This is a genomic window from Janibacter anophelis NBRC 107843 (assembly GCF_001570945.1).
GTDB lineage: Bacteria > Actinomycetota > Actinomycetes > Actinomycetales > Dermatophilaceae > Janibacter > Janibacter anophelis.
Window position 1 is genome coordinate 1 of sequence record NZ_BCSQ01000022.1, and the last position, 51,203, is coordinate 51,203.

Annotated in this window: 45 protein-coding genes; 18 read left to right on the top strand and 27 right to left on the bottom strand. The window is 67.0% G+C overall.

Going from position 1 to position 51,203, the window contains the following annotated elements; translation table 11 throughout:
• Together JAN01S_RS07610 and JAN01S_RS07615 are read left to right on the top strand one after the other, a co-directional pair.
• Positions 1 to 496: SOS response-associated peptidase (locus JAN01S_RS07610; protein ID WP_169797183.1), on the top strand; the 496-nt coding region annotated here is incomplete at its 5' end.
• Positions 489 to 1,196, top strand: coding sequence for an alpha/beta hydrolase family protein (locus tag JAN01S_RS07615; protein ID WP_218000013.1), 708 nt, complete (start codon positions 489 to 491; stop codon positions 1,194 to 1,196). The genes JAN01S_RS07610 and JAN01S_RS07615, both read left to right, overlap by 8 nt.
• A gap of 90 nt (positions 1,197 to 1,286) precedes the next feature.
• Here the strand turns inward: JAN01S_RS07615 and JAN01S_RS07620 are convergent, their stop codons facing one another.
• Positions 1,287 to 2,480, bottom strand: a complete 1,194-nt coding sequence (locus tag JAN01S_RS07620; RefSeq protein WP_068316095.1) for a PucR family transcriptional regulator — start codon at positions 2,478 to 2,480, stop codon at positions 1,287 to 1,289.
• 155 nt (positions 2,481 to 2,635) lie between these two features.
• On the opposite strand from JAN01S_RS07620, the gene JAN01S_RS07625 reads away from it, so the two are divergent.
• Together JAN01S_RS07625 and JAN01S_RS07630 are read left to right on the top strand one after the other, a co-directional pair.
• Positions 2,636 to 3,784, top strand: coding sequence for a ferredoxin reductase (locus JAN01S_RS07625; RefSeq protein ID WP_068316098.1), 1,149 nt, complete (start codon positions 2,636 to 2,638; stop codon positions 3,782 to 3,784).
• A 2-nt stretch (positions 3,785 to 3,786) separates the two neighbouring features.
• Positions 3,787 to 5,034 carry a fatty acid desaturase family protein gene (locus tag JAN01S_RS07630; protein ID WP_068316101.1) on the top strand — a complete coding sequence of 416 codons (1,248 nt, stop codon included), beginning with the start codon at positions 3,787 to 3,789 and terminating at the stop codon, positions 5,032 to 5,034.
• Positions 5,035 to 5,237: 203 nt separating this feature from the next.
• Here JAN01S_RS07630 and galE read toward each other — a convergent pair whose 3' ends face one another.
• From galE to JAN01S_RS17765, 4 genes are all read right to left on the bottom strand, one after another.
• On the bottom strand, positions 5,238 to 6,254 hold the full coding sequence (galE, locus tag JAN01S_RS07635; RefSeq protein ID WP_068316104.1) for a UDP-glucose 4-epimerase GalE: 1,017 nt from the start codon (positions 6,252 to 6,254) through the stop codon (positions 5,238 to 5,240).
• A 206-nt stretch (positions 6,255 to 6,460) separates the two neighbouring features.
• Positions 6,461 to 6,763 carry a mycothiol system anti-sigma-R factor gene (gene rsrA, locus JAN01S_RS07640; RefSeq protein WP_068316107.1) on the bottom strand — a complete coding sequence of 101 codons (303 nt, stop codon included), beginning with the start codon at positions 6,761 to 6,763 and terminating at the stop codon, positions 6,461 to 6,463.
• The gene (locus tag JAN01S_RS07645; protein WP_068316111.1) at positions 6,760 to 7,410 is read right to left on the bottom strand and encodes a sigma-70 family RNA polymerase sigma factor; all 651 of its coding nucleotides are present in this window, start codon (positions 7,408 to 7,410) and stop codon (positions 6,760 to 6,762) included. Before JAN01S_RS07645 ends, rsrA begins: the two co-directional genes overlap by 4 nt.
• A 196-nt stretch (positions 7,411 to 7,606) precedes the next feature.
• A complete protein-coding gene (locus JAN01S_RS17765) occupies positions 7,607 to 7,681 on the bottom strand; it encodes a 50S ribosomal protein bL37 (RefSeq protein ID WP_370670776.1) in 75 nt (24 codons plus the stop codon).
• Between the two features lie 132 nt (positions 7,682 to 7,813).
• On the opposite strand from JAN01S_RS17765, the gene JAN01S_RS07650 reads away from it, so the two are divergent.
• From JAN01S_RS07650 to JAN01S_RS07660, 3 genes are all read left to right on the top strand, one after another.
• On the top strand, positions 7,814 to 8,032 hold the full coding sequence (locus JAN01S_RS07650) for a hypothetical protein (protein WP_068316114.1): 219 nt from the start codon (positions 7,814 to 7,816) through the stop codon (positions 8,030 to 8,032).
• A 140-nt stretch (positions 8,033 to 8,172) separates the two neighbouring features.
• Positions 8,173 to 9,276 carry an HD-GYP domain-containing protein gene (locus tag JAN01S_RS07655; RefSeq protein ID WP_068316117.1) on the top strand — a complete coding sequence of 368 codons (1,104 nt, stop codon included), beginning with the start codon at positions 8,173 to 8,175 and terminating at the stop codon, positions 9,274 to 9,276.
• Positions 9,273 to 10,535: an HD-GYP domain-containing protein gene (locus tag JAN01S_RS07660; RefSeq protein ID WP_068316120.1), complete on the top strand. Its 1,263-nt coding sequence runs from the start codon at positions 9,273 to 9,275 to the stop codon at positions 10,533 to 10,535. The genes JAN01S_RS07655 and JAN01S_RS07660 overlap by 4 nt, the downstream gene beginning before the upstream one ends.
• A gap of 46 nt (positions 10,536 to 10,581) precedes the next feature.
• On the opposite strand, the gene JAN01S_RS07665 is transcribed toward JAN01S_RS07660, so the two are convergent.
• A complete protein-coding gene (locus JAN01S_RS07665; protein WP_157075650.1) occupies positions 10,582 to 12,477 on the bottom strand; it encodes a hypothetical protein in 1,896 nt (631 codons plus the stop codon).
• Between the two features lie 222 nt (positions 12,478 to 12,699).
• Between JAN01S_RS07665 and JAN01S_RS07670 the strand changes: the two genes are divergently transcribed.
• The 3 genes from JAN01S_RS07670 (at position 12,700) to JAN01S_RS07680 (ending at position 15,083) form a co-directional block, all read left to right on the top strand.
• A complete protein-coding gene (locus JAN01S_RS07670; protein ID WP_068316126.1) occupies positions 12,700 to 13,860 on the top strand; it encodes an NAD(P)-dependent malic enzyme in 1,161 nt (386 codons plus the stop codon).
• Between the two features lie 114 nt (positions 13,861 to 13,974).
• Positions 13,975 to 14,244, top strand: a complete 270-nt coding sequence (locus tag JAN01S_RS07675; protein WP_068316129.1) for a hypothetical protein — start codon at positions 13,975 to 13,977, stop codon at positions 14,242 to 14,244.
• Positions 14,241 to 15,083, top strand: coding sequence for a nucleotidyltransferase family protein (locus JAN01S_RS07680; protein WP_068316133.1), 843 nt, complete (start codon positions 14,241 to 14,243; stop codon positions 15,081 to 15,083). The genes JAN01S_RS07675 and JAN01S_RS07680 overlap by 4 nt, the downstream gene beginning before the upstream one ends.
• Before the next feature lie 13 nt (positions 15,084 to 15,096).
• On the opposite strand, the gene JAN01S_RS07685 is transcribed toward JAN01S_RS07680, so the two are convergent.
• The 13 genes from JAN01S_RS07685 to JAN01S_RS07725 all read right to left on the bottom strand — a co-directional run bounded on the left by JAN01S_RS07685 (position 15,097) and on the right by JAN01S_RS07725 (position 34,660).
• Positions 15,097 to 16,488: a sulfate adenylyltransferase subunit 1 gene (locus tag JAN01S_RS07685; RefSeq protein WP_084360095.1), complete on the bottom strand. Its 1,392-nt coding sequence runs from the start codon at positions 16,486 to 16,488 to the stop codon at positions 15,097 to 15,099.
• Positions 16,488 to 17,402 carry a sulfate adenylyltransferase subunit CysD gene (gene cysD, locus JAN01S_RS07690; protein WP_068316136.1) on the bottom strand — a complete coding sequence of 305 codons (915 nt, stop codon included), beginning with the start codon at positions 17,400 to 17,402 and terminating at the stop codon, positions 16,488 to 16,490. Before cysD ends, JAN01S_RS07685 begins: the two co-directional genes overlap by 1 nt.
• 236 nt (positions 17,403 to 17,638) lie before the next feature.
• Positions 17,639 to 20,140: an SGNH hydrolase domain-containing protein gene (locus tag JAN01S_RS17770; protein ID WP_370670777.1), complete on the bottom strand. Its 2,502-nt coding sequence runs from the start codon at positions 20,138 to 20,140 to the stop codon at positions 17,639 to 17,641.
• Positions 20,141 to 20,163: 23 nt separating this feature from the next.
• Positions 20,164 to 21,510: a lipopolysaccharide biosynthesis protein gene (locus JAN01S_RS16880; RefSeq protein WP_157075651.1), complete on the bottom strand. Its 1,347-nt coding sequence runs from the start codon at positions 21,508 to 21,510 to the stop codon at positions 20,164 to 20,166.
• Entirely contained in the window at positions 21,507 to 22,457 is a 951-nt protein-coding gene (locus tag JAN01S_RS16885; RefSeq protein ID WP_157075652.1) for a polysaccharide pyruvyl transferase family protein, read from the bottom strand. The genes JAN01S_RS16880 and JAN01S_RS16885 overlap by 4 nt, the downstream gene beginning before the upstream one ends.
• A 59-nt stretch (positions 22,458 to 22,516) precedes the next feature.
• Entirely contained in the window at positions 22,517 to 24,748 is a 2,232-nt protein-coding gene (locus tag JAN01S_RS16890; protein ID WP_157075653.1) for a glycosyltransferase family 4 protein, read from the bottom strand.
• A 478-nt stretch (positions 24,749 to 25,226) separates the two neighbouring features.
• Positions 25,227 to 26,432: a glycosyltransferase family 4 protein gene (locus tag JAN01S_RS07695; protein WP_218000014.1), complete on the bottom strand. Its 1,206-nt coding sequence runs from the start codon at positions 26,430 to 26,432 to the stop codon at positions 25,227 to 25,229.
• Complete coding sequence (locus tag JAN01S_RS07700) at positions 26,395 to 28,290, bottom strand: heparinase II/III domain-containing protein (protein WP_068316140.1); 1,896 nt, start codon at positions 28,288 to 28,290, stop codon at positions 26,395 to 26,397. Before JAN01S_RS07700 ends, JAN01S_RS07695 begins: the two co-directional genes overlap by 38 nt.
• An 8-nt stretch (positions 28,291 to 28,298) precedes the next feature.
• Positions 28,299 to 30,434, bottom strand: a complete 2,136-nt coding sequence (locus JAN01S_RS07705) for a bi-domain-containing oxidoreductase (protein WP_068316143.1) — start codon at positions 30,432 to 30,434, stop codon at positions 28,299 to 28,301.
• Entirely contained in the window at positions 30,431 to 31,078 is a 648-nt protein-coding gene (locus JAN01S_RS07710) for a PglD-related sugar-binding protein (protein WP_068316146.1), read from the bottom strand. The genes JAN01S_RS07705 and JAN01S_RS07710 overlap by 4 nt, the downstream gene beginning before the upstream one ends.
• Entirely contained in the window at positions 31,078 to 31,683 is a 606-nt protein-coding gene (locus tag JAN01S_RS07715) for a sugar transferase (protein WP_068316149.1), read from the bottom strand. Before JAN01S_RS07715 ends, JAN01S_RS07710 begins: the two co-directional genes overlap by 1 nt.
• Positions 31,680 to 32,888: a DegT/DnrJ/EryC1/StrS family aminotransferase gene (locus JAN01S_RS07720; RefSeq protein ID WP_068316204.1), complete on the bottom strand. Its 1,209-nt coding sequence runs from the start codon at positions 32,886 to 32,888 to the stop codon at positions 31,680 to 31,682. Before JAN01S_RS07720 ends, JAN01S_RS07715 begins: the two co-directional genes overlap by 4 nt.
• A gap of 14 nt (positions 32,889 to 32,902) precedes the next feature.
• Positions 32,903 to 34,660, bottom strand: a complete 1,758-nt coding sequence (locus JAN01S_RS07725) for a polysaccharide biosynthesis protein (protein WP_441663894.1) — start codon at positions 34,658 to 34,660, stop codon at positions 32,903 to 32,905.
• A 285-nt stretch (positions 34,661 to 34,945) separates the two neighbouring features.
• Here JAN01S_RS07725 and JAN01S_RS07730 point away from each other — a divergent pair, with 285 nt between their 5' ends.
• Positions 34,946 to 36,424, top strand: coding sequence for a tyrosine-protein kinase domain-containing protein (locus JAN01S_RS07730; RefSeq protein ID WP_169797185.1), 1,479 nt, complete (start codon positions 34,946 to 34,948; stop codon positions 36,422 to 36,424).
• A 20-nt stretch (positions 36,425 to 36,444) separates the two neighbouring features.
• Here the strand turns inward: JAN01S_RS07730 and JAN01S_RS07735 are convergent, their stop codons facing one another.
• Positions 36,445 to 37,863: a tyrosine-protein kinase domain-containing protein gene (locus JAN01S_RS07735; protein ID WP_068316158.1), complete on the bottom strand. Its 1,419-nt coding sequence runs from the start codon at positions 37,861 to 37,863 to the stop codon at positions 36,445 to 36,447.
• Positions 37,864 to 37,964: 101 nt separating this feature from the next.
• Between JAN01S_RS07735 and JAN01S_RS07740 the strand changes: the two genes are divergently transcribed.
• Positions 37,965 to 38,552, top strand: coding sequence for an arsenate reductase/protein-tyrosine-phosphatase family protein (locus tag JAN01S_RS07740; protein ID WP_068316161.1), 588 nt, complete (start codon positions 37,965 to 37,967; stop codon positions 38,550 to 38,552).
• Between the two features lie 237 nt (positions 38,553 to 38,789).
• Positions 38,790 to 39,599: a hypothetical protein gene (locus JAN01S_RS07745; protein ID WP_157075657.1), complete on the top strand. Its 810-nt coding sequence runs from the start codon at positions 38,790 to 38,792 to the stop codon at positions 39,597 to 39,599.
• Between the two features lie 156 nt (positions 39,600 to 39,755).
• On the opposite strand, the gene JAN01S_RS16900 is transcribed toward JAN01S_RS07745, so the two are convergent.
• Both JAN01S_RS16900 and rfbA read right to left on the bottom strand, forming a co-directional pair.
• Positions 39,756 to 40,199, bottom strand: a complete 444-nt coding sequence (locus tag JAN01S_RS16900; protein ID WP_157075658.1) for a hypothetical protein — start codon at positions 40,197 to 40,199, stop codon at positions 39,756 to 39,758.
• An 83-nt stretch (positions 40,200 to 40,282) separates the two neighbouring features.
• Positions 40,283 to 41,146: a glucose-1-phosphate thymidylyltransferase RfbA gene (rfbA, locus tag JAN01S_RS07755; RefSeq protein WP_068316171.1), complete on the bottom strand. Its 864-nt coding sequence runs from the start codon at positions 41,144 to 41,146 to the stop codon at positions 40,283 to 40,285.
• Positions 41,147 to 41,181: 35 nt separating this feature from the next.
• Here rfbA and JAN01S_RS07760 point away from each other — a divergent pair, with 35 nt between their 5' ends.
• Positions 41,182 to 42,627: a sugar nucleotide-binding protein gene (locus JAN01S_RS07760; protein WP_084360098.1), complete on the top strand. Its 1,446-nt coding sequence runs from the start codon at positions 41,182 to 41,184 to the stop codon at positions 42,625 to 42,627.
• Position 42,628: 1 nt separating this feature from the next.
• Complete coding sequence (gene rfbB, locus JAN01S_RS07765) at positions 42,629 to 43,624, top strand: dTDP-glucose 4,6-dehydratase (RefSeq protein ID WP_068316174.1); 996 nt, start codon at positions 42,629 to 42,631, stop codon at positions 43,622 to 43,624.
• A gap of 71 nt (positions 43,625 to 43,695) precedes the next feature.
• Here the strand turns inward: rfbB and JAN01S_RS07770 are convergent, their stop codons facing one another.
• Together JAN01S_RS07770 and JAN01S_RS07775 are read right to left on the bottom strand one after the other, a co-directional pair.
• Positions 43,696 to 43,938 (bottom strand): hypothetical protein, encoded by a 243-nt coding sequence (locus JAN01S_RS07770; protein WP_068316177.1) that lies wholly within the window; start codon positions 43,936 to 43,938, stop codon positions 43,696 to 43,698.
• Between the two features lie 23 nt (positions 43,939 to 43,961).
• Positions 43,962 to 44,249 carry a MerR family transcriptional regulator gene (locus tag JAN01S_RS07775; RefSeq protein WP_068316180.1) on the bottom strand — a complete coding sequence of 96 codons (288 nt, stop codon included), beginning with the start codon at positions 44,247 to 44,249 and terminating at the stop codon, positions 43,962 to 43,964.
• A gap of 115 nt (positions 44,250 to 44,364) precedes the next feature.
• Here JAN01S_RS07775 and JAN01S_RS07780 point away from each other — a divergent pair, with 115 nt between their 5' ends.
• The 3 genes from JAN01S_RS07780 to JAN01S_RS07790 all read left to right on the top strand — a co-directional run bounded on the left by JAN01S_RS07780 (position 44,365) and on the right by JAN01S_RS07790 (position 46,177).
• Positions 44,365 to 44,796 (top strand): Hsp20/alpha crystallin family protein, encoded by a 432-nt coding sequence (locus tag JAN01S_RS07780; RefSeq protein WP_068316183.1) that lies wholly within the window; start codon positions 44,365 to 44,367, stop codon positions 44,794 to 44,796.
• Positions 44,797 to 44,808: 12 nt separating this feature from the next.
• Positions 44,809 to 45,159, top strand: coding sequence for a hypothetical protein (locus tag JAN01S_RS07785; protein ID WP_068316186.1), 351 nt, complete (start codon positions 44,809 to 44,811; stop codon positions 45,157 to 45,159).
• A gap of 247 nt (positions 45,160 to 45,406) precedes the next feature.
• Entirely contained in the window at positions 45,407 to 46,177 is a 771-nt protein-coding gene (locus JAN01S_RS07790) for an SGNH/GDSL hydrolase family protein (protein WP_084360099.1), read from the top strand.
• 32 nt (positions 46,178 to 46,209) lie between these two features.
• On the opposite strand, the gene JAN01S_RS07795 is transcribed toward JAN01S_RS07790, so the two are convergent.
• Genes JAN01S_RS07795 through JAN01S_RS07805 form a run of 3 tightly spaced genes read right to left on the bottom strand, consistent with a single transcriptional unit; the run spans position 46,210 to position 50,885 of the window.
• A complete protein-coding gene (locus JAN01S_RS07795; protein ID WP_244884784.1) occupies positions 46,210 to 46,869 on the bottom strand; it encodes a GDSL-type esterase/lipase family protein in 660 nt (219 codons plus the stop codon).
• A gap of 48 nt (positions 46,870 to 46,917) precedes the next feature.
• Entirely contained in the window at positions 46,918 to 47,103 is a 186-nt protein-coding gene (locus JAN01S_RS07800) for a DUF6104 family protein (protein ID WP_068316192.1), read from the bottom strand.
• Entirely contained in the window at positions 47,103 to 50,885 is a 3,783-nt protein-coding gene (locus JAN01S_RS07805; RefSeq protein WP_068316195.1) for a multifunctional oxoglutarate decarboxylase/oxoglutarate dehydrogenase thiamine pyrophosphate-binding subunit/dihydrolipoyllysine-residue succinyltransferase subunit, read from the bottom strand. The genes JAN01S_RS07800 and JAN01S_RS07805 overlap by 1 nt, the downstream gene beginning before the upstream one ends.
• Positions 50,886 to 51,203 lie beyond the last annotated feature (318 nt).

The following is a 51,203-nucleotide window of genomic DNA, read 5'->3' on the forward strand; positions in this document are numbered from 1 at the left end:
GAGCCGGCGCTGCCTCGTCCCGGCCGCGGGCTGGTACGAGTGGCAGGTCTCGCCGGTGGCCAAGGACGCGAAGGGCAAGCCGCGCAAGCAGCCCTTCTTCATCCACCGCGAGGACGGGGCGCCGATCGCCTTCGCCGGGTTGTACGAGTTCTGGCGGGACAAGGCGATCGCCGACAACGACGACCCGGACGCGTGGCTGACGACCTTCACGATCATCACGACCGAGGCCGACCCGGGCATGGACCGCATCCACGACCGGCAGCCGCTCGTGCTCGAGCGCGAGGACTGGGCGCGCTGGCTCGACCCCGACCTCACCGACCTCGCGGAGGTGGGCGAGCTGCTCGCCTTCGCCCAGCCGGGGCGCTTCGCCGCGTACCCGATCTCGACCGCGGTCAACGCGACCCGCAACAACGGCCCGCACCTGCTCGACCCGCTGCCCGCGGAGGAGCTGGTCGGTGTGGTCGACCCGGAGACGGGGGAGGTGCACGGTGGTTGAGGAAGATCGGACGCTGGACGAAGAAGATCAGACGCTGGTTGAGGAGCGAGGCCGTCCACGGCCGAGCCTCGAAACCAGCGTCGAGACCGCGCAAGGTCCCGCCCGCCTCCACCTGACGGAGCCGAAGGGGGAGACCCACGGCACCCTGCTGCTCACCCACGGCGCCGGCGGTGGCGTCGGCGCGGTCGACCTGGCCGCCATCGCGAAGCGCCTCCCGGAGGCCGGCTGGCAGGTCGCGCTCGTCGAGATGCCGTGGCGGGTCGCGGGGAAGAAGGTGGCGCCCATGCCGCCGAAGCTCGACGCGGCCTGGCGCGAGATCGTCGCGGCCGTGCGGGACCAGCTGGCTGAGCGGGTGGTCTTCGGCGGGCGCAGCGCGGGGGCGCGGGTGGCCTGCCGGCTCGCCGCGGAGCTGGGCGCCGACGGCGTGCTCGCGCTGAGCTTCCCCCTCGTGCCGCCGGGCAAGGGCCCGGACAAGTCCCGCATCGGTGAGCTCGTCCTGCCGGTCGAGGCGGGACTGCCGGTGCACGTCGTCCAGGGCGCGCGGGACCCCTTCGGCACGCCGGACGACGTGCGTGAGGCGCTGCGAGCGGCGTTGGGGGACAAGGCCGCCGACGTGCGCGTCGACGAGGCCAAGGGCACGCACTCCTTCACCGGCGGCGGTGCCGTCGCCGACCTCGTCACGGACTTCTGGGCCCCCTGACCTGCATTTCCCCGGGCAAGTGCGCGTTCTCGACGTCAAGAGTTTGCATTTCCCCGGGCAAATGCGCGTTTTGGCGATGAGGGGGGAGGGTCAGCGGCCGAGGGCGAGCAGGATCGCGAGGACTTCGTCGGGGTCGTTGAGGCGGTCGCCGAAGAGGTCGCGCACCTGGTTCATCCGGTACCGCACGGTCTGCGGGTGGACGTGGAGCGATTCGGCGACGAGCTCCCTTCGTCCCTGCAGCAGGAGCCAGGCCCGCAGGGTCTCGGCGAGGCGCTCGGCGGCACCCTCACCCACCTCGGCGAAGGGGGCGAGAGCCGCGTCCCGCAGATCGGCCAGTGCCGCGGGGTCGCCGTGCAGGACGAGCTCGGGCAGCGCGGCGTCGGTGTCGACGAAGCCGGCCCGCAACGCCCGCCCGCGAACCGTCCGCGCGTAGGACTCGTGCGCGAGCAGCCACGGCCGCGCGGGCCCGAGGACGGCTTCGCGCTCGCCGAGCAGCTCGACGAGGCGCCGGCGTGACCGGCCGCCCGAGTCGGGGACGAGCAGGACGGCGTCGTCGGTGGGGCCGGGCTCGACGTCGGGTCCCGGGAGGTCCTCGGCGAGGGTGAGGGTGCGCGGGTCGAGCAGGCCGACGGTGCTGACGACGCGCTCGCGCGGCACGAGGACCGCGGTGAGCGAGCGCGGGGGAGTCCAGCCGGCGGCCGCCGCGGCGGCCTCGAGCTCGCTCGCGCCCTGCCCGGTGAGCAGGCCGCGGGTCAGCCGGTCGAGGTTGACGATCCGCTCGCGCTCGGCGCTGCTCGTCTGCTGGTTGTGGCCGGCGACGGAGGCCGCGGACAGCTCGTCGATGTAGGTGAAGACCAGCTCGGCGAAGCGCCCGAGCGTCGGTGCGTCGACGCCCGCGTGGATGGCTTCGACGGACAGCTCGCGCCACGCGGCTCCCGCCCCGACGCGGTAGGCGGACAGCAGTGCCTCGACCGGGCGGCCGTTGCGCGCCTCGGCCTGCCCGAGCTCGCTCGCCGCGGTGACGCCGACGCCGACGGGCGCCCCCTGCGGCGCAGAGCTGGAGGCCAGCGACACGAAGCTCTCGAGCGAGACCTGCACGGCCTTTTCGATGATCCGGCCCATCCGCCCCTGGAAGGGCACGTCGTACGCGGGGACCTGCTCCATGACCTCGGCGACGACGATCCGGGCGACCCGCGGCAGGTGGACGCGAAGGGCGTCGACCGTCGCCTCGTCGAGGGCGAGGTCGACCGCCCGCTCCGCGGTGCGGCCCGTGGGCTCGGTCATGACGGCTCCTAGTGCTCGGGTGGCTTCGAGGCTGACGCTGGCTGAGGTGCGACGGAGGAGCCTCGAAGCCATTGTCTCCAGCGAACAAAAACCTGAACCCAAGCCTACTCGCCATGGACAGCGGGGCGCATTGGTTGAGGCGGGAGGATGGAGTCATGACGACGACCGCATCACGCTTCGAGGCTCGCCCGCAGAGCGGACTCACACCTCAGCGAGCGGGGGGCAGCCCGTTCATCAAGGCCCGCGACGCAGCCGCCCGCATCGCCCGCGGCCTGGCCACGCCCGTCATCCCGGACGACTACCTGGACCTCTTCGCCCCCCTTCGCTCCGGCGCCGACCTGCGGGGCCGGATCGTCGCGATCACCCCCGAGACCCGCGATGCCGCGACGATCACCATCCGTCCCGGCCGCGACTGGCAGGGCCACGCGCCGGGACAGTACATCCGCGTCGGCGTCGACGTCGACGGCGTGCGCCACTGGCGCGCCTACTCCCTGACCTCCGACACCAGCGCCCGCGACGGCCTGATCTCGATCACCGTCAAGGCGATGCCCGACGGGCTCGTCTCGCGCTACCTCGTCCACGACGCCCGCCCGGGTGTCGTCATCCAGATCGACCAGGCGAGCGGTGACTTCGTGCTGCCGCAGTCGGTCCCGGCCAAGGTCCTCTTCCTCACCGGTGGCTCCGGCATCACGCCCGTCATGGGCATGCTGCGCAACCACGACTTCGACGGGCTCGACGTCGTCCACGCGCACTCCGCGCCGACGGCCGACGACGTGATCTTCGCCCGGGAGCTGGCGGACGCCCCGACCGGCGTGCGCGCGATCGTGCGGCACACCGACGACGAGGGCATGCTCACCCCCGAGCAGCTCGACGAGGTCGTGCCGGACTGGCGCGAGCGTGAGACCTGGATCTGCGGCCCCACCCCGATGCTCGACGCCTTCGAGGCGCACTACGCGGCCGCGGGCCGCACCGAGCTGCTCCACGTCGAGCGTTTCCGCCCGACGATCGTCGAGGCGGGCGAAGGGGGGACCGCCTCCCTTCGCGTCGGCGACGAGGAGAAGCACCTCGAGATCGACGGCGCCACAACGATCCTCGACGCCGCCGAGGACGCCGGCGTCCTCATGCCGAGCGGGTGCCGGATGGGCATCTGCTTCGGCTGCGTCCTGCCCATGACCGACGGTGCCGTGCGCGACCTGCGCACCGGCGACCTGACCACGACCACCCCCGACGACCCGCCGGTGAAGGTGCAGACCTGCATCTCGGCCGTCGCCGGCACGTGCACCATCGACACCCAGGAGAAGTGACCATGACCGCCACTCTCGAGCGCACCACGCCCCGCACGACCGACGCCCGCATCACGGGCGGGCGGTCCGAGACGATCCACACGGTCGTCAACATGCACGACTCGCCGATCTCCCACCTCAGCCCGGAGCAGATCGAGGAGCTCGGCCGCGAGCTCGACGAGATCCGCGCGTCCGTCATGGACGACCTCGGCGAGACCGACGCCCGCTACATCCGCCGGATGATCGCCACCCAGCGCTACCTCGAGATGGGCTCGCGCGCGGTGCTGCTCTTCAGCGGCAACCCGATCGCGTGGGTCGCGGGCACCGCCGGCCTGAGCGTCGCCAAGATCCTCGACAACATGGAGATCGGGCACAACATCATCCACGGCCAGTGGGACTGGATGCGTGACCCCAAGATCCACTCCTCGACGTGGGAGTGGGACAACGTCACCCCGGCGGACCACTGGAAGAACAGCCACAACAAGGTGCACCACACCTACACCAACGTCGTCGGCCACGACAACGACCTGGGCTACGGGATCATGCGGGTCGACGACGCGCAGAAGTGGTACCCCGGCTACCTCATCCAGCCGTTCACGCAGTTCCTCAACGCGACCTTCTTCGAGTACGGCATCGCCGCGTACGACCTGGAGCTCGGCAAGAACTGGCCGACCCGCCACGACAACCCGCAGTGGCGCGCCGAGGCCGGCAAGGTCGTCAACAAGATCAAGAAGCAGGCCGCGAAGGACTACCTGCTCTTCCCGCTGCTCTCGGGCCCGAACTTCGCCTCGACCCTGGCGGCGAACTTCGTCTCGAACATCGCGCGCAACTACTGGACGCACTCGGTCATCATGTGCGGGCACTTCCCGGCCGGGGTCAAGACCTTCACCAAGACCTCGATCGACGGGGAGACCCGCGGCGAGTGGTACCTGCGCCAGATGCTCGGCTCCGCCAACATCTCCGGGTCGAAGGCCATGCACATCATGACCGGCAACCTCAGCTACCAGATCGAGCACCACCTCTTCCCGGACATGCCGAGCCGCCGCTACCAGCAGATCGCCCCGCAGATCCGCGCGCTCTTCGACAAGTACGAGCTCGACTACGTGACGGGCCCGCTGCCCAAGCAGGTCGCCTCCGCGTGGAGCGAGATCATCCGCCTCTCCCTGCCCAACGACACCTCGCTGCTGCAGACGATCAACATCCTGCGGACGAAGGGGATGAAGGGCCTGAAGGCGCGCGCTCGCGCCACCCGCTTCCGCCTGGAGTCCTGACCGCAACGTTGGTCGAGGTGTGAGTTCGCGCAGCGAGCGAGCCTCGAGACCCGGTGACCCAGCGTTGGTCGAGGTGTGAGTTCGCGCAGCGAGCGAGCCTCGAGACCCGGCGGCCGAGGGCTTCGAGCCTCGGGCGCGGACGCCCTCGCACCTCAGCCAGCGTGTGTGGGGCAGGGACGCCCTCACGCCTCAGTCAGCGCGCGTCACGCCGGGTACCCCTGCGGGTTGGCGGACTGCCAGCGCCACGTGTCGGCGCACATCTGCTCGATCGTGCGCGTCGCGCGCCAGCCGAGTTCGGCCTCGGCGCGTGACGGGTCGGCGTAGACGGCGGCGAGGTCGCCGGCGCGGCGGCCCACGATGTCGTAGGGGACCGCTCGTCCGCTCCCGGCCTCGAAGGCGGCGACCATCTCGAGGACGGACGTGCCGTGGCCGGTCCCGAGGTTCCATTCCCGCACCGGGACGTCCGGGTGGTCCTGGAGGTACTGGAGGGCTGCCACATGGCCCGCTGCGAGGTCCTCGACGTGGATGTAGTCGCGCAGGGCCGTACCGTCGGGGGTCGGGTAGTCATCACCGAAGACCTGCAACCGCTCGCGCCGACCGACGGCAACCTGGGAGATGAACGGCATGAGGTTGTTGGGGACGCCCTGGGGGTCCTCGCCGATCCGCCCGGACGGATGGGCCCCGACGGGATTGAAGTACCTGAGCAGTGCCACCTGAGCCGCCCCCGTCGCGGCCACATCACGCAGGATCTGCTCCTGCATCACCTTGGTCCAGCCATAGGGGTTGGTCGAGCGGGTCTCGAGCTCTTCCGGCATGGGGACGGTGTCCGTCTCGCCGTAGACGGTGGCCGAGGAGGAGAACACGAGCCTGCACACCCCGTGCCGATCCATCGCTCGGAGCAGCGCGAAGGTCGTGCCCAAGTTGTTGTCGTAGTACTCCAACGGGATCTGGCTCGACTCGCCCACCGCCTTGAGGCCGGCGAAGTGGATGACGGCGTCGAAGCCCCCTTCGCCCAACAGCGCGGACGTCTTGTCGGCATCCCGCAGGTCGAAACTGTGGCTCTCGATGCGTGTGCCGGTCAACTCCTCCAGCCGCGGCAGGACCGATGCGCGGGAGTTGACGTGGCTGTCGGCGACGACCGGCTCATGACCCGCGGCCGCGAGCTGGACGACGGTGTGGGAGCCGATGTACCCGGCTCCGCCGGTGACGAGGACACGCATGGGATCAGCGTAGTCAGACGGAGTTCCGGCAGGTTTCCGGCCTGTCGAAGGGGGCTCCTCGCCTTCAATGCAGAGCCGTTCCTCAGGAGACGGAGCCCGGTGACGAAATCAAATGCTTGATTTCGCCGAGGTTGGTCGAGGTGTGAGTTCGCGCAGCGAGCGAACCTCGAGACCTGGCGTTCACCCCGCGAAGGGAGCGCGCCTCGTCAGCCCTCGGTCGAGATCTGCCGGACCTGGGTGACCTCGCTCCACGACCCGTCCTCGCAGATCGTGGTGATGCGCTCCATGATCGTCGCGCGCAGGCGCGGGGGAGCGGGCTCACAGGCGCAGGAACGCTGGACGAGATCCCGCAGGACCCGGTCGAGGTCGTGCTCGGCGAGGCAGGGTGCGCAGTTGGCCAAGTGTGCGGCCAGAGCCTTGGTGTCGTCGAAGGTCATCTCGCCGTCGACGTACTCCATCATCCGGTAGAGCGCCTGGGAGCAGTCCATGTGCGCGTCGTCGTGGCTCATGACCCGCTCCCCTTCGCAGCGGCGACGCCCCGGTCGGCGGCGTAGTCGGTGAGCATCTCGCGCAGCTGGCGCCGACCGCGGTGCAGCCGCGACATGACGGTGCCGATGGGCGTGCCCATGATCTCGGCGATCTCCTTGTAGGCGAAGCCCTCGACGTCGGCGAGGTAGACCGCCATCCGGAAGTCCTCCGGCAGCTCCTGCAGGGCCCGCTTGACCTGCGTGTCGGGCATGCGGTCCAACGCCTCGACCTCGGCCGAGCGCAGGCCCTTGGAGGTGTGCTGCTCCGCCTTGTGCAGTTGGTAGTCCTCGACCTCGGGGGAGTCGGACTGCTTCGGCTCGCGCTGCTTCTTGCGGTAGCTGTTGATGTAGGTGTTGGTGAGGATGCGGTACATCCACGCCTTGAGGTTGGTGCCCGGCTTGTACTGGTGGAACGCCGCGAACGCCTTGGCGAAGGTCTCCTGGACCAGGTCCTCGGCGTCGGTCGGGTTGCGCGTGGTGCGCAGCGCGGCGGAGTACAGCTGGTCGAGCAGCGGCATCGCCTCGCGCTCGAACCGTGCGCGTCGCTCCTCGGTGGTCTCCTGGGCGACGTCGACGGCAGCGTCGGCCGCAGCCTGCGCGGCACTCTCGTCGGTCGTGGGATCAGTCATCGCACTCCACCCTAGCGGGGTGGCCGTGCGCTCTCCGGCGTGCAGTACGAGCACGTGGACTCCTGTCCGTCGCAGTGGTTCTCCCGGAGTCCAACAGCCACCCCCGCCCCGCCATTCCCGGCGGGCCCGACGTCGGGACATGCGAAGGGGGCCGCGCCCGTCACGGGTGCGGCCCCCTCGTCATGGTGCTGGGTGCTCAGGCGTTGGGCTTCTTGCCGTGGTTCGCGGCCTTGCCCTTGCGCGAGCGACGCTTGCGGGCGCGCTTGCTCATGGTGACTCCTTGGGTACGTCGCCCCGCCGGGTGGCGGCGGGGAGGTGAACAACGAGGCATTCTGTCACGAACGAGCAGATTGCCTTGCCTCGGGACTTACCTCCCCTTGTGATTGGTGGCATCATAGGACCCGTGAAGAAGATCATCGCGATGCTCGCAGCCTCTGCCGCAGCCCTGTCGCTCTCCGGCCTCCTCGGCCTGCAGACCGTCGCAAGTTGGGACTGGGCCGGGACCACAGCGGACAGCTGGGACTGGGCCAACCTGACAGCCGACAGCTGGGACTGGGCCGGATCGTCCGACGACAGCTGGGACTGGGCGGCACCTGAAGCGTCCACGACACTCGCCGGCTGACGACCACCAAGAGGACGACACCCTCGGGAGCGACCGAACGACGGTCGACCCGGGGTTATGTCTTTGCCGTCGGCGCCCTGGCGCTCCTGTCGCTCCTGGCCGCACTCCTCTGGTCAGGGCCGCCCCAACGCTGGGGTTGGGTGGCCGCGCTGCTCGCGGTGGCCCTGATCGCTGCCCTCGGCCGACCCCAGGCCATCGGGCCTCTCCAGGTGTCGACATCTGGCATCGTGCAGATCGCGTCCATACCGCTGCTCGGGCCCGTGGGGGCCGCTCTCGTCGGGGCCCTGCCGGTGGTCGTCGATCGCAACGAGCCGCTCAAACGTCTGTACAACGCCAGCCAGCGCGTGATCTTCCTCCTCGCGGGCGCGACGGTCTACGTGGCCGTCGGGGGACGCACGCTCACTGCGGGGGCCGATGACATCGGCCCCCTGACGCTCGCCGTGGCCATGGGGTGCGCATCCATGTCCGTGGCCCTGGTCAATGTCGTCCTGCTCTCAGGGGTGCTGCAGCGCAGCAACGCCGGCTCGCTGCGGGCTATCGGCACCGATCTGTTGCGCCAGATCGTCCCGTCGTACGTGAGCTACGCCGTCGCCGCCTATCTCCTGGTCATCCTCTGGGCCCCGGGTGGCCTCGATTGGGCTTCGATCCTCTTCTTCCTCCCGTCGATCCTGTCGATCCAGTGGGGCCTGCACCAGCACGCGGACCTGTGGGCCACCCGCCACGAGCTGCTCACCCCCTTCGTCCGCGCGCTCGACCTGCGCCACCCGGGCGCCGCCGACGAAGCCCGCCTCGCAGCCGGTGCCGCCACCTCCGTGGCGACCGGCATCGGCCTCTCGCCGGACGAGATCGACCGGGTGACGACCGCCGCCCGCCTGCGCGACGTCGGCATGCTCGCCCTCGACGGGGCGCCCGCCGCGATCGTGCGCCGCGACCACTCGACGGCGGCGCGCGAGGTCATCGGGGCGGTGACCTTCCTCGAGTCGACCCTGGCCGTCATCGACGGTCACCACGAGCGGATCGACGGCGGCGGGCAGCCCGCCGGCCTGAGCGGGCCCCACATCCCGGTCGGGGCCAAGGTCGTGGCCGTCGCCGACACCTGGGCCCACCTCGTGGCCGAAGGGTGGTCCGCACCCGACGCGGTCGACCACTGCGAGTCGGTGGCCGGCCGGATGCTGGACGGCGAGTGCGTCGCCGCGCTGCGGCGCGCGCTGGAGCGCGAACAACTGCCCGGGGGAGCGTCATGATCGCCGGGCTGCGCGCCCGCCCGGGCCTCGTCCTCTTCGGCATCGCCGTGATCGTCGGCTCGATCGCCGCGGTCCAGGCCGAGGTGACGGGGGAGATGGTCACCCCCTTCGCCGTCGTGGCACTCGTCGCGATCGTCCTCGGCGAACAGGTGCCGCTGCGCATCTCCCGACGCAACATCGCGCCCCTCACCACGGCCCCCGCGCTCGGCATGATCCTCTCGCCGCTCGGCGACAGCAGTGGTCAGGTGCCGTCCGCGTGGACGGTGCTCGCCGTCGTCTGGCTGAGCATCCTCGTCGGCGGGCTGCTCGCCCGGCTGCGCGGCATCTCGGTCGTCGAGGGTTCGCTCGGCTCACGGTTCATCGCGATGGCAGTGACCACGTACTTCGCCCGGGGCATCGTCGTCGAGGGGCAGACCCTCGTGGACTGGGCCTTCGCCGCCGACGTCCACCCGGGCATCGGCGCGACGGGCCTCTTCATCGCGGCCCTCGGCGGTGGCCTCGTGGAGCGCGTCGTCGACAACCTCGTCCAGCTCGTCGGCGAGGGACGCCCCCTCGCCCACATCGTCGCGGCCGAAGCCGGCCCGATCGCCGGCATCTCTGCCGCGACCGTGGCCTCCGGGCCGCTCATCGCGCTCGCCAAACCGGTGCTCGAGTGGGCGGCGATCCCGCTGCTGCTCGTGCCGGTGCTCGTCGCCTACTTTTCCGTCCGGCGGCTCGTCACCATCCGCCAGGCGCTCGACGAGTCGCTGCTCGCGCTCTCGCGCCTGCCCGAGGTCGTCGGGCTCACACGCACCGGCCACGTGCGCCGGGTCACCGCCCTCGCCTGCGAGATCGGGCAGGAGATGGGCCTCGACGCCCATGGTCTGCACGACGTCGAGCGCACCGCGCTGCTCCACGACCTCGGCCAGCTCGCCCTCGACGAGCCCCTGCGCGGCGGCGCGACGATCCACTCCAGCGGCCACGAGGACGCGCAGATGGCCAGAGCCGCGCACCTGCTGCTCGACGACACCCCGCAGCTGGCGGACCTCGCGCCGCTCGTCGCGCACGTGGGCACACCCTTCCGCCGCAGCCGGGAGTTCGGCGAGCACATCCCGCTCGCCTCACGCATCGTGCGCGTGGCCAACGCGTGGGACGACATCACCGAAGGTGCCCGCTCGCCCCGCGCCCGCACCATCGCCCTCGAGCGGCTGCACCTCGGGCTCGGATACGACTACGACCCGGAGGTCGTCTCCGCGCTCGAGCGGGCGCTGGAGTTGTAGGTCGCGTCCCTTCGAGACGCTTGCTGCGCAAGCTCCTCAGGGAGCGCTATCGCCAGATCGTCGTCATCGCCGTGGTCCGCGACCCCGTCGTGTAGCCGGTGCGGCGGGCGGTGACCTTGGCGTGGATCTTGTTGCCCCTGTCGCTGCTCGTCAGCCGGTAGGTCTTGGCCGTGCGGCCGGAGAGGGCGACGCCGTTGCGGTACCACTGGTACGAGTAGCGCTCGGGCTTCGGCGTCCACGCGCCGACCATGACGGTGAGCGTGTGGCCGGTGGTGGCGGTGCCGTGCAGGTAGGGCCGCTTCGTCGCGTAGATCGGGATGCCGACGCTCGCGCTCGTGCGCGAGCGGGTCGTGTATCCGGTGCGGGTGACCTCGACCCGCACCGAGATCTGCCGGCCGGCGTCGGCGGTCGTCGGGGTGTAGGTGCGGCTCGTGGCGCCGGGGATGTTCACGCCGTTGCGCTTCCACCGGTACGTGTAGCGCGACGGCGTCGGCGACCACGTGCCGGTGGAGGCGGTGAGGCGCTGGCCGACCCCCTTCGTCCCCGTGATCCGCGGAGCCTGCGTGAGGGTGAAGCTGCCCAGCCGCGACGTGTTGTCGATCCGCACGACCGCCTGGCCGCTGCTCGTGGACTCGGTCGTGAACTTCACCCGGCCGTCGTAGCTGGTGAGGGTGGCGCCGGGCGCCAGCGCCACCCGTCGGTCGAGGGTGCCGGTGGGGGTGGGGTCGAGCACGACGGACCCGGACCACGAGCTCGTGCGCAGCACCCGCACCCCGGTGTCCTGGCCGGCCGGGTTGGAGGCGTCGCGCCCGGTGGGGGTGCGGTACTCGACCCAGTAGCGCGCGTTGGTGTTGACGTTGGTCACGACCGCGGCCCGGGTGCCCTCGCCACCGGAGAGCGGGCTGAGCGTCACCCGCGTCGTGCCGTGGCCCACCTGCACCGCGGACGAAGGGGGCAGCAGCCCGTGCCGCAGCGCCTGCGGGGTCGAGAGCATGGGCAGGTCGTCCTCGGAGGAGGGGCCCATGATGTCGAGCGAGTCGCCGTACTCGGCCTCGTCGCACGAGGTCCACCAGTCGGCGGAGGTGTCGTACGCCGAGTCGGAGCGGCCCGAGCAGACGAGCGCGCTGGCGTGCTCGAGCGACATGTTGTGGCCGAGCTCGTGGGCGAGCACGGGGGCGGCGATGTCGGCGACGTGCAGGACGCCGGCGGAGTTGGGGTTCTCACCGATGAGGCCGAGCCCGTAGCCGCACTCGGGGCCGGAGTCGAAGGGCAGCTTGAGCACGAGCGAGGCGTTGTCCCGCCACTCCCAGCCGGTGCGCAGGAGCGCTTCGTTCCACAGGTCGAAGGGGTCGTCCGAGCACCAGTACGCCGACGTGTAGCGCGGGGCGAACGTCGGCGCCCCGATGCGCAGCTCGCCGCGGGACTGGTCGCGCCAGTAGGAGTCGGTCGCCGCGACCTGCGCGGTCGCCTGGGCCGTCGAGACCGCCTCACGGGGGTAGCCCTGCGGCGTGACCTCGACATAGGTGATCCGCCGGGTCGCGGGCACGTAGGTGGCGCTGCTCGCCTGCTGCGCCTCGACGACGCGGGTCACCTGCAGCGGCGCGGTGCCGGGAGCGACGGCGTGGGCCGTGGTCGCCGCGGCGAGGTCGGTGCCCGGCCGCGCCTTCGCGACGACGGCGCTCGGGGCGCGCACGTCGAGCTCGACGGTGGAGCCCGCCGGGGTGTCCGCCAGACCGGCGCCGGTCACGGGGACGAAGCGGTCGCCGGTGACCACGGCGAAACGCGGGGTGTCCCCCCTTCGCTCGACGGAGGTGCGCACGAGCTCACCGGTGAGGCGGACGCTGGCGTCCGTGGCGGTCGGCTCGTCGGCTGTCGCGACGGCGGTGGAGCCGACGACGAGGCCGGCGGCGAGCAGGGTGGGGAGGAGGCGACGAGCGCGCATCACGGGGTCTCCGGGGGAGGCGAGGCGGCGGCACCGGCCGCAGTGACCGTCGTGACGAAGGGAGGTGGGCCAGTGCCCGAGATGCGGCGTAGGTGCATGGTGTCACCTCGGCGGGCGTGTGGGAAGATGCGTACCGGCTCACCAGCCGCCCGTCGTGACCACACCCGGTCTCCATAGGGCTGCCCGCTCCTGATCCACGATTCTTCCCGAGGTCTGACTGCCGTGTCCGCGTCCGAGCCCACCACCACCTACGACCTGACTGCCCCGCAGTTCGTCGCCCACGAGGGCGGCAAGGTCGAGGTACGGGCCACGAAGCCGCTGCGGGACCAGGACGACCTGTCCCTGCTCTACACCCCGGGCGTCGCCGACGTCTGCCTGGCGATCGAGCAGGACCCGTCGCTCTCCCGCAGCTACACCGCCCGCAACAACACCGTCGCCGTCGTCACCGACGGCACCGCCGTGCTCGGCCTCGGCGACATCGGCCCGCTCGCCGCGATGCCGGTCATGGAGGGCAAGGCGGTGCTCTTCAAGCACTTCGCTGGGGTCGACGCGATCCCCGTGTGCCTCGAGTCGGGGTCGGTCGACGAGCTCGTCGACGCGATCGCGCGGATGGCGCCGAGCTTCGGCGGGATCAACCTCGAGGACATCTCGGCGCCGCGCTGCTTCGACCTCGAGCGCAAGCTGCGCGAGCGGCTCGACATCCCCGTCTTCCACGACGACCAGCACGGCACCGCGATCGTCGTGCTCGCCGGCCTGATCAACGCCTGCCGCGTCGTCGACCGGCAGATCGGGTCGCTGAGCGTCGTCGTCGGCGGTGCCGGCGCGGCCGGTGTCGCCGTGACCCAGCTGCTGCAGCTGGCCGGTGTCACCGACGTCGTCGTCTGCGACTCGCGCGGCATCATCGGCAAGCACCGCCACGACCTCGTGGCGCACAAGGAGATGCTCGCCGCGACGACCAACGTCCAGGGCAGGACCGGCTCGCTCGGTGACGCGCTCAAGGGCGCCGACGTCTACATCGGCGTCTCGGGCGGCACGGTGCCCGAGGAGCAGGTCGCGGCCATGGCCGAGGGGCCGATGATCTTCGCCCTGGCCAACCCCACACCCGAGGTCCACCCCGACGTCGCGCACAAGTACGCGTCGATCGTCGCCACGGGCCGCAGCGACTTCCCCAACCAGATCAACAACGTGCTCGCCTTCCCCGGCATCTTCCGCGGGGCGCTCGACGCCGGGGGAGTGCAGATCAGCGAGGAGATGAAGCTCGCCGCCGCCCGCGCCATCGCCGACCTCGTCGAGGAGCCCACGGCCGACCGGATCGTGCCGCCCGTCTTCCAGGAGGGTGTCGCCGAGGCGGTGGCCGCTGCGGTGGCTGCGCACGCCGGCTGACCCACGCTGGTCGAGGTGCGAGACGGCTACGTTGGTCGAGGTGCGAGGCCGCCCGCGGCCGAGCCTCGAGACCTGTCGAGACCTCGAGACCCCGAGCCCAACGAAGGGAGCAGGATGACCCGCTGGCGCATCGCCGACGGCATCGCGTGGGTCGCGGCCGAGCCGCGTCGGGTCGCCCTCATCGACACGCGTGACCCGCTCGCTCAGCCGATGCTCGTGCCGTCACCCTTCGCCGAGCTGTGGGAGGCCCTCGCCGACGGGCCGCGCTCGGAGAGTGACCTGCTCGAGGTCGCGACCGGCCTCGTGCAGGACGAAGGGGAGGCCCTGCGTGACGAGTTCATCCGCAGCATCGGCGGGGTCGGGTTGATCGAGCGCGCCGCATGAGTGAGCCCCTGACCCTCGCCGAGGCCGTCCCGCTGGGGACGGCGCACCTGCAGCGGCTCCTCGCTGACGCCGGTGTCCGGTCGTTGGTCATCAAGGGGCCGGCCTTCGTCGAGCTGGGGGTGCGACAGCCGAAGCAGAGCAATGACATCGACCTGCTCGTGGCACGGCATGATCAGGAGGCCGCGGTCGATGCTCTGGCGTCTGGCGGGTGGACGAGCCAGTCCTCTTGGTACCCGCGAGCGCTGGACGACGTCACGTTCTCACGGACCTTCAGTCACACCCATTTCCCTGTGACGGTTGACCTGCATCATCACTTCTCTGGCCTGCTGGAGGCGGGTGCGTTCGAGGTGCTGTGGAAGGGGCAGACGACAGTTCAATTGGCGAACTGCCCTGTGGTGGCTCCCGCTCGGGTTGATGCACTCCTCATCGAAGCCCTCAACGCACTCAAGTCCCATCAGCCCGCCATGTGGAGGCACACGGCCGAGCGCGTGGTCAGCAATGCTGCGCCGGTGGAGCTCGATGCCGTCGTTCGTGCCGCGATCGACCTGGGGGCGCGAGAGACCGCGGCGCCGTTGATCGAGGCCATGGGCGGTGCAGCTCCAGACGGGCCGAGTTCGCGCCAGTACGCCCGCTGGGTGCGGGAGTCCGGCCGAGAACGTCCCCGCCTTCTCGTGAGGCACTTGATCCTCCGCGCGCCGTGGGCGCTGCCTCGCGTCGTCTGGGATCGATTGACCCCCAAGGGAGTCCGAGCGGCCAGTGGCATACGGTCGAACGCTGGAGGCGTGTCGACCTACGTACGGTTGTTGGTCCGGCGTATCTGGAGAGTGCTCGCGCGCTGAGCCGTCACCTTGGTCAGATGGAGTACTCGACTCCGTGCGTCCCAGATATCAGCCCGGCACCCACCGTGGCGCCGGAGGCCGGGTCGATGAGGATGAAGGACCCGGTCGTGCGGTGGTCGGTGTAGGCGTCGACGACGAGCGGCTGCGCGAGACGGAGCGAGACGGTGCCCACCTCGTTGAGCGAGAGCTCGCTGGCCTCACCATCGCGCTCCAGGGTGTTGACGTCGAGCTTCGCGCCGATGGCGTCCACGATGACCTTGGTGGTGCGAGTCGTGTGCTTGAGCAGCAGCTTTTGCCGACCATGCAGCGTGCCGGTGGTCATCCAGCAGACGGTCGCGGTGACCTCCTTGGTCACCGTGGGGGAGTGCTCGACGTCCGCGATCACGTCACCGCGGGAGACGTCGATGTCGTCGGTGAGCCGCACGACCACGGACTGGCCGCTCACGGCGTGCTTGTGGGTCGTCTCCAGGGTGTCGATGCCGGCCACGGTGCTGCGCACACCGCTGGGGAGGACGACGACCTCCTGACCGACGGTGAGGGAGCCGGACTCGACGCGGCCGGCGTAGCCGCGGTAGTCGCGGTGCTCGCCCTGCTGCGGCCGGATGACGTACTGGACGGGGAAGCGGTCACCCTTGGTCTCGAAGAGGTCGGCGTTCTGCGCGGACTCGAGGTGGTCCAGCAGGCTCCCGCCGTCGTACCACGGCATCGCGTCGCTGGTCTCGACGACGTTGTCACCGACGAGCGCGCTGATGGGGAAGGCGCTGATCTCGGGGACGTCGAGGCGCTCGGTGAAGGCGACAAACTCGTCCCGGATCGCGGTGAAGACGGTCTCGTCGTAGTCGACGAGGTCCATCTTGTTCACGACGAGGGTGATGTGTGGGACGCGCAGGAGTGAGAGCAGCACGGTGTGACGGCGCGACTGCTCGGTGATGCCGTGGCGGGCGTCGACGAGCACCAGACCCAGGTCGGCGGTCGAGGCGCCGGTGACCATGTTGCGCGTGTACTGCGCGTGGCCGGGGGTGTCGGCGAGGATGAACTTGCGCCGCGGGGTGGCGAAGTAGCGGTAGGCCACGTCGATGGTGATGCCCTGCTCGCGCTCGCTGCGCAGTCCATCGGTCAGCAACGCCAAGTCGGTGTGGTCGTGCCCCTTGGCCTTGCTCGTGGCCTCCACAGCCTCGAGCTGGTCCTCGAAGATCGCCTTGCTGTCGAGGAGCAGTCGGCCGATGAGAGTCGACTTCCCGTCGTCGACCGACCCCGCGGTCGCGACCCGCAGCAGTCCGAGGTCCAGGTCAGTCCCAGCGGTCGCTTGCTCGTGCTCGACAACACGTTCCCTGAGGTGCGAGGAGCTCTGCGACGAGCCTCGAAGGGACTGGTCGGACTCGGTGATCTCAACGTCGGTGCTCATCAGAAGTAGCCCTCCTTCTTGCGGTCCTCCATGGCAGCCTCGCTGAAGCGGTCATCGCCTCGGGTCGCGCCGCGCTCGGTGAGGCGGGCAATGGAGATTTCGTCGATGATCTCCTCGACGGTCCGGGCAGCCGACTCGACGCATCCGGTGAGCGTCAGGTCACCGACGGTCCGGAACCGGACGGTGCGCTCCTCGGCGTGCTCACCAGGACGGAGTGGGTTGTGCTCGCTCTCGGTCAGGAGCATGCCGTCGCGCTCGAAGACCCGGCGTTGGTGGGAGTAGTAGATCTCGGGGATGTCGAGCTGCTCGCGGCCGATGTACTGCCAGATGTCGAGCTCGGTCCAGTTGGAGAGGGGGAAGACCCGCATGTGCTCGCCCTCGTGGATGCGCCCGTTGTACAACGACCACAGCTCCGGGCGCTGGTTCTTGGGGTCCCACTGGCCGAAGTCGTCACGGTGCGAGTAGATGCGCTCCTTGGCACGCGCCTTCTCCTCGTCGCGTCGTCCGCCGCCGAAGGCAGCGGTGTAGCCGCGCTCCTCGATCGCGTGGAGCAGGGTGCCGATCTGCAACCGGTTGCGGGAGGTCTTGCCGTCGTCGATGACGATGCCGTCGGCGATGGCTTGCTCAACCGATGCCACGTGCAGCTCGATGCCGAGCCGGTCGACCCAACGGTCCCGGGTCGCAAGCACCTCGGGGAAGTCGAAGCCGGTGTCGACCTGTAGCAGGCCGAAGGGGATCTTGGCGGGGGCGAAGGCGCGCTCGGCCAGGCGGAGCATGACGATCGAGTCCTTGCCACCGGAGAACATCAGGACAGGCCGCTCGAACTCCGCGGCGACCTCACGGATGATGTGGATCGACTCGGACTCGAGGACGTCGAGGTGCGTCAGGGCAGCCGTTGGGGCAGCAGTGGGCACGAGGGAACCTCTCTTCGGACGGGACCCTCGGAGCATAACTGTCTGTTATGGATGTCCAAAGTGGTGTTCAGGTGTTGGATGGAACCTGGATCCATCACGGCTTCTAGAGTCATCCTGACGGCCCCAAGGCCATCGCTCTTGGCGGCACTGCCGCGAGCCTCTCCGCCTCCGAAACTGGCCGGCGAGGCGCAACCTGAGCATCTACACGAATCGCAACGCCTGTACGCGGACGTGCCTCACTCCTGATCCCACAGCACTTCTGCCGTCTCTGGTCTAAGCGCCTTCCGGAGCGGAGAAGTCAAGGTGCGTGAATACTCCGCCGTAATGTGATTTGAGTCACGAAAGGTGACCACACCATTCACGATTGCCGGGCATGTGCCCTCTTGGCAGATATAGCTTGTGAAGTCAAGTGCTGGAATTGATGGCAACTCTTCGAGAGCGCGCCTCTGAACGTCATTTCGTCTCAGAGAGGCCTTCTCTTGGCTAACAGAACACTCGCTCGCCGGACTCTTGCTCAGGCACGCTGTTTGGTCCCCCGAAACCGGTAGATCCAATATCTCCACAACAGGAGCCACTTCAGCCAAACGAGATCGAGCCTCCCGGTGACCCCGAACCGAGGCTTGGAAACCCTCAGCACCAGTCAACTTTCGGCCATTCTCTGAAAACGACGTGAAATATGTGGAGTTAGAAGTTAGAACTAGGTCGATACCGGCCGACTCGACAACGTCCGGTAGTTGCTGATTCCATTCAGAGCACGAGGTATAGGGCCCCTCTTGCCCGGGCTGCGGAACGGCAGACATCGACACCGCACACGCTGACTTTGTGAAGGACACCGCGTTCCAGCCTTGGTCCATGGCCAAAAGCCGGAGCGCGTCGCTCCATTGTGCTGCGTGCGAGTCGCCGATCAAAGCGACAGTTGGCGCGTCCTCATCGGAAACAAATACCTTACAAGACACGGGTGTGCTCGACTGTTGATCCAAGTGGCACCCGTCGTCATATGTGAAGGGAATATCGTTAGAGATCTCTTCCAGAGGGGGTCGGAATGAGGTGGACTTACCAGGGAAGACGCCTTGGTCGACTTGGGCAGCTCCGTCCCTTGGAATCCTTTTGGGCAGAACTTCCGTTGTGGCCGATGACGTAGACGAACGAGAATTCGGAGTCGATGGAGCCGCCGCGGACGGGTTGTAAGGAGGCGCGGAGGTGAAAACCTGATACGTCCAAAGGAGTGAGAGAGAAACGAAAATGGTGGCACCAGACAGTCCAATGACCCCAGAGCGCTGCGGACGTCCAGCGGAACCGCGGACTTCTCGAGACTTTCGTCGCACACGACGGCTTTTGATGCTGGGACCCGTCTTGACGTGGCTTGGCCGAACTGCCGCAGCAAGATGTCCTTGAGTCGCCAGAGCAGGAACAGCGGGAACTTCGAAAGACCGAGCAGCAGCGTCCCGCCGCGGCTCAATTGGCTGGTCGACCCTCCCGTCAGCGCCTGCGCGTGAGGCCAGCGACAGGAGGGTTATGATCACGAAACCCGTGGTCGTAAACCTGAGATCACGCAGATCTAGAATGAAAAAGTTTCCTAGCCCTCCGGCTACGATCAGTGCAATTGTAAAGAGGCCTGGCACGGAGCTAAAATCATTGCGGGCGCCACCGATACCAAATCGGATCAGCGTGAGCAGCAGTATCAGGACGATAGCGAAATAGGGGATCCCACCGACAATCAGGGGATCCAACAGAAGGTGGTGCGCGTGCAAGGCTGGGAACCCAATCTCCCGTCCACTGTCCGCAAACCACCCGCGCCCCGCACCGAACGGTAGAAAATCTGAAACGTGAGTTCTTGCGTGTAGCCAAATTGCGCCACGTCCCGTCAGCGCATCCCGATTTGAAACAATTAGGGGCAACAGACTCATTGCGACGAGCCCTATGGCGCTCGCAAATCCGAGTAGAGTCCCCTTAGAAGTAGGGGAAGGCACACACATGAGGATAAGGCCCACAGTGATGAGCACGCCAAGAGTTGCGATGCTGGTCTGCGACCCACCGAGGACAATAGGAAGAACTGTAAGAGTCGCACAGACGAGACGAAGAAGCTTGTTCCGTATTAGTGGAACGAACGGTAGTGCTAGAATAAGAACAGTGCCCAAATAGTTGCTGTTGTTGAACGGCCCAGCGAGCGCCTGACCCCCCTCCTCGATCGTGTAAGCGCTACTAGGTCGGTAAAGGGCCATCCCAAGACTAACGGCCCCTGTGGCTGCGCCAAGCGCTGCAATGATGCTGAGTTGGCGGATCCTCAGGCGATACGAGAATAGTGCCAAGGCCAACAGAAATGACACTGTTGCAGTAAAGAATTCATCGAGAGACCCGTCCCCGTTCAAGAGTCCGACGGTTGCGGGAAAGAAGATTGCGAAACCGAGAAGGATGAGCACCCCCAAGGGGCGCGAGGAAATGTCTGACGCTCTCTTCACAAGTATCAACAGAGACCATGCGAGGACGGACGCGATTAGGCCGTATCGAAGAACTTGCGTGCCGGGGGTGTAAGGCGTCACCTCCCCAAACACTCGCCCAGACTGCAGCATAAGAATGGTGCTGGGCAATGTGCACGCAGCCCAAAGCAAGACCGCCAAAATCCAAAAGGATCGTTCGTCCTCAACAAATCCGTCTCTCGAAGATGAAAACGACGAGGAACCGTTGTCGACAGGTTTGGCCTTAGAGTGTGGAGACCGAATGCCAGAGGAGGCGGCCATCGACGACTTCTGCACGGCGGTTGTCACTTCGCGAACCTTCTTAAGCCGAGAAGTAGGACGATCCCTACTCCAAACGTTCCGATGACCGACGCGCCAACAAGATCACCTTGGGGAAAAAGCATAGTTGCGGTGCAATGTATGACCAAACTGGCGACGCCAGGTAGCGCCACCAGCGGTGCATTTCGTCCGAAGACGGCGAAACAACGAATGGCGGCAATTACTACCTTCCAGCTCGAGACAGCCAACGATACCAAGACTATATCACCGCCTAGTATGAGGCAGGCAGCTAGTGACGTTCCCACGATATCGCCACCATTGATCCAGAAACTATCAGAGACTCGCCCGGACGCTAAGAGTTGTGCCTCCAATATTGGAGTTAAGAGGCGCCCTGTGAGCGATCCCAGCAAAATAACTAATGGAGCCCCAGCTTGATCCCATGCCCCTGGAAAGTGTGGAGATGCGGCTAAGACCATGGCCCCACCCAGTGAACTGAGGAGTGCGACGTACAACGTTGTGTGCGTCGCCAAGACTTTTGCTGTGTGAAGGTCTGCTCCCTTGGAGTGCCCAAGTTCCACCAACCCGGACTTCAGTAAGGGCCCCGAAATGAGCGCACTAACCCCGACGGTGGCCTGATAAGCCAAAAAGTAAATACCTACCACGTGAGGCGTTGCGAGCAATGATAGAACCAAGTAGTCACACTGCGCACCAAAAAATTGGACTAGCGATTGCGCAGCCCAACGGATTCGATCGAAACGATCACGAACTGCGACAACTGCATTATGGGAATACTCTTGATAGTCATCGCGCAACATCCATGCGGTAGCAGCAACATTTGCCGCGGCTCCTAGGCCGAGTGCCGTTGGCAATGCAATAGCAGATTCGGTAGTAGCGGCTACAGAAATGCCAACCACTAGCTTCGTGCCGGCACCAATGAACTGTCCAAGGACAGCGGCCCTAAGCTTCTGCGCTCGGATAGCGACGGCGTTCCAAGCCAGGGATAGTCCTGTGAGCGGGATCGTTGCAGCAACCGAAATCACCATGACCCCCAATTGCGGGCCATTGAGTCCGAAGATTGCAACACCAACCAAGGCACCAAGAAGGCCCAAGCAGCAGTTGACTCGCAGGCTGGTTTTAAGAAGATCGCTGGTTCGAGCCAATTTACCCGTCAAGTAGGCATTGATTTCCCCAAGGTTGGTGAGTGCGACGAAAACTATCAAAGTCGCACTCGCCGATGCGAAAAGGCCAAAATCGCCAGGAGACAGCCAAGCTACCAGCAAGAACTGGCTGATTGCGCTCGTGCCTTGCGCACCAACCGAGCCCAGCGTAAGAATTCTGGTGTTGCGACCGATGGTCGCGACTGAAGACTTCAAGAGCGTGCGATGAACCGAACGTTGTCAAGATCGCTAAGAGAATGTTCGAAAATTCCCTTCAATTTATGGTATCCCGAGTCCACTAGCACGGTCTCCTTCCCGAGTAGAGCAGAGGGAATGGCGACGTGGAGACGATTTGTAAGCACTAGATTGGCATCTCCGATCCTTCTGCAGAACTGTTCGAAGTTGACGAGGGATGTATCTGAAAGGTCCGTGCCCCAGATTCGGTCCAGGTGGGTGAACTTACTTCGAATGTCGCTCGGTGCTGCATCCAGGAGTTCTCGATTGGCGCGGTTGACACGCTGAAAGGTTGAGATTCGTCGGAGTGGCCTCAGTGCTCTAGGAGGTAGCGACCTAGCGCCCGTGACGATCATCCGCTTAAAATTGGAGCCAGCCCGATTCTCGTACGAATCGACGGTTGTCATCTCATTCCTAATATCGCGCGCCTCGACGCCTAACCGGCCTACCAAGAGTGACCTACCCCTGATGCCACCTGCTTGAGCGTTAGGGATATACCGCGGTACATGTTCTGCGCCAGAGATGACGACGTCGTGATCGAGAGCTAGTGTGACGCCTACATCACGTAAAGCATTACCCCAGTCGCGCTCCAAGTGTTCCATTGAATAGGGCTCACGCAGGATCCACAACGTCGGAGCTTGCCGGTTGTCAAACATTCTCGCCGGGTTCTGCTTGAGGAACTGGGCCGAAGAAGGGAATATCAGGAGTGGCTTGCGTGTGTAGCGCTTAAGCTCCTTTGTGATCAGATCGGGAGCTTTGAACCGGTCCAGAAGGGCGCCATTTGGAGGGATGGCAACAAAGTCGAAGTCATGTTCCGGATTTCCAGTCAGCTGAACATTCTGCTGCCTGCAAATGTCGTGTAGGACGCTGCGCATGAGAATGTCGCCATTATTCGCCATCGGCCGGCCGCGCTCGTCGGATAGCGGCATCAGCCAACCAGATTTGTTTACGTACGGCTCGAGATAATGTGCGAGGTTGGTTTGCACCATCAGCGTCTCCAATTAGTGGCGAAAGTGACCGAATCTAGATAGTCGAGTTGTACGGCGGGTAAGGAGTAGTTTTCCAGTGCATGGTTCCGCGCATTCACGGACAGCCGTCGCCAAGTCGTCGTTCTGGACGTCTCCAGAATTGCACTTGCGATCAAGTGAGGGTCGCGGGGGGTCACGCGCCCAGCGTCTGCCTCTCGGATGACGTCGCCCATTGCTCCCACGTCTGTAACGATCGCGGGAAGTCCGGTGGCGAGTGCCTCAACCAGCGATCCCGGCAGGCCCTCTTGCCTTGACGGAAGAACAAAGATTGTCATTCTATGCATCTGCTCTAGTACAGATTGTGTGAATCCTACTACTTCGATTTGATTCTCTAGGCCAAGTTGAACTGCCGACTCATAAAACTCGCGTTCATAGTGCCGGTCGTAGAAGGGCCCAACGAAGAGGCCGCGAACATTCTCCCACCCAGGAGTCGCTTTCAGTATGGCTAGCGCTTTCAGCACAACGTCGGGCCCTTTGTTGTTGCTTAGTGCTCCGACAAACCCGATGGTTCGAAGCTCTACTCTTGAGTCGTTGGGCGGCGGGCAGTAGTAACTTGTGTCCACAGGGTTTCCGACAGTCCTTACCCGTCTGTTGTCCAGCCCGGCAGCAATCAGTTCGCGCTCGGTCAACTTTGAAAGTGCCAATCCAATAGTGGCGCGTGCAATAATAGCCTTTCGGATGCGGACCAAGCGTTGACGACGGTTGGGATCGTTCGTGAAGCCGAGTTCCGCGTTGGACCCTAGGGGGACAAGTATTGTTGGAACTCTGCGTGCTTGGGCCGCGACAAGTGGGAGCAGATTAAATAGGTAGATCCCGTGAGCGTGGATGACATCGAAATTGGCGGAGTTCCGCCATAGCCATCGAGTGAGAGCGATCGTCCATTTGAGTTGCGCCACTCTTCCGGACCGATCGTATGTCGTCGGCGTTATCACCTTTGCCCAAGGGAATTCGGTTCGTGCCCCCACGTGTCCCGTTACGATGGAAACATCGAAGCTCTCATTGTTGGAGAACAGGCGTTCCATGAAGGTATTGGGTCCGCTGTACAACTGACCGGTCGCATTAGGATTCAATACGGCGAGGCGTAATTTTGAGGGAGCGCTTGACAGAATTGCTCTCTCGATGAGATTGGCCTGTTGATCGGCTACCCAGTGTTTTCCAAGGCTTTCCGCGCAGTGTCTGGTCACGGTGTCGGAATCATCTTTCATTCGATTACCCCACTCGTAGACGGCTTGCGCGAATGCCTGCAAGTCATCCTCGGGGACCAGCGATCCATTATATGCGGGGATTATGGCTTCAGTCTCTGGGCCTTGTTTCGACATCGTATTGTTGGTCACCACTGGTCGCCCGTGGGATAGGGCTTGCAGGATGCTGAGTCCCGCGGCCCCAGGGATCACGCAAACGTCGATTTCCGAATAGAAGCGGGCCAATTCGTGGGGCTTGTGAATCTCGCCGTACATCCGTAAAGGCACCTTTACGGCCTCACTGGCTTCAAGTAGGTGGGGGACCTCAGATCCATCGCCTGCGAGGTGCACTTCGGTGGTGATGCCCCGCTTGTTTAGGAGCTGAGCGATCTCAATGAGTTGCCCAGCCTTCTTGCTCGGAGTAAGGCGCATGACGGCGCCAAGTCGTAGGGTTGGTGAGGGGATCTTGTCCACTCTCAACAAGCCCAAGTTTGCTGCGGCAACGTTACTGTTGCCGATGGCTGTGATGAAGTCAGGTGGAAAGCCTGCAGCGATGCCGTGATTGCGAGCATGGTTGCCATACACGAATAGATGGTCAGCTAGTCTGTAAAAGGTTCGTCGAAAGCCCGCGCGCAAACCTGCTTCTTGATGTCTCCATCCTTGGGTCCAGAAGAATATGCGGGTTCCTCGTCTGCGCTCGGTGTACGCGGAGTACCAAGTGGTCAAGTAGCGGTAGTCGCCAAGAAAGATGATGACATCAGGTCGAATTTCTCGGATTTTGGATTGCAGCCCACGCTGAATTAGGAAGGGGCCAACCCATATGTTCCTTAGTGCATGGGTGTTTCTTAAGTTGCCAAAGGAAATTGTTCTAATTCCGTTCTCGCCGACAGGTGAAGCCAAGAAGTGGTAGTTGATTCTTGTAGAATCGGCCATTAGCTGGAATACCGCATCCCGGTAGTGAGGTAGGTGCTGGTAAACAACGAGCACGGTAGGGCGGGCCGTGGGGTTCATTTGGCGTATCTGCTTCGGAGTGGTCGGGCTGGGCGCCCAGCGTAAACGGTATCAGCCTCTAAGTCGCCCGTGACGAGCGAGCCGGCGGCAACGATCGCACCGCGACCTATGTTGCTGGAGCCAATAACTATTGTTCCATAGCCAATCAGAGTGTCACCTTCAATGTGAACATACCCAGGTGGATTGGGGGGGATTTCCATCAAGGTCCTGGTGGGGTCGTCGAAAGGGTGGTCGTCACCGATGAATGCCACTTGGGTTGAGATCATTACATCTGGTCCAATATGCGCATTGCTCATACAGTGAAAATTGCTCCCGATGAAGGTTCGTTCGGCCACCCTCAGTGTTCGTCCTCGTCCCACGCGTATATGGGTGCCGAAAACGACGTTAGATTGGGCTGTTATTCTCCCGGGTGATGTCATGAGTGCGGCGAAGCGTCGACTGTGACGACTCGCCTGTCGGAATAGGTTCGTGGGGTGGGTCATAGCGAAATCGCATCCTCGAGCGCATGGTTTAGCAGGTTGGCCATTGCGCTTCTCGATTGGTTTCTGGAGATCCATGCTCGGCCGTTTATGCCCATCGCGATCAGGTCTTCGTTTGTCTGTGAACCTAGTTTGTCGAGGCCATGGCCGATCTCATTGGGTGAAACTGCAAGGCCTGCGTGCGAATCCATGACCAGGTCTGAGACGATACCGGGGCAGTTCGTTAGGGTCGCTCGGCCGGCAGCCATGTAGTCGAACACCTTATTTGGGCTTACCGCGCTGCGGAAGAGCTCGACATCTGCGAGCACGTGCACCCCTATGTCGGCGGCCGCCAACAGGTCAGGAATTTCGGACTTCGGTACGGGGTCCATGAACCGGACGTTCGTTAGTCCTCGCGCTTGCGCACTTTCCTGGAGGCCGTGTTTCAGCACGCCTCCACCGACTAGAACTACATCCACGTTGGGGGCCTGCTCAGCACCGTCCAGGAGCAGGTCAAGGCCGTTCGCCGGGCCGTGGGCCCCCGCATAGACGGCGGTCACCCGGTCGAACCCGTAGCGCAGTCGCAGGTCCTCGCGAGGTGCGCTGGCGACAAAGTCCTCCGGGTCAGCGCCATTGGGGATGTACACGATTTTGTGCGGTGCCACCCCGCGTGCCACAAGTTCTGTGCGGGACCCCTCGGCCATGATCACGATGGTTCGAGCCCGTGCGTACAGGAACTCTTCGAGCGCGGTCAGAACCCTGTAGATCGGTGAATTCGTGCTGAGGTGGTTCATGTCGACGAGTACCTTGGGCCAGAGGTCACGGACCTCGAGGACGAATGGAACCCTCTTGATGATCGACAGCAACCACGCGGCCAATGCAGCTAGCAGGTGGGGTGACGACCCGTAGACCACGTCGACGCGGCCAACGCGCATTCCTCGGAGCATGGCGGCTGCGGCGTAACTGATCCAGTTCAGGATCCGCGAGATGCCGTTGCTCGAATACCCCATGACCGGCACGGTGACGAATCCCTCGGAGTCGCCGACCCGTCGACCGGTCTGCGGATTGAGATTGCTCGCGATGATGAGGTGCTCCCAGCCGTCGAGCCGTGAGAAGAGCTCGACGTGCCGTGTGCCACCGGCTTCACCGCGTGGAGCGGCGAAGTGGTTGAGGACGAGAACCCTGCGCCTACGCACGGGCCACCTCCACGGTGTGGAGAGTGCCATCAATCTCAAGGTCGATGGTCACAAGGTCGTCGTCCTCGCGGACCGTCAGGTGCTCGTCGTTGATGGTTCTCGTGTCGCCTGCGCCCCAGACAAACCACCCGGCGTCGGCGCGAGACTGTCGCCACGGTGATGGGGCCCATCGGCCGTAAGTCTCACTTATCCACCCGGCGAAGGGGGCCTCTTCAGCGATTGTCGATGTGCTCCCTTCGAGCACCAGGCGCTCACCGGCGTCGCCCTCAGGGGCCGTCATGACCCATCCGCGAGCGCCCTCTGGGAGCCGATCGATGACGGTGACGCCCGAGTCCTCAACGAGGACGAGGCGCAGACACCGGCCTTCGTCGAAGCCGTCATGCCAGACGGCCAGGATCGTCCCCAACGGCAGCTCTACCGCCGCACTGCCGGCCGGGACCGTCGAGCGCTGCCAGCGGAAGGCCCTGTGGGGTCCGAGCAGGTCGCCGCCGTCGGGTCGCCACACGGGGTGTGCGGCACTGGTGCGGAAACCATCGCGCACGTGGAGGGGGCCGTTGTACGTGCCCGTCCCCGGGTCGCGGGTGACCCAACTGCCATCGTGCTGGATCCAGACCGAGGTCAGGTCCGCGTGCTGGTGTGAGGGTGTGAGGGACCGCTTGAGCCAGACGGCCCAGAGGCCGCGTCGGACACCGCTGAAGTGGCCACTGGTCCAAGGTCCTTCGGGACGAGGGGGAGCAGGCTCCGCGGTGCCGGAGGCGGCTGCGTACCAAGCGAGTTCGTCGTAGATGTCCCAAGCGGATGCTGGCGTCGAGCCACCAACCAGGTGTCGAGCCAGCAGGGCCGCACCAGCGACGTCGCCCGCAGGAGCTGAGTCGGCGAGGACCCTCCCTTCGTCCCAGTCGCCGTACTGCGGGACATCGCCGTCGAGGACACCCAAGGTGATGAGGTGCTCCGCCGCGGTCGACATCGCCCGTGCGACAGCATCGGGGGCGTCGCCGATGAGCACCCGGACGATGAACATCTCGAGGACGAACCGGTGGTAGGACAACGAGTCCTCGATCATCGAGCCGTCGGGCAGCATGTGCCGGCCCAGCTGCTTGAGCATCAGGCGGTCACCCATCGACCGCCATCGCCCTGCTGCGGGATGGTCGGGGAACATCTTGCCGAGCACCATGAGCCCGAGGCCGTCGCCGAGGAGGTGGTTGTTCTTCATGCTGGTCATCGTGTAGGGCAGCTCGACCATGATGTGCCGCGCACTGGCGACGAGCTGGTCGTCGAGCTCGGCCCGCAGGCCGCCGTGCAGACGGTCGCCCACGAGGCGTAGCACCTGGCTCCACGCGATGGCCCGCAGGGCCAGCTCGAGGCTGGAGTACCAGTTGACCCCTTCCTCGGGGCGGCACTCGCGGCACCATCTCACGAGCATGGACTCAAGGTGGGGGAACCACGGACCGTCGGGCTCCAGCACGCTTGCCCGGGCCAGGACCACGAGGTCACGGTGCCGTGCCGACTCCCAGGTGAATTTCACATCCGAGAGCCGCTGGTCGGTCCGGATGTCGATCTGCCACCACGGGGTGTCCTCCGGCCAGCACCGCCCGGTGAGCGGGTCCATGGCCCAGCTGGCGGAACTGCCAGTTGGCACCCGCTCCCCGAAGACCCGTGTGCCCTCCTCGACGATGAGCCGGGCGTCCTCGAGGCAGCGTCCACGTGCTCGCTCAGAGCTCGGGACGTGATGCCCGATGTCCAGCGGGGTGGAGGTGTACCCGCCGGGCACGGGGCGGAAGAGTCGGGCGTGGCCGTTGGTGCGTTTCGACGCCTCGTAGACCGCGCGAAGCGGTGCCGAGGCGCCGAGCGCCCGCACGTCCTTGACGACGCTGGAGATCGAGGGCATTGGGGTCCTCAGTTGTTGAAGGGCTGGCTGCCGACGCGGGGGTCGACGGGGATCACGGTGCGCTGCTCGAGGGACTGGACCGCGGCGAGCGCCGCGGCGGTGCTGGCGATCGTGGCCCGGGTGTCGGCGTCGCCGGCCTTGCCGGCGATCGCGTCGGCGAAGAGGCGCAGGTTCTCCACGTGGCCCTTGCCTGGGGCCGAGAGCTTGACCTCCTTGCCGTCGATCGTCAGCTTGTGGAAGTCGTCGATCGTCACGGTGTGACCACGTCCGAGGATGTCGAGGTACTCCTTGGACGAGCTCGCGTGACCGTGCTCGGCATAGGTGATGGTGGCGATCGATCCGTCGGCGAACTTGGCGCTGATGACAAGGTCCTCCTGGAGGACGAGCTCGGCGCCGCCGGAGCCAAAGGCGACGATCTCGGCCACCGGCATGCCGACCACCCAAGAGGCGAGGTCGATGAAGTGGCACACCTCGCCGAGGAGCCGACCGCCCTGACGGCGGTCCTTGTACCAGTGCGTCTCGGGCAGACGGCCGGCGCTCACGCGGTAGGTGATGACCAGCGGCTCCCCGGTCCCGCCGAGCGTCTTCCGTGCCTGCTGGATCGCCTCGGAGTGGCGACGGTTGAACCCTCCCCACAGGACACGCTCGGAGGCCTGCACGGCCTCGAGCACGGACTCCAGCTCGTCTTCGCTGAGCGCGAGGGGCTTTTCCACGAAGACGTGCTTGTCCGCGGCGAGTGCGTCGCGGGTGATCTGCGCGTGCGAGTCGTGGCGGCTGAGGACGAAGACAGTGTCGACGCTGTCCATGGCCAGCAGGGAGGGGACGTCCGCGACCACCTGCGCGACATCGTGCCTCTCAGCGAGATGACGCGCCGTCAGCCCGCTGTTGGACGTGACCGCCACCGCCGACGCCAGGCCGGCCTTCTTCATCGCCGGCAGGAAGGTCATCTTGGCGTAGTTGCCCGCCCCGACGATGCCGGAGCCGCGGTGACCGGCCTTGATCGGGCGAAGGGAGATGGGATCCCGACCGACACCTTGACGGCTGTAGGAGAACTGCACGGCGAGGGCCTTGGGGTCCTGCCCGATCGTCTCGTACGCCCGCTCGGACTCGTCGATGTCGAAGACGTGGGTGACCAGGTCGTCGACCTGGAGGCGACCGCCGGCAACCATGTCGAGGTAGGCCTCGATGTTTCGTCCCTCGGTCCACCGGACGTGGCCGATGGGGTAGTCGATGCCGTACTCCTCGTACGTGCGGTCGTACCGTCCCGGGCCGTAGCTGCGGGCGAAGCGGACATCCACCTCCTTCATGTAGAAGGGGGTCCGGGCCAGCTCGACGCCCACATCACCCACGACGACGACGGCGCCACGGTCACGTACCCGCTCGACGGCGGCCATGACCGGGTCGGAGGACTTGGTGGACGCGGTGACGAGGACGGCGTCCACGCCGCGGCCACGGGTGTGGGCCAAGATCGCATCGGTCGTGCCCTGGCCCTCCTCGATCAGGCCGATGGCACCGGCCTCGGCCGCGAGGTCGACAGTCCAGTCGCGGAGGTCGACGCCGATGACCCTCAACCCGGAGGCGAGGGCCAGGCGGGCCGTGAGCTGCCCCACGAGCCCCAGTCCCACGACGGCGACGGTGCCTCCGAACTGCACATCTGCCTGGCGCAGGCCCTGCATGGCGATGGCAGCGACCGCTCCGAAGGCCGCGGCCTCGTCCGTGACCCCGTCAGGGATCGGTACGGCGAGCAGGGAGGGGACGACCTGTGCCTCGGCGTGCCCCGCCGAGGCTGTGGCCACCCGGGTGCCGGGAGTCAGGTCGTGAACCGAGGACCCCACCTCGAGGACGATGCCAGCGGCGCTGTACCCCAGAGGCATGTCCTCGTCGAGGCGGGTGCGCACCGCCTGGACCGTGTTGCGCAGACCCTCGGTGCGGGCCTTCTTCAGCACTTGGCGCACCAGGTCGGGTCGAGCCTTGGCTTTGTCGATGAGGCTGGCAGATGCCAGCTCTCGCACGGCCTTCTCGGTCCCGGTCGAGAGCAGAGATCGCGTCGTGCTGACGAGGACCTCGGCGGGGCCACAGGTGGGGGTGGGGACCTCGACGACGCGGAGGCTTCCGTCACCGACGGACTGGACGACCTGCTTCATTGGGACTTGTCCCTCTCGAGTGGGTGTGCGGGTACACCGACCAGCGTGGCGCGGTCGGGGGCATCTTTGGTGAGGCAGGCGGCCGCACCGAGGGTGACCTCGGAGCCGACCGCCAGACCTTGGAGGACGGTGCTCGCAGCACCGAGCAGGGTCAACGACCCCACGGAGCATTCGCCGGAGACTGTGGCGTTGGGGTTGACGCTGACGAAGTCCTGGAGCCGGACGTCGTGGCCGACGACCGCATGCGCATTGAGGTGGACGTGGTCGCCCAACGAGACGTTGGTTCCCAAGGAGACCCCACCGAGGACGATGAGCCCCACCCCATGACGCAGCTCGCTGCCGCGGACGGTCGTGGGGTGCACCAACGCCGGGAACGGGTGTCGTCCGCCCAGAGCGCCGACGACAGCTTGGCGGATCGAAGGGTCTCCGATGGCGACGGCAACCGCCGCGCCCTCGGGCGCTGCGGCCAAGCCTCCGAGGTGCGGGGTGCCGAGGGCTGAGAGGCGATCCGCATTGGCGGGGGAGAGGTTGTCATCGATGAACCCCAGGAACCGCCAAGTCGGCTCCTTGTCGTTGATGGCTCGAACGACGTCCAGGGTCTCGCGTCCGAATCCGCCGGCGCCGACGATGACGAGGTCCTCCATCACGCGGCGGGGCTACCCATGAACTCGGACATCGTGGCCTCCCCTTCGGCGGAGATGCCGTCCCGGCGCAGGACCTGAACGACGGTCCGCGCGATGATGCGCAGATCGACAGTGAGTGAGTTGTGGTCCACGTACTCGACGTCCCGCGCGAACTTTTGCTCCCAGGACAGGGCATTGCGTCCAGAGACCTGAGCGAGGCCGGTCAGACCCGGCCGGACCGCGTGGCGCCGGGATTGCTCAGGTGTGTAGCGCTCGAGGTACTGCATGAGCAACGGCCGCGGCCCCACGATCGACATGTCACCGCGGATGATGTTCCACAGCGTCGGCAACTCGTCGAGACTGGTGCTGCGCAGGAAGGCCCCTGTGCGGGTCATCCGCTGCGCATCCGTCACCAGGCCGCGCTCGGGGTCCGGCAGGCGCATGGTCCGGAACTTGAGCATCTCGAAGGGGGCACCGTCCAGCCCGGGTCGCTGCTGGCGGAAGAGGACCGGGCTGCCCATGGTGAACCGGACGGCTACCGCCGCAACGGCTTGTACGGGCAATGAGGCGACGAGTGCCGGGACGGTGAGAGCGAGGTCCAGCAGTCGCTTGCCGCGGTAGCTCATGACGAGGTCACCTCGCGGGTGAGTGCGGAGATCACCTGATCGATCTGGTCGTCGGTCAGCGCGGGGCCACTCGGGAGGGTGACCCCGCGCTGGAACAAGTCTTCGCTGACGCCGGTGGTGAAGGCCGGGGACGACGCGAAGACGGGCTGGAGGTGCATCGGCTTCCAGAGGTGTCGGACCTCGATGTCCTGGGCGGACATGGCGGCGACGAGCTTGTCGGCGGGGGTGGTTTCGAGGCTCGTTCCTCGCTCCTCAACCACCGCGGAGTGCCCTCGTCGCTCCTGCACCACCGCGGGGTGCCCTCGTCGTTCCTCAACCCACGACGGGTCCAGGACGACGGTGGTAAGCCAGCAGTTGTCCTCCGCGTCGTCCCTGCTCGAGCTTTCCCGGCCCAGGAAGCGCAGTGGTAGGTCGGCGAACGCGGCGGCGTAGCGGTCACGGATCTCGCGACGACGGGCGATCATGTCATCCAGGCGCTCAAGCTGCCCACGGCCCAGAGCAGCCAAGACGTTGGACAGCCGATAGTTGTAGCCGACCTCGGTGTGCTCATACCAAGGAAAGGGTTCCCGGGACTGCGTCGACAGCTTGCGAGCATGCGCGACGAGGTCAGCGTCATCGCTCAACAGCATTCCTCCACCCGAGGTGGTCATGATCTTGTTGCCGTTGAAGGACAACGCGGCAGCCGTACCGAACGAGCCGGCGGCACGGCCGTCGAGGTGGGCGCCGAGCGACTCCGCAGCATCCTCGAGCAGCGGCACACCGAGCTCCGCCAGGCCCGCCTCTAGAGTCGGGTACTCGCAGGCCCGGCCGAAGAGGTCGACCGGGATCGCGCCAACGACGTCTTCCCCTTCGTCCTTCAGCGTTCGGACAGCGTGCAGCATGAGCTCGACGTCCACGTTGCCGTCATCAGGTCGCGCATCGACGAAGACGGGCTCGGCGCCGGTGTACACGACCGCGTTGGCGGTTGCGGCGAAGGTCATGCTCGACAGCACCACCTTGGTTCCCGGTCGCGCTCCGAGGTGGACCAGGGCCAAGTGGAGAGCGGCGGTCCCAGAGCTGAGGGCCAGGGCGTGGTCGACACCGACGCGTTCGGCGATTTCTCGCTCGAAGGCGTCGACGTGGGGACCGAGAGGGGCCACCCACCCTGAGCGCAGGGCATCGAGGACGTACCTCTCTTCGGCCTCGCCCACGAGAGCTTGGGACATGAGGATGCGACCCGTCACGCGTCGACCCCGAGGCTCTCCGGCGTGGCGACGTCCCGCATCCAACTTGCGGACTCGGCCGGGGAACTGTGCTGCGTGTGCTCCACTGCCGCGCTGTCGATGGTGGGGACATCCACACTGTTGACGAGTGGGTGGTCGGTACGCCGGATGTCCTCGCCTGGTGTGAAGAGTTCCTCCGACATCTTTTCTCCTGGACGCAGGCCGGTGTAGATGATCTCGACGTCCTTGCGGCCGGATAGCTCGATGAGCGTCGTGGCGACGTCCTGGATCTTGGCTGGTTGCCCCATGTCAAGGACCATGACCTCGCCGTCTCGCCCAATGGCAGCAGCTTGCAGGACCAACTGGCAGGCCTCGGGGATGAGCATGAAGTATCGCTCGACGTCCGGGTGCGTGACCGTCACCGGCCCACCTTGCTCGACCTGGGCCGTGAAAGCCGTGATGACCGAACCCCGCGAGCCGAGGACATTGCCGAAGCGGACGCTGACGTACGTGTGCTCGTCCTTCTGCGCGAAGTCTGCAGTCAGCCGCTCGGTCACCCGCTTGCTGTAGCCGAGGACGCACGATGGGTTGGCTGCCTTGTCCGTCGAGACATTGACGAAGGTCGACACGCCGACGTGTTGGGCAGCGCGCAAGACGTTGAGCGTGCCGAGCACGTTGGTCTTCCATGCCTCCTCCGGATACATCTCCAACAGTGGCAGGTGCTTGAGCGCTGCCGCGTGGAAGACGACCTCGGGACGGTGGTGCTTGAAGACCTCGATCATGCGACCGGCATCTCGGATGTCGGCGAGGACAACGTCGTCCGACTCGAACAGCCCTTGGCCGGTCACGGACAGTTGCGTCCCGTGCAGCGCCGACTCGTCTCGGTCGAGCATCACGAGGTGCTTGGGACCGAACTTGCTGATCTGACGGCACAGTTCCGACCCGATGGACCCGCCAGCACCAGTCACGAGGACCGTCCGACCGGAGATCGTGTCGGCGATCGCCGTGGCATCGAGCTCGATGGGACGGCGGCCGAGGAAGTCGGCGAGGTCAAGGCTGCGCAGGTCGCTGCCCCCGATGCGTCCGAGCATCTCGTGGGCCTGCGGCAGAATCAACGTCTCGAGGCCCGCGCCCTGTGCGGCATCCCGCAACTTCTTCACCAGCTCTGGCTGGGCGCTGGGGACGGCGATGGCCAGTGTTGTGGCCTCGGTCTGCTCCGCCACGGCGACCACGTCGTCGCCGGTCCCGAGCACCTTGACGCCGTCGATGCGCATGCGACGCTTCGCCCGGTCGTCGTCCAGCAGGCCGACGGGAGTCATGGAAGACAACTGGTCGCGAACCAGTGCGCGAACCAACTGTCGCCCACCCTCCCCTGCACCAAAGACCAAAACCCTGGACGCCGCAGTTCCCCGTGGGTCCAAGCGGGTGCGGGTTGCCCGCAGCACATACCGGGCGCCGAACATGCCGAGCAGGGCGGTAGCACCGGACGCGAGTGGTAGGGATCGTGGCCCCAAGTCCCAGGGTCCCAAGGTCACGGCCTGCAGGGAGATCGACCAAATGAGAACTGTCTTCATGAGGTCGACGATTTCCTCGTAGGAACCTCGGTGGTGCCCCACCGCGTAGGGCCCAACGAATGCCCCGATAAGCACATGTGCCGCTGCCGCCAGCACCGCCAATCGAACGACTGGGAGGGTCAAAATCTCTTCGATGCGGAAGTCATAGCGGAGGAGTCCGGCAAAAAACACTGCAACCGTCAAAGTGACGACATCCACCATCGCCCAGAGCCAACGGTTCGTCTGCGGATCGAAGGTCACGGCGGAACGCGTAGCCATCAGAGTGCGACTCGAGCCTGCACGGGTGAACTCCCCTTGAGGTGCTGGTGTGACTTTCCGAACTATGGCACATGTCCGCTACCCGGCAACCCGGGGTCCATGCGGTGCTCGAGACAGCACACGTCAGTGTGGCCGCAGTCCAGCAAGGCTCCCGCCTATACTGGCGCGCGGCGTCCGCGACGGCGCCGGCCCGTGCACTTGCCTGGGCTTCGTCTGCGAGGAGCGTACGTGACCCTGGAAGACCTGTGGAAGCTGACCCGCCGCCACGCCATCGCGATTGTGGCGTGCACCCTGGCTGGGCTCGCCATCGCGAATGCGTGGATGTTGCTGCAGCCCAAGGAGTACACCGCGAGGGCCGCCGGCTATGTCACCGCCGGTGGCGGGCAGACGATCGGGGAGTCGTTCTCATCACAAACCCTTGCCCAGCAGAAGGCGAAGGCCTATGTCACCCTCTTCAGTAACCGCAACGTTGCTGAGTCGGTCATCAAGGACCTTGGGCTGAAGACGACGCCTCAAGAACTCGCGGGCAGGATCACGGCGACAGTGCCTGAAGACGGCGTGACGATCGACGTGACCGCGAAGGGACCGACGCCTCAGGAAGCACGCAACGTTGCGGATGCGGTTGTCTCCGCTGCTGCTGCGGAAGCGAAGCGGATGGAAGAAGCAGGACCGGACCGACGGACTGTCGGGGCTGACGGCCAGACCCGCACGATCGAGTCGACCGCGCAGGTGGTCATCGAGCCCAGCGAGTCCGCGCTGCTGCCGACCTCGCCGTCCTCACCCGATCCCACGCGGATCCTTCCATTGGGCCTCCTCCTCGGGCTGCTCGTGGGGTATGCGGTGGCATACGTGCGCCACCGCAACGACACCAAGCTGCGGCACGTCGAGGACGTCGAGGAGATCACCGGGTCCGGGGTGCTCGGGATCCTGCCCCAGAGCCAGGACCTCGGCTCCGAGCGGGGCGACGCCCGCCGGGTCAAGTCGTTCCACGAGCGCGAGTCGCTGCGCAAACTGCGCACCAACCTCCGTTTCGTCGACGTCGACCACCAGCCTCGCTCGATCGTCGTGACGAGTGCCAACCAGGGCGAAGGGAAGTCGACCGTCGCCTCGAACCTGGCGACCGTCCTCGCGGAGTCCGGCGAGCAGGTCGTGCTCATCGACGCGGATCTGCGCCGATCGGCCGTGGCCAGGGCACTGGACGTCGACGGCAGCGTCGGGCTGACCCAAGTGCTCGCCGGCACCATCCCGCTGACCGAGGCACTGCAGCCCACGCAGGTGCCGGGTCTGGAGGTGCTCGTCGCTGGTGAGGTGCCACCCAATCCTTCGGAGCTCCTCGGCTCGCACCGGATGGAGTCCCTCATCAGCCAGCTGTCGTCGAGTCACTTCGTCGTCCTTGACGCGCCGCCATTGCTACCCGTGACCGACGCGGCCTTGCTGTCCCGCAGCGCGGATGGCGCTGTCCTCGTCGTCGCCGCCGGCAAGACGCACAAGGAGGAACTCGAGCGTGCGGCAGGAGCCCTCCGGGCGGTCGACGGCAAGGTGCTGGGCGCCATCCTCAACCAGGTCTCGACACGTAAGGTCGATCGGATCAGGTACGGCGACGTCGAGTACGGCTACAGCAAGTCGTACTCAGCCGACGCCTACGAGGCTGATGAAGCAGGTACTCTCAGCCGCCGCGATCTCAAGGCGCGGCGCGCCAAGCGCTGATACCCGCTGCGCCGTCTCGCCTACTTGGACCGGACGAGGCGACGCTCACTCCGCCCACGACGGGTGGGTGCGTCCTGTCGGTTCTCCGGGTCGTAGTAGCCGTAGTAGCCGGCGCCGTAACCACCAGCCGACTTGTGGCCGACCCGGTTGAGCACGAGTCCGAGGAGCTTGTTGTCCACGGCACCGAGCGCCTCGAGGGTCGCGGAGAGCTGTTCCTTGCGGACGATCGTCGTGCCGACGAGCACGATGACCCCATCGACCTTCGTGCTGAGGACGACGGCGTCGGTGACGGGCAGGACCGGCGGCGTGTCGATCAGGACGTAATCGAACCGGACGGACAGCCGCGCGAGGACCAGGCTCATCGCCTCCGACGCGAGGAGCTCGCTCGGGTTGGGTGGGATCGAGCCTGCTCCGATGACCTCGAGCTTGTCCCGACCGTACGGCTGGAGGACGTCGTCCAGGTCGGCCCGCTCGATGAGCACATCCGTCAGCCCGGCGCTGCCCTCGAGACCGAGGTAGTCGAGGAGGCGCGGCCGGCGGAGGTCCCCCTCGATGAGGCAGACGCTGGAGCCGGACTGGGCCAGGGTTAGCGCGAGATTGGCGATGGTCGTCGACTTGCCCTCGCCCGGGATGGAGGACGTGAGCAGGATCGTGCGGGGGTGGTTGGCTGCGTCGACGAACATGAGGTTGGTGCGCACGGCGCGGAAGGCCTCGGCGCGAGGCGAGGATGGGTCGCTCTCCACGATGAGTGGTTCCTTGCCCGCCCTGGGGTCGTAATGGACCGCTCCGATCACGGGCTCGTCGGTGATCTCCTCCACGTCGTCGTCCGTGCGCACGGTGGTGTCGAGGAGGTGACGGACGAGGGCCAGGCCGAATCCAAGCGAGAGTCCGAGGATGAGTCCGAGTGCGAGATTGCGGATCGGCACGGGGCTCGTGGGGACGTCACTGGTCGAAGCCGGCTCCACGAGAGAAACCTTGATAGGAGACGCCTTGCTTGACCCCTCGGGTCGCTCAACCTCGGACACGACCTCGGGGAAGGCCTCGCCGATGGCTGTGGCGATCCGCTGCGCATGCTCTGGTGAGGCATCGGTTACCGATACCTCGAGGATCACCGTTTCCGGAGGCGTCGTGACCGTGATCTTCTCAGAGAGTTCTTTGACCTTGGTCTCGTCTCCGAGCTGGTCGACGACGGGGTTGAGCGCACGCGGAGTCTTGAGCAGCTGCGCGTATGACTTCACGCGCTCCTGTGTGAACGTGCTGCCTTGCTGCAGGGAGGCAGTGTTGGACCCCGACACGGAGACGAAGAACTGCGTGGTCGACGTGTACTGCTTCGTCTGCAACCCAGTGAAGAGGGCAGCCAGCCCCACGACCACGAGGGTGGTGATGACGATGGTCAACCACCGCTTCTTGAGGATCCTCAAGTAGTCCTGCAGCTCCACCCGGGCCTTGCCTTTCACCGATTCGTCAAGAGCACATGTGAGTGCAACTTCTCTCGTGCGCGAGTGTTTCACAGGCCCCGCCATCAGGCAGGATGTGGGCCATGAGCGTCCGTCTGCTGACCGTGTGCACCGGCAACATCTGCCGCTCCCCTTATGCCCAGCTGGCCCTGCAGCACGCGCTGGACACCGTTCGCCCGGGAGGGTTCGAGGTGACCAGCGCGGGAACCCAGGCCCTGATCGGCAATGTGGTCGATGGCGGCAGCGCCGGCATCCTCACCTCGAGGGGCATCGCATCGGACACCTTCGCCGCGCGCCAGATATCCGAGCAGATCATGGGTGACGTCGACATCGCCCTGCCGCTCGAAGTGTCGCACCGCAAGATCGTCCTCAGCTATTCGCCGCGGCACTTGAAGCGCGCGTACACGCTCAAGGAGTTTGCCCGACTGCTCGACGCTGCGGGTGAGCGTGAGCCGTGGACAACTCGTCTCGCTGGACTGTCGACGGTGGAGGAGCGGTGGGCGGCGCTACCGGCGCACCTAGCGCGCGAGCGAGGGCTCAACCGGGTGCCCGATGGGGTCGACGACATCGCCGACCCGTATCGACAGCCGCAGGAGGTCTTCGACCGGATGGCTGCGGAGGTGGACGCCGCGATCGAGCGGATCGTGGCGTTCGAGCGGCAGTTCGACTGAGTGACTTGGCTTCGAGGCTCGTCGCAGCCCTTCGAGGCTCCTTCGTCGCACCTCAGGAACCGCTCCTCACACCTCAGCGAGCGTGTGGGGATCACCTCGTGGCTTCGAGGCTCGTCGCAGGGCTCCTCGCGCCTCAGCCAGCGTTGGGTACCTGTCGCCGCGACATCCCTGTTGTGTGCGGTCCCATCGGCGACGAATGTCAGTCCGGGGCCGTGGGGGTATGGGCTCATCCTCGTCGTGCTGGCGGTGCTCACCCTGTGGCCGTGGGCACGACCGGCCGTGGTGGTTGCGCTGACGAAGCTCGAGTTGACCGCCGGCGTGGCACTCTTCGGCTGGATGACGCTTGGCGTCCTGCGTGCGGACCGGTTCTGGGATGTCGCACTCGTTGCCGCCCTGTTGGCCGCGAGCGCGGCCTTGGCCGCCCACGCTTTGGCCAACCGGCTCACCAGACGTCAACTCACAGACACTGTCGTTCGCATGGCTGGTGCGGCGGTGGCCGGCTCGCTCATCTCCGGCTGGTTGGTACCCCTTCTTGCCGGGGAGATGATGCTGCGACCCGGCCTACCCATCGGCGGATCCTCGAACAACGCGGTGGGGCTGGTCCTGGCGGTTGCTGCGTGCCTCGCCGGAGCCAGAAGCTGGCCCGGGCAGCGCCACGTCTGGTTCGTGCTCGCAGCCTGCGGAGTCCTGCTCATCGCCCAGAGCCTCTCTCGCGCCGGGTGGCTGTTGCTCGTCCTGCTGCTGCTCGCGGTGGCCCAGCAGCGTCTTGGGTGGTCCTGGCGTCGGATCCTCACTGTCGGGACGCCAGTGACGCTCGCCGCCGTGACGCTGCTGGCCCTGCTACGTGGACGTGGCGCGCGCATCGCCGCCGCCCGGTGGGACAACGCCGCAGTTGGTCTCGACGCCTGGTGGACCTCACCGGCCAGTGTCCTCTTCGGCGTCGGGCCGATGTCGCTGTGGCCATGGCTGCCGCTGGAGCGGTATTGGGCCCGGCTGGGCTCCGCTGGCACGACGTTGTACGACAGTCCCTGGGGCGCCGTTCTATAACACGCGCACTCGACCTTCGTCTCTGCTCTCGTCTAGTACGGGATCGTCGGCCTCGGCCTGTTGCTCCTGGTGCTCGGGCTGGCTGCCCGGCGCTGCGTCCGGGAGATCCGAGCGCAGGGTGAGCTCTCGCTCGTGGCCGTCGCCCTGCTGCTCGCGCTACCGGCGATGCTCGTCGAGCTCTACCTCTTCCGCAGCTTCGTCTCCGCGTGGGCGTGGTGGGTGGCCGTCATGGCCGTCGGTCGCGGCCCGCACGACGAAGCGGAGCGCGAAGGCCGCGACGAGGGTCCCGGCCGCGGCGAGCAGGGGGACGGAGCGCGGGACCCACAGGTTCGGGGAGAGGACTTCGATGCTGAACCCGAGCACGGCCACAGCGACCAGGGTGCGCGTCAGGTCCAGGACCTCGCCCACTGAGGAGCTGGGCCGTCCCGGTGCGTAGGGGCCCGAGGTAGCGCCGATGAGCAGGTGCAGGGCTGCGAGGACGAGGGCGAAGAGCCACGTCTTGGCCGTCAACGCTGATGGGTCGAGGTAGCGGGCGGCGGTGACGGTCGGGACGGCGAGGAAGAGGATTGCTGTGTCGGGGAGGGCCCAGAGCTTGGTCATTGGGTTACTCGGTCACCCCGTGGCGTGGTCTCGAGGCTCGTCGCAGAGCTCCTCGCACCTCGACCAGCGTTGGGAGCGTGGGGTCAGTCATTGAGCAGGTCGAGGAGGTAGGAGCCGTAGCTGCTCTTGACCAGCGGCTCGGCGCGGTCGCGGAGGGCGGCGTCGTCGATGTAGCCCATCCGCCAGGCGACCTCCTCGGGGCAGCCGATCTTCAGGCCCTGCCGGGCCTCGAGGGTGCGCACGTAGTTGCTCGCGTCGTTGAGCGAGGCGAAGGTGCCGGTGTCGAGCCACGCGGTGCCGCGGGGGAGGACCTCGACCTGCAGCCTCCCTTCGTCGAGGTAGGTGCGGTTGAGGTCGGTGATCTCCAGCTCGCCGCGCGCCGACGGGTGCAGCCCGCGGGCCCGCTCGACCACGGTGTCGTCGTAGAAGTACAGGCCGGGGACGGCAAACCGGCTCCGGGGAGAGGCGGGCTTCTCCTCGAGGTGCAGGGCCCTCCCTTCGTCGTCGAAGTCGACCACGCCGTAGTCCTGCGGGTTGACCACCTGGTACCCGAAGACCGCCGCCCCGTCGACCGACGCGAAGCGGCGCAGCTGCGTGCCCAGACCCGGCCCGTAGAAGATGTTGTCGCCGAGCACGAGCGCCGCCGGCCCACCCGCGAGGTGCTGCTCACCGATGAGGAAGGCCTGCGCCAGCCCGTCCGGGCTCGGCTGCTGCGCATAGGTGATCGAGACCCCCAGGCGCGACCCGTCACCGAGGAGCCGCTCGAACTGCGGCGCCTCGTGCGGCGTCGTGATGACGAGGACCTCACGGATCCCCGCGAGCATCAACGTGCTCAGCGGGTAGTAGACCATCGGCTTGTCGTAGACCGGCAGCAGCTGCTTGGAGACACCGAGGGTGATGGGGTGCAGTCGCGACCCCGTCCCCCCGGCGAGGATGATCCCGCGCATGTCGCGAGCATAGGTCGTGTGGCTAGGGTTCGACCATGGCCCTGAGCGTGGAGACCACCCCGATCCCCGGGCTACTCGTCGCCCGCGGCCCGGTCCACCGAGACGCGCGTGGCTGGTTCACCGAAGGGTGGCAGCGCGCCAAGATGGTCGCGGCGGGGCTGCCGGACTTCGGCCCGGTGCAGCACAACGTCTCGTCCAATGCCTCGCGCGGCGCGACCCGCGGCATCCACGCCGAACCCTGGGACAAGCTCGTCACCGTCGTGCATGGCCGGGTCTTCGGCGCGTGGGTCGACCTGCGGGCGGGGGCGGGCTTCGGCGCGACCTTCACCCTCGAGGTCGAGCCGGGCACCGCGGTCTTCGTCCCGCGCGGCGTCGGCAACTCCTACCAGGCGCTCGCCGACGACACCGTCTACAGCTACCTCGTCAACGAGCACTGGCGCCCGGACCTGACCTATCCCGCGCTCGCCCTCGACGACCCGACCGCCGCCATCGACTGGCCGATCCCGTTGTCGCAGAGCGAGATCTCCGACAAGGACCGGGCGAATCCGCAGCTGGCGGAGGTCACCCCCTTCGTCCCGAAGCAGGTGCTCCTCCTCGGCGGCAGCGGTCAGGTTGGGCGGGCCCTGCGCCGCCTCCTGCCGGACGCCGTCGCGCCGACCCGCGACGAGCTCGACCTCACCGACCCCGCGGCCGTCGAAGCCCTCGACCTCAGCGGCCACGACCTGGTCATCAATGCCGCCGCGATGACCGCCGTCGACGCCGCCGAGACCCTCGACGGCAGCCGGCTGGCCTGGCGGCTCAATGCCGAGCTGCCCGCCCAGCTCGCCCGCTGCGCCGCGGCCGCCGGCGCCACCCTCGTGCACTACTCCTCGGACTACGTCTTCGACGGGCAGCGCGAGGTCCACGACGAAGGGGAGGCCCTCACCCCGGTGAGCGAGTACGGCCGCACCAAGGCCGCCGGTGACCTCGCCGTCGGCGTCGCGCCGCGCCACTACCTGCTGCGCACGTCGTGGGTGGTGGGCGACGGGGGCAACTTCGTCGCGACGATGGCCCGCCTGGCGGACGAAGGGAGGTCCCCTCGCGTCGTCGACGACCAGTGGGGCCGGCTGAGTTTCGCCGACGAGATCGCGGCGGCGACGCTCCACCTCGTGGCGAGCGGGGCTCCCTTCGGCACGTACAACGTCTCGCAGTCCGGCGAACCGCTCACCTGGGCCGGGATCGCCCGCGAGGTGTTTGCGCTGCGCGGCCGGGCCCGCGAGGACGTGACGCCGGTGACGACGGCCGAGTACGGCGCCGGACGGGCGATGGCGCCGCGGCCCGAGCACTCGACGCTGGTGCTCGACAAGCTGCGGGCGACGGGGTACGAGCCGGCCGACATGGTGGAGGCGCTGGCTGGGTACGTCTCGAGGCTTGACGCTGGTCGAGGTGCGAGGAGCGCCAGCGACGAGCCTCGAGACCCCTCGACGAACGAAGGGAACTGACATGCGCGTGCTCGTGACCGGGGGAGCCGGGTTCATCGGGAGCAACTTCGTCCACCAGACGCTCGCGACGCGACCGGACGCGGAGGTGACCGTGCTCGACGCGCTGACCTACGCGGGGTCGCGGTCGTCGCTGGAGGGCGCGGACGTGCGCTTCGTCGAGGGGCTCGTGCAGGACGGCGCGCTCGTCGACCGGCTCGTGGGGGAGTCCGACGTCGTCGTGCACTTCGCCGCGGAGTCGCACAACGACAACTCGCTCGCCTCGCCGGGGCCCTTCGTCCAGACCAATGTCGTCGGCACCTACGAGCTGCTCGAGGCCGTGCGCCGCCACGACGTGCGCTACCACCACATCTCGACCGACGAGGTCTACGGCGACCTCGAGCTCGACGTCCCGGACCGGTTCACCGAGGCCACGCCGTACAACCCCTCCAGCCCGTACTCGTCGACGAAGGGAGCCTCCGACCTCCTCGTGCGGGCGTGGGTGAGGTCCTTCGGCGTGCGGGCGACGATCTCCAACTGCTCCAACAACTACGGCCCGCGCCAGCACGTGGAGAAGTTCATCCCGCGACAGGTCACGAACCTCATCGACGGCGTCCGGCCGCGGCTGTACGGCGACGGGCTCAACGTGCGCGACTGGATCCACGTCGACGACCACAACTCGGCGGTGTGGGCGATCATCGACCGCGGGCGGATGGGCGAGACCTACCTCATCGGCGCCGACGGCGAGGTCGACAACAAGACCGTCGTTGCCGAGATCCTGACCCTGATGGGACGGGAGCCGGGCGACTTCGACCACGTGACCGACCGGCCGGGGCACGACCGCCGCTACGCGATCGACTGGACCAGGCTGCGCGACGAGCTGGGCTGGCAGCCGCAGTACCGCGACTTCCGCTCGGGCCTGGCCGCGACGATCGACTGGTACCGCGCCAATGAGGACTGGTGGCGTCCGCAGAAGTCGGCCACAGAGGCGCGGTACGCGACCGCGGAGCAGGTGCTGTAGCCTCTCGCGCAGCTCATGGGCCGCGGTGGAAGCCAATCGTCCGCGCGGGTCGTCCGCCGCGGACTCAGCTCTCAGTGCCGTCGTCGCAGCTCGCGGATCACCCGGTGCTGCTCGATGAGCAGATCAGCCACGGACTGCCCCTGCGCCCCCTCCTGCAACCTCGCCAGGTTGAGCTGGTCCTCGGTGCGGGCCAGGCGGGCGATGAGCTCGCGCACGGTCAGGGCCTCGAGCGACGGTGCTTCGGCGCCGAACTGCGGCGGGTCCTGACCGTCCTCGTGAGGGACGGGCGAGGAGGGGAGTGCTCGAGTGTCCACATCCGTGTCCTTCCGTGATGGTGTCAGGGCCGCTTTGCCCGGGTGAGCTCCTCGCGCAGGTCGTCGACCTCGTCCTGCAGGTCGATGACCATGGCGATGCCGGCGGTGTTGAGCCCGGCATCGAGGAGGGCGTCGATGCGGCGCAGCCGCACCAGGTCGTCGTCGCTGTATCGCCGGGTGCCACCGGGCGTGCGGTCGGGCGTCAGCAGTCCCTGCGTCTCGTACCACCGCAGCTGCTGCGATCCCATGCCCACGAGGTCCGCTGCCACGGAGATCCCGTAGACGCCGCGTGCCGGGTCGGTCGCCGTCATGTCTCTCCCGAGGGGTCTTGATCGTTGCGTGCGCTGTTGCTATAAAAAATCTATCACCACCACAACAGATGTGGATGGGACATCACGAGGGAAGGAGTTGGACACGATGGCACAGATGCTGATGCGCACCGATCCGTTCCGAGAGCTCGACCGGGTCACGCAGCAGCTGTTCCGAGGTGACGGCAGCCCGGCGCCCACGGCGATGCCCATGGACGCCTGGCGCGAGGGCGAGACCTTTTTCGTCGAGTTCGACCTGCCCGGGCTGGTCTCGGAGGACATCGACCTGGACGTCGAGCGCAACGTCGTCACCGTGACGGCCGAGCGCCCGGTCAAGGAGGGCTCGGTGGAGATGCTCGCCGCCGAGCGCCGCCGCGGGACCTTCAGCCGCCAGCTGGTCCTCGGGGACAATCTCGACACCGCGCACATCGAGGCCTCCTACGACGCCGGTGTGCTCACCCTGCGGATCCCCGTCGCCGAGCAGGCCAAGCCCCGCAAGATCGAGATCGCCGGCGGTCGCAGCGATGACCGCAAGGCGATCGACGCCTGACCGAGGTGCGTCATGCCCGCCCACATCGTCCAGCACGACGACCTCACCGAGGCCACGATCGAGCGCTTCCTCGAGATCGTCCTGGAGGACGACGAGCTGTTCCTCCTGGAGCTCGCGGCCGTCGCCGACTCCGACCTGCCTGTCATGACGACGGGCACCGAGGAGCGACGCGAGCGTCCGTGGCCGGACGTCGGCAGCGCCGAGCCTGGCGACCCCGAGGCGAGCGTGCACCCGCCGCCGATCGAACCCTGGGCCCGGGAACGCTCCCCTCCGGACGCACCGGTCGCTGTGCTGGAGGCCGCCGCCCCGCCCCCGTCCTTCACCCACCGGCGCTGGGACACCACGGCGCCAGGGTCACGATGAGACCACCGACCGCGGGGGCCGGGCCCGGCCTTCGGCGGAGCTGAGCTGGCAGCCGGTGTACCGCGACTTCCGCTCGGGCTGGCCGCGACGATCGACTGGTACCGCGACAAAGAGGAAGGGTGGCGTCCGCAGACGGCGGCCACTGAGGCGCGGTACGCGACCGCGGAGCAGGGTGCTGTAGGCCTGCTTGCACATCCCCACGCGCTCTCCCGGCGCGCGGCGCGTCTCGCGGGGCTAGCCTGCGACCATGACTCGGTCACTGCGGCAAGCGGTCCTTCCCTTCGTCGGGCTGGCCGTGCTGTTCCTGCTGGTTGCCGGGCTGTGGGCCTTCGTCCTGACCGACTTCCGGCAGGCGAGCGCCACCGACACCGGCACCGCCTCCCTTCCGCCCACGACGACGCAGGAGTCGACGCAGGCGCCCCGCTGGACCATGGACCAGGCGCGCGAAGCCGTCGCGGCCGACGACTCCCGGGTGCTCGTGCTCGGGGACTCGACGGGCAACGGCAACGACGAATGGGTGCACCTGTGGGCCGGCAGTCGGGAGATGCCGGTGGCGTCGTGGGACACCGACGGCGAAGCGGGTTATCGCGGCGAGGGCGAGGACACCCGGGTGTGGTCGGGCGCGATGTTCAGCGCCACCGCCGATTACCCGCTGGAGCACGAGGAGATCTGGCCGGGGCAGGCCCCCGATGTCGTTCTGCTGAGCTACGGGCACTTCGAGGGGTCGGGGCAGGAGGCCACGCAGGGCCTCGAGGCACTCACGGCCGAGGTCGCCGACCGCTTCCCCGACGCACCAGTCGTCGTCATCCTGCAGAACCCGGCGCAGGATGACGCCGGCGCCTCCGTGCGCGAGGCGATCGCGGAGTGGGCGAAGGGCGAGGGCCTCCCGACGATCGACGTCGCCGCCGCGTGGGAGGAGTCCGGGCAGGCGCAGGCCGAGCTGCTCGCTGATGACGTGAACCCCTCGCCCGCCGGGTCGCAGGTGTGGGCGGAGGCTGTGGTCGAGGCGCTGGGGTGACGGTGGCCAGCGAGGCCGAGGGGGAGGAGCCCTCAGCCCATCCACTCGCCCCACCCGTGGTGCAGCACGAGCCAGGCGATCAGGCCGTAACCCGCTTGGCCGGGGTGCACACCATCGACCGAAGCAGCGATGTCGGACTCCCACTGGTCGTGACCGGCCAGGGGGGTGAAGGTGTCGACGAAGGTCACCCCGCGGCGGTCGCACACGTCGCGCTGGGCCTCGACGACCTGGTACAGAGCGTCGTTGGTCTGGGGGTCGGCCGCCGGGGGAGGCCCGACGACGAAGGCCGCGACGCCCTGGCTGGAGGCCTCGTCGAGGATGTTGGCCAGGTTGAGCCGCAGGCGGGCGATCGAGGTGCCGGCCTCGACGTCGGCGTGACCGATCTGCACGACGAGCCGGCGCTCGCTGGCCCCGGCGAACCGGCGGGCGCCCTCGGTCTGCCAGCGCTCGGCCACGCCACCGGAGGTCTCGCCGCGCACGCCGAGGTTGTAGTGGGCGACGACGGCGCCGGGGACCTCGGTGCGGGCCATGACCCGACCGGTCCAGCCCAGCGCCTTGTCGTCACCCACACCCGCGACGAAGCTGTCGCCGATGAAGACGAGCGCGATCTCCCTTCGCCCGTCCTCCGTGCCGAAGGTCGCGCTGGGGGTGAACTCGTTGCCGGCCGCGTCCGTCATCGGGTGGGCGCTCACGTCGGGGTACTCCTGAGGGTGGGTCTGTCCTGCTGGTCCTGACCGACGTTACTCGTCGTCGAGCTCGTCGTCGTCGAGGCGTGCCAGCCACGACGCGAGTCGCTCGATCGGAGTCTCGAACTCGGGGTTGAGGTCGACGAAGGTGCGGAGCTGGTCACTCACCCACTCGAGAGTGACCTGCTCCTCACCACGCCGATCCGCGAGCTCCTCGATACCGCGATCGGTGAAGTACATCAGCGATCGAAGGCGCGGGCGATCAGGTCCGCCTGCTCCACCGCGTGCTTCTTGGCCGTGCCGGCCGCCGGGGAGGCGCTCGGCGGGCGGGTCACCGCACGCAGCGCGCGGGTCTCGCCGTGCTCGGCCATGTCGGCCGGCAGGTTCATGGCGAGGAAGGGCCATGCGCCCTGGTTCTCCGGCTCCTCCTGCACGAGGACCAGCTCCGCGTTGGGGTACTGGCGCAGCTCACGGGCCAGCTCCTCACCCGGCAGCGGGTAGAAGCGCTCGAGGTGCAGGATCGCGGTCTGCTCGTCGCCGCGCTTCTTGCGCTCGGCCTCGAGGTCCCACGTGACCTTGCCCGCGGCGAGGAGGACCCGGGTGACCTGCTCGCCCTTCACACCGGTCAGGTCCGGCAGGACCGGGCGGAAGGTGCCGGCCGTGAAGTCCTCCGGCTGGCTGCTCGCGGCCTTCAGGCGCAGCATCGACTTCGGGGTGAAGACGACGAGCGGACGGCGCGGACGGTGGTAGGCCTGACGACGCAGCAGGTGGAAGTAGCTGGCCGGCGTCGACGGGAAGGCGACCGTCATGTTGTTCTGCGCGCACAGCGCGAGGAAGCGCTCGATGCGCGCGGACGAGTGGTCCGGCCCCTGGCCCTCGTAGCCGTGCGGCAGGAGGAGGACGACCGAGGAGTTCTGGCCCCACTTCTGCTCGGAGGAGGAGATGAACTCGTCGATGATCGTCGCGGCACCGTTGGCGAAGTCACCGAACTGCGCCTCCCACAGCACGAGCGCGTCGGGGCGCTCGACGGAGTAGCCGTACTCGAAGCCCATCGCCGCGTACTCGGACAGCAGGGAGTCGTAGACCCAGAAGCGGGCCTGGCCGCCACCGAGGTAGTTCAGCGGCGTCCACTCCTCACCGTTGTTCTTGTCGATGAGCACCGCGTGGCGCTGCACGAAGGTGCCGCGACGCGAGTCCTGACCGGTGAGGCGCACCGGGGTGCCGTCCATGAGGAGCGAGCCGACCGCGATCATCTCGGCGGTGCCCCAGTCGATGCCGCCCTCGTGCACCGAGGCGGCGCGCTTCTGCATCGCCTGCTGCAGCTTCGGGTGGATGGTGAAGTCGGCCGGCGGCGAGTCGAAGATGTCGCCGATGTGCTTCAGGTCGGTCTCGGAGATCGCCGTCTCGGTCGCCGAGCGCGTCGTCTGGTCGCTCGTCTGGGCGGCGGGCCGCTCCAGGCCGGCGTTGTCCGGCGCGTCGGTCGTGCCCGGCTTGTCCGAAGGGGAGTCCGCGCTGTCCTTGAGCGCCTCCTTGGTCTCGACGAAGACCCGCTCGAGCTGCGCCTGGTAGTCACGCAGCGCCGCGTCGGCCTCCTCCGTCGTGATGTCCTTGCGGCCGATGAGGTTCTCCGTGTACAGCTTGCGGACCGAGCGCTTGGACTCGATGAGCTTGTACATCAGCGGCTGGGTCATCGACGGGTCGTCGCCCTCGTTGTGACCGCGGCGGCGGTAGCACACGACGTCGATGACGACGTCCTTGTGGAACTTCTGCCGGAACTCGAAGGCGAGCTCGGCGACCCGCACGCAGGCCTCCGGGTCGTCACCGTTGACGTGGAAGATCGGCGCCTGGATCATCCGCGCGACGTCCGTGGAGTACACGGACGAGCGGCTGAAGTTCGGCGAGGTGGTGAAGCCGATCTGGTTGTTGACGACGACGTGGATCGTGCCGCCGGTGCGGTAGCCGCGCAGCTGGCTCTGCTGCAGGGTCTCCGCGACGACGCCCTGGCCGGCGAAGGCCGCGTCACCGTGCATGAGGATCGGCAGGACGGGGAAGTCCTCGCCGCCGTGGTTGAGCCGGTCCTGCTTGGCGCGCACGATGCCCTCGAGCACCGGGTTGACCGCCTCGAGGTGGCTCGGGTTGGCCGCGAGGTAGACCTTGGTCTTGTCGCCGCTCTCGGCGGTGAACTCGCCCTCGGTGCCGAGGTGGTACTTGACGTCACCGGAGCCCTGGACGGACTTCGGGTCGAGCTGACCCTCGAACTCGCGGAAGATCTGCCCGTAGGACTTGCCGGCGATGTTGGCCAGCACGTTGAGACGGCCACGGTGCGGCATGCCGATGCAGACCTCGTCGAGGCCCTCCTCGGCGGAGCGGGAGAGGATCCGGTCGAGCACGGCGATGACCGACTCGCCACCCTCGAGGGAGAAGCGCTTCTGCCCGACGAACTTCGTCTGCAGGAAGGTCTCGAAGGCCTCGGCGGCGTTGAGGCGACGCAGGATGCGCAGCTGCTCGTCGCTCGTGGTCTTGGCGTAGCCGATCTCGACCCGCTCCTGCATCCAGCGCCGCTGCTCGGGGTCCTGGATGTGCATGTACTCGATGCCGGTGGTGCGGCAGTACGAGTCACGCAGGATGCCGAGGATCTTGCGCAGCTTGAGGAAGGGCTCGCCGCCGAAGCCGCCGGTGGCGAAGTGGCGCTCGAGGTCCCACAGCGTCAGGCCGTGCGACGTGATGTCGAGGTCCTCGTGGTGGCGCTGCTTGTACTCCAGCGGGTTGATGTCGGCCATGAGGTGGCCGCGCACCCGGTAGGAGTGGATGAGCTCCTGCACGCGCGCGACCTTGTTGATGTCGTCGTCGTGCGTCGTCGAGATGTCCTGGACCCAGCGCACCGGCTCGTAGGGGATGCGCAGGCTGGAGAAGATCTCGTCGTAGAAGCCCTCGGCGCCCAGCAGGAACTGGTGGACGACCCGCAGGAACTCGCCGGACTGCGCACCCTGGATGATGCGGTGGTCGTAGGTCGAGGTGAGGGTGAGGATCTTGGAGACCGCGTTGCGGTTGAGGGTCTCGTTGCTCGCGCCCTGCCACTCGGCCGGGTAGTCGAGGGCGCCGACGCCGATGATCGCGCCGAGGCCCTTCATCAGGCGCGGGATCGAGTGGACGGTGCCGATGCCGCCGGGGTTGGTCAGCGACATCGTCGCGCCCTGGAAGTCCTCGACGGTCAGCTTGCCGTCGCGCGCCTTCTTGACGACGTCCTCGTAGGCCCGCCAGAACTGCATGAAGTCCATGTCGTCGGCCGGCTTGACCACGGGCACCAGCAGCTGGCGGGTACCGTCGTCCTTTTGCAGGTCGATGGCGATGCTCAGCCCGATGTGCGCGGGCTGGATGACGACGGGCTTGCCCTTGTCGTTCGTCGTGTAGCCGACGTTCATCTCCGGCATCGCGCGCAACGCCTTGATGAGCGCGTAGCCGATGAGGTGGGTGAACGAGATCTTGCCACCGCGGCTGCGCTTGAGGTGGTTGTTGATGACGATGCGGTTGTCGATGAGCAGCTTCGCCGGGACGGCGCGCACGGAGGTCGCGACCGGGACCTCGAGCGAGGCCTCCATGTTGGTCACGACGCGGGCAGCAGCACCGCGAAGGGGGGTGTGCACGTCCTCGGGCTCGTCGGCCTCCTCGGCGGCCGGCTTGGCCTCCGCCTTCTTGGGCTCCGCCTTCTTCGGCTCGGCCTTGGCGGGCTCCGCCTTCTTCGCCTCTGCCGTCTTCGGCTCGGCCTTCTTGGCCTCGGCCGGCTCGGCCTTCTTGGGCTCAGCCTTCGGCTCGGCCTTCTTGGGCTCTGCCTGCGCCGGCTCGCTCTTCGCGGCGGGGGCATCCCCCTTCGCACTCACCCCGTTGCTGTCGCCCCCCTGGCCGGGCGTGTAGTCCTCGAAGAAGTCCCACCACGCCTTGTCGACGAGGTTTCGGTCCTTCTTGTACTGCTGGTACAGCTCGTCGACGAGCCACTCGTTCGGGCCGAAGTCGTTCAGGGACACGGAGCCATCCTGGGGGTCAGGCACGGCGCATACGCCTCTTTCGTCACAGTCGCGATACGGGGCCCGAAGTCAGCGCGGACCCCTCTGGGCAAGCCTAACGTGACGAAGGCCATGCACGGCCACCCGTCCCACGCCGGTCGAGGTGCGAGGGCGCCCTGGCTTCCCAACGCTGGTCGAGGTGTGAGGGCGTCCGCGCCCGAACCTCGAGACCTGGCTTCGAGGCTCGTTCCTCGCACCTCAGCCATCGTGGGCTCGTCGCACCTCAGCCAGCGTGTCACGACGACGGGACCGCCCCCCCCCCCCCCCCCCCCCCCCCCC

Bases quoted from the DNA above. Each gene is read 5' to 3' on its own strand.
- JAN01S_RS07620 (WP_068316095.1), bottom strand. From the start codon at position 2,480: ATGACCGAGCCCACGGGCCGCACCGCGGAGCGGGCGGTCGACCTCGCC.
- JAN01S_RS07625 (WP_068316098.1), top strand. From the start codon at position 2,636: ATGACGACGACCGCATCACGCTTCGAGGCTCGCCCGCAGAGCGGACTC.
- JAN01S_RS07630 (WP_068316101.1), top strand. From the start codon at position 3,787: ATGACCGCCACTCTCGAGCGCACCACGCCCCGCACGACCGACGCCCGC.
- galE (WP_068316104.1), bottom strand. From the start codon at position 6,254: ATGCGTGTCCTCGTCACCGGCGGAGCCGGGTACATCGGCTCCCACACC.
- rsrA (WP_068316107.1), bottom strand. From the start codon at position 6,763: ATGAGCCACGACGACGCGCACATGGACTGCTCCCAGGCGCTCTACCGG.
- JAN01S_RS07645 (WP_068316111.1), bottom strand. From the start codon at position 7,410: ATGACTGATCCCACGACCGACGAGAGTGCCGCGCAGGCTGCGGCCGAC.
- JAN01S_RS07660 (WP_068316120.1), top strand. From the start codon at position 9,273: ATGATCGCCGGGCTGCGCGCCCGCCCGGGCCTCGTCCTCTTCGGCATC.
- JAN01S_RS07665 (WP_157075650.1), bottom strand. From the start codon at position 12,477: ATGCGCGCTCGTCGCCTCCTCCCCACCCTGCTCGCCGCCGGCCTCGTC.
- JAN01S_RS07675 (WP_068316129.1), top strand. From the start codon at position 13,975: ATGACCCGCTGGCGCATCGCCGACGGCATCGCGTGGGTCGCGGCCGAG.
- JAN01S_RS07680 (WP_068316133.1), top strand. From the start codon at position 14,241: ATGAGTGAGCCCCTGACCCTCGCCGAGGCCGTCCCGCTGGGGACGGCG.
- JAN01S_RS07685 (WP_084360095.1), bottom strand. From the start codon at position 16,488: ATGAGCACCGACGTTGAGATCACCGAGTCCGACCAGTCCCTTCGAGGC.
- JAN01S_RS17770 (WP_370670777.1), bottom strand. From the start codon at position 20,140: ATGGCCGCCTCCTCTGGCATTCGGTCTCCACACTCTAAGGCCAAACCT.
- JAN01S_RS16885 (WP_157075652.1), bottom strand. From the start codon at position 22,457: ATGCCGCTATCCGACGAGCGCGGCCGGCCGATGGCGAATAATGGCGAC.
- JAN01S_RS16890 (WP_157075653.1), bottom strand. From the start codon at position 24,748: ATGAACCCCACGGCCCGCCCTACCGTGCTCGTTGTTTACCAGCACCTA.
- JAN01S_RS07695 (WP_218000014.1), bottom strand. From the start codon at position 26,432: ATGGCACTCTCCACACCGTGGAGGTGGCCCGTGCGTAGGCGCAGGGTT.
- JAN01S_RS07700 (WP_068316140.1), bottom strand. From the start codon at position 28,290: ATGCCCTCGATCTCCAGCGTCGTCAAGGACGTGCGGGCGCTCGGCGCC.
- JAN01S_RS07705 (WP_068316143.1), bottom strand. From the start codon at position 30,434: ATGAAGCAGGTCGTCCAGTCCGTCGGTGACGGAAGCCTCCGCGTCGTC.
- JAN01S_RS07710 (WP_068316146.1), bottom strand. From the start codon at position 31,078: ATGGAGGACCTCGTCATCGTCGGCGCCGGCGGATTCGGACGCGAGACC.
- JAN01S_RS07715 (WP_068316149.1), bottom strand. From the start codon at position 31,683: ATGAGCTACCGCGGCAAGCGACTGCTGGACCTCGCTCTCACCGTCCCG.
- JAN01S_RS07720 (WP_068316204.1), bottom strand. From the start codon at position 32,888: ATGTCCCAAGCTCTCGTGGGCGAGGCCGAAGAGAGGTACGTCCTCGAT.
- JAN01S_RS07725 (WP_441663894.1), bottom strand. From the start codon at position 34,660: ATGGTGGATGTCGTCACTTTGACGGTTGCAGTGTTTTTTGCCGGACTC.
- JAN01S_RS07740 (WP_068316161.1), top strand. From the start codon at position 37,965: ATGAGCGTCCGTCTGCTGACCGTGTGCACCGGCAACATCTGCCGCTCC.
- JAN01S_RS16900 (WP_157075658.1), bottom strand. From the start codon at position 40,199: ATGACCAAGCTCTGGGCCCTCCCCGACACAGCAATCCTCTTCCTCGCC.
- rfbA (WP_068316171.1), bottom strand. From the start codon at position 41,146: ATGCGCGGGATCATCCTCGCCGGGGGGACGGGGTCGCGACTGCACCCC.
- JAN01S_RS07760 (WP_084360098.1), top strand. From the start codon at position 41,182: ATGGCCCTGAGCGTGGAGACCACCCCGATCCCCGGGCTACTCGTCGCC.
- rfbB (WP_068316174.1), top strand. From the start codon at position 42,629: ATGCGCGTGCTCGTGACCGGGGGAGCCGGGTTCATCGGGAGCAACTTC.
- JAN01S_RS07775 (WP_068316180.1), bottom strand. From the start codon at position 44,249: ATGACGGCGACCGACCCGGCACGCGGCGTCTACGGGATCTCCGTGGCA.
- JAN01S_RS07780 (WP_068316183.1), top strand. From the start codon at position 44,365: ATGCTGATGCGCACCGATCCGTTCCGAGAGCTCGACCGGGTCACGCAG.
- JAN01S_RS07785 (WP_068316186.1), top strand. From the start codon at position 44,809: ATGCCCGCCCACATCGTCCAGCACGACGACCTCACCGAGGCCACGATC.
- JAN01S_RS07790 (WP_084360099.1), top strand. From the start codon at position 45,407: ATGACTCGGTCACTGCGGCAAGCGGTCCTTCCCTTCGTCGGGCTGGCC.
- JAN01S_RS07800 (WP_068316192.1), bottom strand. From the start codon at position 47,103: ATGTACTTCACCGATCGCGGTATCGAGGAGCTCGCGGATCGGCGTGGT.